Origin of the sequence: Kitasatospora sp. NPDC058046 (genome assembly GCF_042885595.1) — a bacterium.
GTDB lineage: Bacteria > Actinomycetota > Actinomycetes > Streptomycetales > Streptomycetaceae > Kitasatospora.
This window is the reverse complement of sequence record NZ_JBHVRS010000004.1, coordinates 335270-390867: the sequence shown is the minus strand read 5'-3', so window position 1 is coordinate 390867 and position 55598 is coordinate 335270. Positions and strand designations below refer to the sequence as shown.

The 55598-nt window shown below is 74.4% G+C and carries 54 protein-coding genes and 1 tRNA gene (1 of these 55 cut by a window edge); 35 read left to right on the top strand and 20 right to left on the bottom strand.

Annotated elements, in window-relative coordinates:
• A protein-coding gene (locus ACFVU7_RS11610) for an MFS transporter (protein ID WP_380744320.1) crosses the window boundary here: on the bottom strand, positions 1-331 show its 5' portion. 1220 nt of this gene lie to the left of the window's left edge; only the first 331 of its 1551 coding nucleotides appear in the window; the start codon lies at positions 329-331; its stop codon lies off the left edge, out of view.
• A gap of 83 nt (positions 332-414) precedes the next feature.
• Between ACFVU7_RS11610 and ACFVU7_RS11605 the strand changes: the two genes are divergently transcribed.
• The gene (locus ACFVU7_RS11605; protein ID WP_074001754.1) at positions 415-1005 is read left to right on the top strand and encodes a TetR/AcrR family transcriptional regulator; all 591 of its coding nucleotides are present in this window, start codon (positions 415-417) and stop codon (positions 1003-1005) included.
• Positions 1006-1081: 76 nt separating this feature from the next.
• Here the strand turns inward: ACFVU7_RS11605 and ACFVU7_RS11600 are convergent, their stop codons facing one another.
• Positions 1082-1399 (bottom strand): hypothetical protein, encoded by a 318-nt coding sequence (locus tag ACFVU7_RS11600; RefSeq protein WP_049659213.1) that lies wholly within the window; start codon positions 1397-1399, stop codon positions 1082-1084.
• Between the two features lie 136 nt (positions 1400-1535).
• Between ACFVU7_RS11600 and ACFVU7_RS11595 the strand changes: the two genes are divergently transcribed.
• On the top strand, positions 1536-1799 hold the full coding sequence (locus ACFVU7_RS11595) for a hypothetical protein (RefSeq protein ID WP_074001753.1): 264 nt from the start codon (positions 1536-1538) through the stop codon (positions 1797-1799).
• Positions 1800-1917: 118 nt separating this feature from the next.
• Here the strand turns inward: ACFVU7_RS11595 and ACFVU7_RS11590 are convergent, their stop codons facing one another.
• Entirely contained in the window at positions 1918-3075 is a 1158-nt protein-coding gene (locus tag ACFVU7_RS11590; protein WP_049659211.1) for an acyl-CoA dehydrogenase family protein, read from the bottom strand.
• 197 nt (positions 3076-3272) lie between these two features.
• On the opposite strand from ACFVU7_RS11590, the gene ACFVU7_RS11585 reads away from it, so the two are divergent.
• Positions 3273-4433, top strand: coding sequence for a TetR/AcrR family transcriptional regulator (locus ACFVU7_RS11585; protein ID WP_388044944.1), 1161 nt, complete (start codon positions 3273-3275; stop codon positions 4431-4433).
• A 34-nt stretch (positions 4434-4467) separates the two neighbouring features.
• Here the strand turns inward: ACFVU7_RS11585 and ACFVU7_RS11580 are convergent, their stop codons facing one another.
• On the bottom strand, positions 4468-4842 hold the full coding sequence (locus ACFVU7_RS11580; RefSeq protein ID WP_074001750.1) for a hypothetical protein: 375 nt from the start codon (positions 4840-4842) through the stop codon (positions 4468-4470).
• 255 nt (positions 4843-5097) lie between these two features.
• Between ACFVU7_RS11580 and ACFVU7_RS11575 the strand changes: the two genes are divergently transcribed.
• The 6 genes from ACFVU7_RS11575 (at position 5098) to ACFVU7_RS11550 (ending at position 14967) form a co-directional block, all read left to right on the top strand.
• Complete coding sequence (locus ACFVU7_RS11575) at positions 5098-7002, top strand: ATP-binding protein (RefSeq protein ID WP_049659465.1); 1905 nt, start codon at positions 5098-5100, stop codon at positions 7000-7002.
• A gap of 61 nt (positions 7003-7063) precedes the next feature.
• A complete protein-coding gene (locus ACFVU7_RS11570) occupies positions 7064-9424 on the top strand; it encodes a hypothetical protein (protein ID WP_387967281.1) in 2361 nt (786 codons plus the stop codon).
• Between the two features lie 206 nt (positions 9425-9630).
• Entirely contained in the window at positions 9631-10284 is a 654-nt protein-coding gene (locus ACFVU7_RS11565) for a DedA family protein (RefSeq protein ID WP_388044943.1), read from the top strand.
• Between the two features lie 113 nt (positions 10285-10397).
• On the top strand, positions 10398-12215 hold the full coding sequence (locus ACFVU7_RS11560; RefSeq protein ID WP_388044942.1) for a threonine/serine exporter family protein: 1818 nt from the start codon (positions 10398-10400) through the stop codon (positions 12213-12215).
• A gap of 89 nt (positions 12216-12304) precedes the next feature.
• The gene (locus ACFVU7_RS11555) at positions 12305-13378 is read left to right on the top strand and encodes a hypothetical protein (RefSeq protein WP_181970613.1); all 1074 of its coding nucleotides are present in this window, start codon (positions 12305-12307) and stop codon (positions 13376-13378) included.
• Positions 13379-13674: 296 nt separating this feature from the next.
• On the top strand, positions 13675-14967 hold the full coding sequence (locus ACFVU7_RS11550; RefSeq protein WP_388044941.1) for a C40 family peptidase: 1293 nt from the start codon (positions 13675-13677) through the stop codon (positions 14965-14967).
• On the opposite strand, the gene ACFVU7_RS11545 is transcribed toward ACFVU7_RS11550, so the two are convergent.
• Together ACFVU7_RS11545 and ACFVU7_RS11540 are read right to left on the bottom strand one after the other, a co-directional pair.
• Positions 14952-15380 carry a type II toxin-antitoxin system VapC family toxin gene (locus ACFVU7_RS11545; protein WP_388044940.1) on the bottom strand — a complete coding sequence of 143 codons (429 nt, stop codon included), beginning with the start codon at positions 15378-15380 and terminating at the stop codon, positions 14952-14954. The two genes, ACFVU7_RS11550 and ACFVU7_RS11545, sit on opposite strands and share 16 nt — an antisense overlap.
• A gap of 122 nt (positions 15381-15502) precedes the next feature.
• Entirely contained in the window at positions 15503-15826 is a 324-nt protein-coding gene (locus ACFVU7_RS11540) for a hypothetical protein (RefSeq protein ID WP_117488445.1), read from the bottom strand.
• Positions 15827-15950: 124 nt separating this feature from the next.
• On the opposite strand from ACFVU7_RS11540, the gene ACFVU7_RS11535 reads away from it, so the two are divergent.
• Positions 15951-16472: a GNAT family N-acetyltransferase gene (locus ACFVU7_RS11535; RefSeq protein WP_388044939.1), complete on the top strand. Its 522-nt coding sequence runs from the start codon at positions 15951-15953 to the stop codon at positions 16470-16472.
• 40 nt (positions 16473-16512) lie between these two features.
• Positions 16513-17793: a GNAT family N-acetyltransferase gene (locus tag ACFVU7_RS11530; protein ID WP_049658674.1), complete on the top strand. Its 1281-nt coding sequence runs from the start codon at positions 16513-16515 to the stop codon at positions 17791-17793.
• An 81-nt stretch (positions 17794-17874) separates the two neighbouring features.
• Here the strand turns inward: ACFVU7_RS11530 and ACFVU7_RS11525 are convergent, their stop codons facing one another.
• Together ACFVU7_RS11525 and ACFVU7_RS11520 are read right to left on the bottom strand one after the other, a co-directional pair.
• On the bottom strand, positions 17875-18336 hold the full coding sequence (locus ACFVU7_RS11525) for a hypothetical protein (protein WP_074001741.1): 462 nt from the start codon (positions 18334-18336) through the stop codon (positions 17875-17877).
• 251 nt (positions 18337-18587) lie between these two features.
• Positions 18588-19424 carry a TetR family transcriptional regulator gene (locus tag ACFVU7_RS11520; protein WP_388044938.1) on the bottom strand — a complete coding sequence of 279 codons (837 nt, stop codon included), beginning with the start codon at positions 19422-19424 and terminating at the stop codon, positions 18588-18590.
• 180 nt (positions 19425-19604) lie between these two features.
• Here ACFVU7_RS11520 and ACFVU7_RS11515 point away from each other — a divergent pair, with 180 nt between their 5' ends.
• Positions 19605-20177, top strand: a complete 573-nt coding sequence (locus tag ACFVU7_RS11515) for a GNAT family N-acetyltransferase (protein ID WP_107086613.1) — start codon at positions 19605-19607, stop codon at positions 20175-20177.
• Positions 20178-20247: 70 nt separating this feature from the next.
• On the opposite strand, the gene ACFVU7_RS11510 is transcribed toward ACFVU7_RS11515, so the two are convergent.
• Both ACFVU7_RS11510 and ACFVU7_RS11505 read right to left on the bottom strand, forming a co-directional pair.
• The gene (locus tag ACFVU7_RS11510; protein ID WP_388044937.1) at positions 20248-20727 is read right to left on the bottom strand and encodes a macro domain-containing protein; all 480 of its coding nucleotides are present in this window, start codon (positions 20725-20727) and stop codon (positions 20248-20250) included.
• A gap of 9 nt (positions 20728-20736) precedes the next feature.
• On the bottom strand, positions 20737-22059 hold the full coding sequence (locus ACFVU7_RS11505) for an MFS transporter (RefSeq protein WP_388044936.1): 1323 nt from the start codon (positions 22057-22059) through the stop codon (positions 20737-20739).
• Between the two features lie 114 nt (positions 22060-22173).
• Here ACFVU7_RS11505 and ACFVU7_RS11500 point away from each other — a divergent pair, with 114 nt between their 5' ends.
• Positions 22174-23154: a LysR family transcriptional regulator gene (locus tag ACFVU7_RS11500; RefSeq protein ID WP_388044934.1), complete on the top strand. Its 981-nt coding sequence runs from the start codon at positions 22174-22176 to the stop codon at positions 23152-23154.
• A 112-nt stretch (positions 23155-23266) separates the two neighbouring features.
• Here the strand turns inward: ACFVU7_RS11500 and ACFVU7_RS11495 are convergent, their stop codons facing one another.
• Positions 23267-23881: a YceI family protein gene (locus ACFVU7_RS11495; RefSeq protein ID WP_049661334.1), complete on the bottom strand. Its 615-nt coding sequence runs from the start codon at positions 23879-23881 to the stop codon at positions 23267-23269.
• A 184-nt stretch (positions 23882-24065) separates the two neighbouring features.
• Here ACFVU7_RS11495 and ACFVU7_RS11490 point away from each other — a divergent pair, with 184 nt between their 5' ends.
• From ACFVU7_RS11490 to ACFVU7_RS11455, 8 genes are all read left to right on the top strand, one after another.
• A complete protein-coding gene (locus ACFVU7_RS11490) occupies positions 24066-27257 on the top strand; it encodes an SNF2-related protein (protein WP_388044933.1) in 3192 nt (1063 codons plus the stop codon).
• Positions 27258-27282: 25 nt separating this feature from the next.
• On the top strand, positions 27283-27483 hold the full coding sequence (locus ACFVU7_RS11485; protein WP_049654144.1) for a hypothetical protein: 201 nt from the start codon (positions 27283-27285) through the stop codon (positions 27481-27483).
• Between the two features lie 33 nt (positions 27484-27516).
• Complete coding sequence (locus ACFVU7_RS11480) at positions 27517-28503, top strand: RNA polymerase sigma-70 factor (RefSeq protein WP_388044932.1); 987 nt, start codon at positions 27517-27519, stop codon at positions 28501-28503.
• Positions 28504-28537: 34 nt separating this feature from the next.
• On the top strand, positions 28538-29635 hold the full coding sequence (locus tag ACFVU7_RS11475) for a MerR family transcriptional regulator (protein ID WP_049654146.1): 1098 nt from the start codon (positions 28538-28540) through the stop codon (positions 29633-29635).
• Positions 29636-29717: 82 nt separating this feature from the next.
• Positions 29718-30521: an alpha/beta fold hydrolase gene (locus ACFVU7_RS11470; protein WP_388044931.1), complete on the top strand. Its 804-nt coding sequence runs from the start codon at positions 29718-29720 to the stop codon at positions 30519-30521.
• Between the two features lie 104 nt (positions 30522-30625).
• A complete protein-coding gene (locus tag ACFVU7_RS11465) occupies positions 30626-31033 on the top strand; it encodes a helix-turn-helix domain-containing protein (RefSeq protein ID WP_049654148.1) in 408 nt (135 codons plus the stop codon).
• 2 nt (positions 31034-31035) lie between these two features.
• Complete coding sequence (locus tag ACFVU7_RS11460; RefSeq protein WP_388044930.1) at positions 31036-31587, top strand: hypothetical protein; 552 nt, start codon at positions 31036-31038, stop codon at positions 31585-31587.
• A 138-nt stretch (positions 31588-31725) separates the two neighbouring features.
• Entirely contained in the window at positions 31726-32079 is a 354-nt protein-coding gene (locus ACFVU7_RS11455) for a DUF2516 family protein (protein WP_049654152.1), read from the top strand.
• A 121-nt stretch (positions 32080-32200) separates the two neighbouring features.
• Here ACFVU7_RS11455 and ACFVU7_RS11450 read toward each other — a convergent pair whose 3' ends face one another.
• Complete coding sequence (locus tag ACFVU7_RS11450; protein ID WP_049654153.1) at positions 32201-33694, bottom strand: PP2C family protein-serine/threonine phosphatase; 1494 nt, start codon at positions 33692-33694, stop codon at positions 32201-32203.
• Positions 33695-34255: 561 nt separating this feature from the next.
• The gene (locus ACFVU7_RS11445; RefSeq protein ID WP_074001731.1) at positions 34256-35089 is read right to left on the bottom strand and encodes an SAM-dependent methyltransferase; all 834 of its coding nucleotides are present in this window, start codon (positions 35087-35089) and stop codon (positions 34256-34258) included.
• A gap of 216 nt (positions 35090-35305) precedes the next feature.
• Between ACFVU7_RS11445 and mshA the strand changes: the two genes are divergently transcribed.
• Both mshA and ACFVU7_RS11435 read left to right on the top strand, forming a co-directional pair.
• Positions 35306-36676, top strand: a complete 1371-nt coding sequence (gene mshA / locus ACFVU7_RS11440; protein WP_369808316.1) for a D-inositol-3-phosphate glycosyltransferase — start codon at positions 35306-35308, stop codon at positions 36674-36676.
• Positions 36677-36755: 79 nt separating this feature from the next.
• The gene (locus ACFVU7_RS11435; protein WP_388044929.1) at positions 36756-37319 is read left to right on the top strand and encodes a YbjN domain-containing protein; all 564 of its coding nucleotides are present in this window, start codon (positions 36756-36758) and stop codon (positions 37317-37319) included.
• 12 nt (positions 37320-37331) lie between these two features.
• Here the strand turns inward: ACFVU7_RS11435 and ACFVU7_RS11430 are convergent, their stop codons facing one another.
• The gene (locus tag ACFVU7_RS11430) at positions 37332-38687 is read right to left on the bottom strand and encodes an MDR family MFS transporter (protein ID WP_388044928.1); all 1356 of its coding nucleotides are present in this window, start codon (positions 38685-38687) and stop codon (positions 37332-37334) included.
• Positions 38688-38836: 149 nt separating this feature from the next.
• Here ACFVU7_RS11430 and ACFVU7_RS11425 point away from each other — a divergent pair, with 149 nt between their 5' ends.
• Both ACFVU7_RS11425 and ACFVU7_RS11420 read left to right on the top strand, forming a co-directional pair.
• Complete coding sequence (locus ACFVU7_RS11425; protein ID WP_049657900.1) at positions 38837-39595, top strand: phosphoglyceromutase; 759 nt, start codon at positions 38837-38839, stop codon at positions 39593-39595.
• Between the two features lie 276 nt (positions 39596-39871).
• Positions 39872-40468, top strand: a complete 597-nt coding sequence (locus ACFVU7_RS11420) for a lytic polysaccharide monooxygenase (RefSeq protein ID WP_388044927.1) — start codon at positions 39872-39874, stop codon at positions 40466-40468.
• Between the two features lie 108 nt (positions 40469-40576).
• On the opposite strand, the gene ACFVU7_RS11415 is transcribed toward ACFVU7_RS11420, so the two are convergent.
• Both ACFVU7_RS11415 and phoU read right to left on the bottom strand, forming a co-directional pair.
• Complete coding sequence (locus ACFVU7_RS11415; RefSeq protein WP_049657904.1) at positions 40577-40756, bottom strand: hypothetical protein; 180 nt, start codon at positions 40754-40756, stop codon at positions 40577-40579.
• Between the two features lie 194 nt (positions 40757-40950).
• The gene (gene phoU, locus ACFVU7_RS11410; protein ID WP_049657907.1) at positions 40951-41640 is read right to left on the bottom strand and encodes a phosphate signaling complex protein PhoU; all 690 of its coding nucleotides are present in this window, start codon (positions 41638-41640) and stop codon (positions 40951-40953) included.
• Positions 41641-41946: 306 nt separating this feature from the next.
• On the opposite strand from phoU, the gene ACFVU7_RS11405 reads away from it, so the two are divergent.
• Together ACFVU7_RS11405 and ACFVU7_RS11400 are read left to right on the top strand one after the other, a co-directional pair.
• Positions 41947-43374: a cell wall metabolism sensor histidine kinase WalK gene (locus ACFVU7_RS11405; protein ID WP_079271956.1), complete on the top strand. Its 1428-nt coding sequence runs from the start codon at positions 41947-41949 to the stop codon at positions 43372-43374.
• Positions 43375-43376: 2 nt separating this feature from the next.
• The gene (locus ACFVU7_RS11400; protein ID WP_031069385.1) at positions 43377-44072 is read left to right on the top strand and encodes a response regulator transcription factor; all 696 of its coding nucleotides are present in this window, start codon (positions 43377-43379) and stop codon (positions 44070-44072) included.
• A 102-nt stretch (positions 44073-44174) separates the two neighbouring features.
• Here ACFVU7_RS11400 and ACFVU7_RS11395 read toward each other — a convergent pair whose 3' ends face one another.
• Positions 44175-44858 (bottom strand): hypothetical protein, encoded by a 684-nt coding sequence (locus ACFVU7_RS11395; protein WP_074001726.1) that lies wholly within the window; start codon positions 44856-44858, stop codon positions 44175-44177.
• Positions 44859-45308: 450 nt separating this feature from the next.
• Between ACFVU7_RS11395 and ACFVU7_RS11390 the strand changes: the two genes are divergently transcribed.
• From ACFVU7_RS11390 to ACFVU7_RS11360, 7 genes are all read left to right on the top strand, one after another.
• Positions 45309-45791, top strand: a complete 483-nt coding sequence (locus tag ACFVU7_RS11390) for a CarD family transcriptional regulator (RefSeq protein WP_014136563.1) — start codon at positions 45309-45311, stop codon at positions 45789-45791.
• A 308-nt stretch (positions 45792-46099) separates the two neighbouring features.
• On the top strand, positions 46100-46855 hold the full coding sequence (gene ispD, locus ACFVU7_RS11385) for a 2-C-methyl-D-erythritol 4-phosphate cytidylyltransferase (protein ID WP_074001725.1): 756 nt from the start codon (positions 46100-46102) through the stop codon (positions 46853-46855).
• Positions 46845-47345: a 2-C-methyl-D-erythritol 2,4-cyclodiphosphate synthase gene (gene ispF, locus ACFVU7_RS11380; RefSeq protein WP_388044926.1), complete on the top strand. Its 501-nt coding sequence runs from the start codon at positions 46845-46847 to the stop codon at positions 47343-47345. Before ispD ends, ispF begins: the two co-directional genes overlap by 11 nt.
• Positions 47346-47486: 141 nt before the next feature.
• Positions 47487-47879 carry a PPOX class F420-dependent oxidoreductase gene (locus ACFVU7_RS11375; RefSeq protein ID WP_049657181.1) on the top strand — a complete coding sequence of 131 codons (393 nt, stop codon included), beginning with the start codon at positions 47487-47489 and terminating at the stop codon, positions 47877-47879.
• A gap of 95 nt (positions 47880-47974) precedes the next feature.
• Positions 47975-49369 (top strand): cysteine--tRNA ligase, encoded by a 1395-nt coding sequence (gene cysS / locus ACFVU7_RS11370; protein WP_049657179.1) that lies wholly within the window; start codon positions 47975-47977, stop codon positions 49367-49369.
• 137 nt (positions 49370-49506) lie between these two features.
• Positions 49507-50499 carry a 23S rRNA (guanosine(2251)-2'-O)-methyltransferase RlmB gene (rlmB, locus tag ACFVU7_RS11365; RefSeq protein WP_049657177.1) on the top strand — a complete coding sequence of 331 codons (993 nt, stop codon included), beginning with the start codon at positions 49507-49509 and terminating at the stop codon, positions 50497-50499.
• A gap of 168 nt (positions 50500-50667) precedes the next feature.
• Positions 50668-52332, top strand: a complete 1665-nt coding sequence (locus ACFVU7_RS11360) for a DoxX family membrane protein (RefSeq protein ID WP_388044925.1) — start codon at positions 50668-50670, stop codon at positions 52330-52332.
• 90 nt (positions 52333-52422) lie between these two features.
• Here the strand turns inward: ACFVU7_RS11360 and ACFVU7_RS11355 are convergent, their stop codons facing one another.
• The 3 genes from ACFVU7_RS11355 to ACFVU7_RS11345 form a co-directional block, all read right to left on the bottom strand.
• Positions 52423-53223, bottom strand: coding sequence for an NDP-sugar synthase (locus ACFVU7_RS11355; protein WP_388044924.1), 801 nt, complete (start codon positions 53221-53223; stop codon positions 52423-52425).
• An 88-nt stretch (positions 53224-53311) separates the two neighbouring features.
• Complete coding sequence (locus tag ACFVU7_RS11350; RefSeq protein WP_049656385.1) at positions 53312-53767, bottom strand: hypothetical protein; 456 nt, start codon at positions 53765-53767, stop codon at positions 53312-53314.
• Between the two features lie 208 nt (positions 53768-53975).
• Positions 53976-55067: an ABC transporter ATP-binding protein gene (locus ACFVU7_RS11345; RefSeq protein ID WP_049656383.1), complete on the bottom strand. Its 1092-nt coding sequence runs from the start codon at positions 55065-55067 to the stop codon at positions 53976-53978.
• A gap of 284 nt (positions 55068-55351) precedes the next feature.
• On the opposite strand from ACFVU7_RS11345, the gene ACFVU7_RS11340 reads away from it, so the two are divergent.
• Positions 55352-55425 (top strand) — tRNA-Thr (locus tag ACFVU7_RS11340).
• The last annotated feature ends 173 nt before the right edge of the window (positions 55426-55598 follow it).

The window sequence follows — 55598 nt, the reverse complement described above, 5'->3', positions numbered from 1 at the left end:
CGGCGCGGGCCGCGATGAGCTGGCCGGCGTCGTGCGACCAGGCGGCCAGCAGCGAGGCGCCCGCGAAGCCGGCGGCGCCGATCATCAGCAGCCGGCGGCGGCCGATCCGGTCGCCCAGCGCGCCCATCGTGATGAGCAGCCCGGCCAGCAGGAACGAGTACATGTCCATGATCCACAGCTGCTGGGTGCCGCTCGGCGCCAGCGTGGTGGAGATGTACGGGACGGCGAAGAAGAGCACGCCCATGTCCATGGTGAGGACGAGGGTCGGGAGCAGGAGGACGGCCAGGCCGATCCATTCGCGACGGCCTGCGCGGCCGGTGGTTGCGGTCATGGGGAAGACGGTACGGATGTGTCAGACGCCTGTCTAGTACGAATGTGCAAGACATCTGTTCAGTTCTTCCGTAGGATCGGGGCATGGGAAACCGCGAAGACCTGATGGCCGGCGCCAAGCGCTGCCTGTACGAGAAGGGCTACGGGCGCACCACCGCCCGTGACATCGCGACCGCCTCCGGCGTCAGCCTGGCCGCGATCGGCTACCACTTCGGCTCGAAGGAGACGCTGCTCAACGCGGCGATGATCGAGGCGATCGGGGAGATGGGGGAGGCGCTCGGCGCGGTGGTGATCGCCGCCAACCAGGTGTCGGACGACCCGGAGGTGCGCTTCGCGGCCGTCTGGGACGGGCTGCGGGACGTCTTCGTCGAGCACCGCGGGCTCTGGGCGGCCCAGTTCGAGGCGCTCGCCCAGGCCGGGCACGCCCCCGAGCTGGCGCAGGCCTTCGCGGCGGCGCAGAAGGAGGGCCGGCTCGGCCTCGCCGCGGTGTTCCGGGGGCTGCCCGAGGTGCCGGACACCGAGGAGGAGGTCGCCCTCGGGAGCTTCTACCAGACCCTGCTGGCCGGTTACTGCGCCCAGTGGCTGGCCGCGCCCGAACTCGCGCCCAGCGGGCAGGACTTCCTGCGCGGGCTGCGGCTGGTCAGCGACAGTGTGTTCAACCCCGTGCGGCCGTAGGGAACGTCCCGCCCGTGGGGTGCGCCCCGCCCGTGGGGAGCGCCCCGCGCGCCCGTAGCGGGTGTTCCGCCGCCCGCTACGCGGTGACGGCGGTCAGCAGCACCACCGAGTCGACGTGCGCCAGCAGCCCGTGCCGCTCCTGCGGGACGGGCTCCAGGCGGCCGGCCGCCAGTTCCAGCCGCCGGCCGGCGATGGTCAGCGAGACCCGGCCGCGCAGCACCTGGACGCTGCCCGCGGTGGGCGGGTTGTGCTCGTCCAGCGCGGTGCCCGCGGTCAGCGCGATCACGGTCTGCCGCAGGATCCCGTCGTGCAGGACCAGGTGGGCGCTGCGCCCGTGCGGGCTCTCGGCCGCCCGGGCGGCGTGCTCCACGGCGAGCTGTTCGAGATCGGGCATCGCGCCTCCTCCTCGCTCCGGGCGCACTCCGTGTGCCCAGGGTCGCGGACGCCCGGGGGCCCCGCACCCCGGAAGGGCCCCGCGCCCCGGAGCGGCCCGAGGTGCAGCCCCCGCCGACTGCCCGCATCGTGGAGGCATGGCGACCAACCAGATCTTCAACGGGCTTCAGGTCAACCGCTCGCTGCTGGCCGGCGGCGTGGTGCTCACCGGCGTCGGATCGCTGCTCGGCGCGGCCGGCGCGGCGATGGTGTGCGCCGCGCTGTTCACCGCCGGCCGCGGCTGGCTGCGGAGCCTGGAGACCGCTCCGACCGCGCTCGCCCAGCGGGCCCTGCACGACGCGAAGGTGGCGTCCTCGGCCGGCTGGGACGCCTGGCGCGCCCAGCACGGCTCGCCCAACTGAGCCGGTGCGGTCGTCGGTCCGGGTGCGGCGGGTCACGCCTCCGGGCGGCCCACCGCACCCGGCCCGAACGGCCCGAACGGCCCGAACGGCCCGAACGGCCCGAACGGCCCGAACGGCCCTACAGCCCGAGCGACTTGGCGATGATGCTGCGCATGACCTCGCTGGTGCCGCCGTAGATCCGGAACACCCGGTTGTCGGTGTAGAGCCGGGCGATCGGGTACTCCAGGATGTAGCCGTAACCGCCGTGCAGCTGGAGGCACTTGTCGATCACGGTGGAGGCCGACTCGGTGCAGAACAGCTTCGCCGCGGCCGCGTCCGCGACGGTCAGCTCGCCGTCCTGGTACAGCTCCAGCGCCCGGTCCACCATCGACTGCTGCGCCACCACCTGGGCCTCGCAGTCGGCCAGGGTGAACTTGGTGTTCTGGAACTCGGCCACCGCCTTGCCGAACACCTTGCGGTCCTTGACGTACTGCACCGCGAACCGCACCGCCGCCGCGGACGCCGCGTAGGCGCCGACGGCGATCGCCAGCCGCTCCTGCACCAGGTTGTGGGTCAGGTAGGAGAAGGCCCGGCCCTCCTCGCCGAGCAGGTTCTCCACCGGCACCCGGACGTCGCTGAACGCCAGCTCGGCGGTGTCCGAGGTGCGCAGGCCGATCTTCTGGAGCTTGCGGCCGACGGTGTAGCCCGCGGAGGAGGTGTCCACGCAGAGGATGGACAGCCCGGCCCGGCGGTTCTCCGGGTCGTACGGGGCGGTGCGGCAGACCACCAGGACGAGGTCGGCCAGCACGCCGCCGGTGATGAAGGTCTTGGCGCCGTTCAGGACGTAGTGGGTGCCGTCCTCGGAGAGCCGCGCGGTGGTGGTGATGCCCGCGAGGTCGGAGCCGGCGCCCGGCTCGGTCATCGCGATCGCGGTCATGATGTCGCCGGAGACGAAGCCGGGCAGCCAGCGCCGCTTCTGCTCCTCGGTGGCGTACTCCAGCAGGTACGGCAGCACCAGGCCGGTGTGCACGCCGGAGGAGCCGAAGCTGACGCCCGCCCGGGCGGTCTCCTCGGCGACCACCGCCTGGTACTTGAACCCGCTCTCGCCCGCGCCGCCGTACTCCTCCGGCACCTCGATGCCGTAGACGCCGAGCGCGCCGAGCTGCCGGTAGAAGTCGCGCGGCGGGTGGCCCTCGGCCTCCCAGCTCTCGTAGACCGGGACGACCTCGTTGGCGATGAAGTCCCGGATGGTCTCCCGGAAGGCCTCGTGGTCCTCGTTGAACACGGTGCGGCGCACGGCGGCGCTCCCTTCGACGGCACCGGCCGGGGCTGCCGGCCGGGGCGGAACGTGCCTGGTGATGGCCCCACAAGTTAATCCGGGGTAGCTTCGACTGTCCAGCGTCCGAAGGCTATTGGAGCACGGGCGGCGGGGGCCGCAAGTGAATCCTTGCTAGCCTGCTGGGAGTGTCCGGGGAGACGGCGGGGAGGCGCGCCATGGTGGTCCGACGGCCGCCCGGGCGGCGCGCCCAGATCCTGGCCGTGGCCGCCGACCGCTTCCACCGCAGCGGCTACCACCAGGTCTCGATGACCGAGGTCGCCGCCGGTGTCGGCATCACCGCGCCCGCGCTCTACCGGCACTTCCGCGGCAAGCCCGAACTGCTCGACCGCGCCGTCCGGTTGGGCCTGGACGCGCTCGCCGAGGGCCTGCGCCCGGCCCGCACCACCGCCGACCTCGGGGCCGCGCTGGCCGCCGTCGCGGTCGGCCACCGTCCGCTCGGCACCCTGGTGCAGCGGGACGCCCGGCTGCTGCCGCCGGCCCGGCGGGCGGCGCTGCGCCGCGAGCTGCGCGCGGACGTCGCCCTGATGGTCGCCGTGCTGCGCGCAGAACGGCCGGAACTCGCCGTCGGGGACGCCGAGTTGCTCTGCTGGTCGGCGCTCTCGGCCTGCGCCGGGCTCTCCTACCAGTCGGCGGCGCCGCAGCCCCGACGGGCCGAGGCGCTGCTGCGCGAGGTGGTCGCGGCCGTCCTCGCGGTCTCCCCGGGCGGTACGGCCGCGGGGCCCGGCGCCGTGGCCGGGCCGCGGTCGACGCCGGAGCCCAGGGCGCGGGCGCGCCGGGAGGAACTGCTCGCGGCGGCCGTACGGCTGTTCCACCAGCGCGGCTTCGACAACGTCAGCACCGACCAGCTCGGCGCCGCCGTCGGCATCTCCGGCCCCAGCGTGTACCGGCACTTCGACAGCAAGGCCGAGCTGCTCGCCGCCTCGCTGGTGCGCAGCCGCGAGCGGCTCTGGCACGAGGTGGACGGCGCGATCGCGGCCGCCGCCGGGCCCGGGGCGGCGCTCGACGCCGGGCTGGGCGCGTACGTCGACTTCGCGCTGCGCAACGGGGACTACCTGGGCGCGATGCTCAGCGAGACGGAGCGGCTGGCCCCGCCCGACCGCCGGGCCGCGGTGGACTTCCGGCGGGACTTCCTGCGCACCTGGGTCGGACTGCTGCGGCAGGTGCGTCCCGGGTACGACGCGGCGGCCGCCCGGATCCGGGTGCACGCGCTGTTCGCGCTGGTCAACGACGGGGTGCGGAACCGTCCGTACAACGCCCGGCCGGACCTCGGGGACTGCCTGCTGCGGCTCGGCCGGGCGGTGCTGGGGCTCTCCTGACCGAGGCTCCCCCGGGGCGAGTCGGCGGCGGGGCCTAGTAGAGGACGTGCGGGTAGTAGACCTGCGCGTCGACGCCGCGGTCGCGCCGGGGAGCGTCGCGCCGGAGGGACTTGTGCTGGACGGTGTTGCCCTGGTCGGCGCTGACCGTCCCGCCGTTGCCCGTCACCGCGACGCCGTTGTTCTGGTTGCCCGCACCCGAACCGGTGGCCGTCTGCTGGGTGTTGACCACATTGCCGTGGACGGTGCCGATGATGTTGCCGGAGCCGGAGTCGCTCACCACGCTGCCGTTGGAACGGTCGCCCGCACCGGCGCCGGAGCCGCTGTCGGCGTGCGCGGTGGCGGCACCGAGGCCGACGAGGAGGAGTGCCCCGAGGGCGGTGACGGCGGCGGCTGCGCGAATACGGGACACGCTGGTCTCCCTGGCGAGAAGCGAATGGTGGTGCCGCCCGGAGCGGCCGCCCCGGGGCGCCGGGACCTGGCGTCGCGCCTTCAGCATTCACCAGTGGGGTGGACGAACTCCACCGAACGGGTGGCAATTCCCCCGATGGTGGAGGGGTGGTCAATTCGACGTTGTCGAAGTTGACCGCATTCCGTCATTCCATCGGGAAGGCGTCAAGAAGAAAGAAATGGTCGCCAGATAGTCGCACTGGCACACTGAGGACCCATGTCTGATGGTGCCCCGCCCGAGTTCACCCCCGCCGAGGAGCTGCGCACGACCGAGGTCGATCTCGGCGGCCTGGTGAACGTCCTCGCCACCCACCTCTACTCCACCCCGCTGGTCGCCCTGCGCGAACTCGTCCAGAACGCCCACGACTCGCACACCCGCCGGCTCCTGGAGGACCCGGACGGCGACCACCGCCCGCTGATCCGGGTGCGCGCCGACGCCGCCCGGCGGACCGTCGCCATCGAGGACACCGGCGCCGGCCTCACCGAACCCGAGATCCACTCCTACCTGGCCACCGTCGGCACCGGATACACCCGGATGCTGCGCGAACTGACCGGCAACCAGGAGCTGATCGGCGCCTTCGGCCTGGGCTTCCTCTCCGCCTTCTCGGTCGCCGACGAGGTCACCGTCACCACCACCTCGCACCGTGAGCCGGGGCTCGGCCACCGCTACCGCAGCCGCGGCGGCGAGCAGTACCAGGTCGAGCCGGTGCCCGCCCGGCCCCGGCCGGGCACGGTGGTCGAGCTGGCGCTCAAGGCCGAGCACGGCCACCTCGCCGACGAGGACGTCCTGCGCGACGTGCTCGGCCGCTACTGCGTGCTGCTGTCGGTCCCGGTGCACGTCGGCGAGGACGAGCGGCCGGTCAACTCGGTCGAGGTGCCCTGGCGCGGGCGTCCGGAGGGCGACCCGTACGCCGCCCGGATGCGCTTCGCCGCCGCCTTCGGCCGCCGCTTCGAGCCGCTCACCGCCTTCCCGGTCGAGCCGGTCGAGGGCGCCACCGACGCGGTCGGCCTGCTCTGGGTCCAGGACGGCGGCAGCTACGGCAGCAGCGACAACCGCGACCTCGCCGTCTACCTGCGCGGCATGCTGCTCGCCGAGGACGCCCGCGACCTGCTGCCCCGCTGGGCCGGGTTCATCGGCGGCGTGGTCGAGTCCGACCGGCTCACCCCCACCGCCAGCCGCGAGGACCTCCAGCGCGACGAGCACTACCACGCGCTCCGGAAGGCCCTCGCCGACGCCATCGTGGACGGCCTGTACGAGACGGCCCGGCTGCGGCCCGCCGCCTGGCGCCGCATTCTCACCCGGCACGGCAACGACCTGCTCGGCGCCGCGCTCTGCGACGAGCGGCTGTTCACCCTGCTCGCCGACGACGTCCCGGTGCCCACCTCCCAGGGCGACCTCACGGCCGGGGCGCTGCGCGCGGCGGGCGGCGGCGCGGTGCACGTCGCGCTCGGCAGCGGCGGCGGCTTCGAGGAGATGCTGTACCGGGCGATGCGGGTGCCGATCGCGCGCGGCGACCGCTACGCCGTCCTGCCGTTCCTGCACCGCTACGCCGAACTGCGCGGCTGCCGGGTGGTCGAGCTGGGCAGCGAACGCGGCAACCGCGAGCTGTTCCGCGACCCGGAGCGCCCGCTGCCGGAGCACGAGGCGGCCTGGCTGGCCGGCGCCCTCGCCGACCCGGGCGAGCAGCTCGTCCCGGCCCGCTTCGACCCGCCCGGCCTGCCGCTGGTGCTGGTGCCGGACCGCGAGGCCGAGCTGAAGGCCCGGATCGAGGACGACCAGGCGGACGCCCGGATACCGTCCGCCGCCCTGCGGCTGGCCCGCGCCTTCACCGCCCGCACCGACGGCGGGGTCCGGGCCCGGCTCTACCTCAACCTGGCCAGCCCGGCTGTCCGGGACCTGCTCGCCGCCTACCGTGCCGGGCACACCGGCAGCGCGACCGCGGCCGGGCTGCTCCGCTCGATCAAGGTGATCATGGCCGCGGCCTCGTCCGGCCCGTCCGAGGGCGACCTCACCGCCGCGCTGGCCGGCATCGGCACCGCGGTCTCCGCGCTGACCGCCGCCGTCCCGGCCGGGCTGCCGGAGGTCCCGGACAGCCCCGGCGCGCTCACGGAGGAGCCGTGACGGACGGACTGTCAGTGGGGTGCGGTAGACAACTCATCAGCACGACGCAGGGGGAACAGCCATGACCACCGACATCTGGGCCTGGGTGCGGGACACCCACCGGCAGCTGGCCGAGGCCGGCCACCACCGGCTGGCCGACGCCATCGTCGAGCTGCCCGAGCACGCCACCGAGGGGCGCAACGAGCAGCTGGACGCGCTCTACCCGGAGGCGGTGGCCGCCGCCCGGGCGCTCGGCCTGCCCTGGGTCGAGGTCTACCTGCGGCACTGGCGGATGCAGAACCTGCTGAACAAGCGCCAGCAGGGCGAGGCGGTGCTGCCCGAGGCGGTCGACCTGCTGGAGTTCGCCCACCGGGAGGACACCGAGGGCTGCCCGCAGTCCGTCTGCGTGGTGCAGGACTTCGCGATCTGCCACGCCCGGGTCGACGGGCCGGGGTACGTGGCCGAGCGCCTCGCCGTGGTTGGCGAGACGCTCGACCGGATCGAGCCCGACCGGGCCTGCTACGACTGCCTCTCCCGCGAGTACTCCGACGCCCTGGAGGACGACGGCCGGGCGGCCGAGGCGCTGGACCACCTGGACTCCGCGGCCAACCGGATGCGGGCGGCCGGCCAGCCGGTCTCGCTCCGCTTCCACCAGGCCCGGGCCGGCACCCTGCACCTGCTGGGCCGGCACGAGGAGGTGCTGGAGCTGCTGGCGACGGCCGAGCGGGCCGAGCAGACGCAGGGGCGTCGGCTGGACGAGCGGGACCAGCGCTGGGGCGCCCTGCTGCGGGCCCGCGCGCTCGCCGCGCTCGGCCGCACCGAGGAGTCGCTCGCCCTGCTGCCCGAGCGGGCCGAGGCCGAACGCCACGCCGACCTGCGCGGCACCTGGGCGGAGACGGCCGAGCTGCTGGTCGCGGCCGGCGCCCGGGAGAACGACGCCGAGCTGGGCGCCGTCCTGGCCGGCTGGGTCGGCTACCTGGACGGCGTCGGCGCGCACCGCCCCTGTGTGGACCTGCTGCTGGCGGCGGGCCGGCTCGCGCTCGCCCGCGGCGCCCGCACGGTGGCGCTGACCCTCGCCGCGACCGGAGAGCGCAAGCTCACCCGGCTGCGGCGCACCGACGGCGTGTCGGAGCAGGTCGCGGCCCTGCGCGCGGCCGCCGAGGCCCTGCCGGAGCCCGAGCTGCCCGTCCCGCCGGGCGAGCTGACGGCGCACCTGGCCGAGGTCGGGGTGCCCTACGAGACCGGCGCCGACCTGCTCTCCGTCGCCCTGGACCGGTACCGGGGTGAGCAGGCCGGCGCCACCGAACTGGCGGTGCTCCTGGCCACCGTGCTGGGCGGCCTCGGCCACGCCCGCGCCGCGGCCGACCTGCTGTGGCGGCACCTGGAGGACGACCCGGCCGACCGCGAGCTGACCGGCGCGCTCGGCGAGATGCTGATCGACGCCCGGGACGCCGAGGGCATACGCCGCCTCGCCGACCGGGTGGCCGTCACCGCCCCGGCCGACGGGCACTGGATACGGGCCCGCTGGGCCGCCGCCGAGGGCCGCTGGGCCGAGGCGCTGGAGCGGTGCCAGGAGATCCTGGCGCTGGACGACGAGGTGCTCAACACCCGCCGCCTCGCCGCCCACGCCGCCACCGAACTGGGCGACCACGCCACCGCCCAGCGGATGTACCTGGAGCTGCTGGAGCGCGCGGCGCCGGCCGACGGCGCCGCCGAGGAGGAGGACGGCCACCGGACGGTCCAGGAGCCGGACCTCTGGCACCTGATCACCGCCGCCACCGCCAACCGGGACTGGGCCGTGGTCCGCTCCACCGGCGCGCTGCTCGACATCGAGTTCGACGAGCCCGAGGGCCCGGTGGACGAGGAGTGGCAGCTGGTCACCGTCCGCGCCACCCGCACCAACGGCGCGACGTCCGACCTGCCCGCGCTCCGGACGGGCCCGGCCACCGCCCGTATCCTGCCGGTGCTCGGCGACGACCTGACGCTCAACCACGGCGACGTGGTGGTCTTCGCCCCGGCCCTGCTGGAACGCCCGCCGGCCGAGGACGCCCCCGAGGAGGAGCGGCAGCGCTGGCGCCCGGTGTTCGAGCTGCTCACCCTGCTCGACCCGGCCGGGTACACCACGTACTGGATCGACGGCGGCTGGCCCGGCGACGAGCCGTGGTCGGCGCTGCGCGAGGAGCTGCACGAGGCCGGGTGCGCGGTCTGGGTGTACAGCGGCGACGAGTACCGGATCACCGACCCGGCGGAGGGCGGCGACACCCTGCCCGGCGTCTACGCGGCCCTCGGCGTGCCGCCGACCGCCTCGGCCGCCGAGGCCGACGCCCTGCTGCTGCGGCTGACCGGCGGCTGGGCGCACCCGCTCGCCTGGCCGGAGCTGGCCAAGGCGGCCGGCGCGGACCTCGCCCGGCACGAGGAGACGGTCGAGCGCTACGGGCTCTGACCGCCCCCGACCGTACGGCCCCGGCGGGCCGGCCCTCCCGGGCCCCCGCCGGGGCCGTACGCGTTCCCGGGCTCTCACCGCGCGCGGCCCGCTCCCTGCCCGCGCCGCGTCCGTCCGTCCGACGGGAACCATCCGGCGCCGCCCCGAGTCTTTGTCAATGCTTTACCATTTCATTGCCAAGACCCGACCTTCGGAGTGCCCGCACCGTGACCAGCCTCGCCCTCGGCCCGTCCTGGCTCGATCCGACCACCCTGATCTCCACCTTCGGCCTGATCGGCATCCTGGCCATCGTCTTCGCCGAGTCCGGCCTGCTGATCGGCTTCTTCCTGCCGGGTGACTCGCTGCTGTTCACCACCGGCCTGCTGGTGGCCGGCGGCACCTACCTGCACCAGCCGCTCTGGCTGGTCTGCGCGCTGATCGTGGTCGCCGCGGTGGCCGGGGACCAGGTCGGCTACCTCTTCGGCCGCAAGGTCGGCCCGAGCCTGTTCCGCCGCCCCGACTCCCGGGTCTTCAAGCAGGAGAACGTGGAGAAGGCCGCCGCCTTCTTCGACCGGCACGGGCCCAAGGCGATCGTGCTGGCCCGCTTCGTGCCGATCGTGCGCACCTTCACCCCGATCGTGGCCGGGGTGAGCAGGATGAACTACCGCGGCTTCGTGGTGTTCAACCTGGTCGGCGGCATGCTGTGGGGCGGCGGGGTCACCGTGCTCGGCTACTTCCTGGGGCAGATCCCGTTCGTCCGGGACAACATCGAGGCCATCCTGGTCGGCATCGTGCTGGTCTCGGTGATCCCGGTGGCGGTCGAGCTGCTGCGGGCACGCCGCTCCGGTGCGGCCGCCGCCGACCGGCACCGCGCCGGGTAGGCGTCCGCCGCTCCGGCCACGGGACGCCGCGTACATGTGCGTCGGGCTGTTCGATCAGGCAAGGTGTAACCCGAGATCGAGCGGTGGCCGGCGGCCGCCAGGGGCGGCAAGGAGTGGAAGTGCCTAAGCGGGGCCGACCGGGTGCGGGCAAGCGGGCGAGGGGAGGCCGGGCGGCCCGACAGCCGCGGCAGGCGTCCCCGAAGCCGGTGCACCCCGCCGACGCCCCGCCCACCGAGGGCCTGCTCGGCCACCCCGCCCCGGTGGTCGAGCCCACCACCGTCGTGCCGCTCGTGCCGCCCGTCCCGGAGACCAGGGGCCTGCTGGCCCCGGAGCCCGAGCGGGTGTCCGAGCCGGTGCCCGCGTCCGTGGCCGGGCGGGTCGATGACGAGCGCCCGGTCCGCCGCCGCTCGGTCGCCGAGGACACCCTCACCCCCGAGGAGTGGCGGGCGGCCGGCTACACCCCGCCCACCGGCATCCCGGTCCCGGACCTGACCGCCGGCGCCCCCGGCGAGGCGCCCTGGCCGGACCGGATGCGCACCCTGCTGCGCACCCCGATGTCCGAGCGCCCCGCCTTCGAGCGCACCGCCCGCGAGATGCACCCCTCCGCGGCCGTCACCCGCAACGTCCCGCGCATCCTCGACCTGACGCTGCGCATCGGCGAGCTGCTGCTGGCCAGCGGCGAGGCCGCCGAGGACGTCGAGGCGGCGATGCTCGGCATCGCGCACGCCTACCGGCTGGACCGCTGCGAGCCGCAGGTCACCTTCACCCTGATCGGCATCTCGTACCAGCCCTCGCTGGTCGAACCGCCGGTCACCGCCGACCGCGTGGTGCGCCGCCGCACCTCCGACTACACCCGGCTCGACGCGGTGTACGCGCTGGTCGCGGACATCACCGCGGAGCAGGTGACGGTCAACGACGCCTACCGCCGGCTCGCGGCGATGCGCCGCAACCGGCACCCGTACCCGGCCTGGTTCCTCGCCCTGACCACCGGCCTGCTGGCCGGCGCGGCGACCTTCCTGGTCGGCGGGAAGATCGACGACAAGGCCTGGCTGGTCTTCGCGAGCGCCTTCGTCGCGGCCGTCCTCGGCGACCGGCTGGCCTCCGCCCTGGCCAAGCGCCGGCTGCCGGAGTTCTACCAGTTCGTGGCGGCCGCGATGCCGGCCGCGGCCTCCGGCATCATCCTCTCGCTCAACGACTGGGGCCTGCGCGGCTCGGTCGTGATCACCGGTGGCCTGTTCGCCCTGCTGCCCGGGCGCGCCCTGGTCGCCGCCGTGCAGGACGGCCTGACCGGCTTCTACATCACCGCCGCGGCCCGTCTGCTGGAAGTGGTCTACCTGGTCGCGGGCATCGTGATCGGGGTGATGGTGATCCTCTACCTGGGGGTCGGCTTCGAGGCGAACCTGCGCCCGGACGAGAGCCTGGTGGGCGTCAACTACCCGCCGGTCCAGATGGTCGCCGCGATGCTGCTGACCCTGGCCTTCGCGACGCTGCTCCAGACCGACCGCCGGACGCTGGCCCTGGTCACCGTCAACAGCGGCATCGGCTGGGCCAGCTACGGCGCGCTGGTGTACAACGCGGGCGTCAACCCGATCGCGGCGACCGGTGTGGCGGCCGGCCTGGTCGGCCTGTTCGGCCAGCTGATGGCGCGCTACCGCAACGGTTCGGCGCTGCCGTACGTGACCGCCGCGATCGGCCCGCTGATGCCCGGTTCGGCGCTCTACCTCGGGATGCTCGCCTTCGCCCAGGGGCACTCCAGCGCCGGTCTGGTGTCGGTCTTCCGGGCGGCGGCGATCGCGATGGCGCTGGCGGTCGGGGTGAACCTCGGCGGGGAGATCGCCCGGCTGTTCCTGAAGCTGCCGGTCGGCGCCGAGCGCCCGTCGCTCTACCCGGTCATGCCCCGCCGGGCGGCCAAGCGCACCCGGGGCTTCTGACCGGACGGTGACCCGGTGTTGGGGGAGACGTGGGCCCCGGGCCACGTCACGGCAGGCAGGACGCAGGACCAGGAACGAAGGTAAGACCCATGACGACACTGCTGGACGGCTACCGCGAGCACATCGTCGCCGCGCACAAGCAACCGCTGTTCCTGCTGCTGGTCGGATTCATCACCTCCTTCGTCTTCATCCGGTTCAGCGTCCGGATGATCCGCGCCCAGGTGCGCTGGTGGCCGGGCAACGTGACCCCGGGCGGCCTGCACATCCACCACATGGTGTTCGGCCTGGGCTTCCTGCTGCTCGGCGGCATCGGGGTGTTCGCCACCTACGGCGGGCACCCGTGGATCGACTGGTTCGGGCTGGCCTTCGGCATCGGCTGCGGCCTGGTGCTGGACGAGTTCGCGCTGATCCTGCACCTGGACGACGTGTACTGGAGCGAACAGGGCCGCAAGTCGGTGGACGCGGTGATCTTCGGCATCCTGTTCACCTCCCTGCTGCTGGTCGGGTACGTGCCGCTCGGCGTGGTGCCCGGCGAGGAGACCAGGTGGGGGCTGATCACGATCATCTCGGTGAACTCGCTGGCCTCGGTGGTCACCCTGCTCAAGGGCAAGGTGTGGACCGGCCTGCTCGGGATCATGGTCCCCGGCCTGTCCTGGATCGGGGCGATCCGGCTGGCCCGCCCGAGCAGCCCCTGGGCCCGCTGGCGGTACGCCACGCGCCCCCGGCGCCGGGCGCGTGCGCTGCGGCGTGAGCGCCTGCTGCACCGGCGCGCGGACCGGGCCCGCACCTGGCTCTTCGACCTGATCGCCGGGGCTCCCGACAAGGTGCCCGCCAACCACCCGGCCGCGCACCGGGTGGCCGAGCGGATGGCCGCCCGGGCCAGCGCCCACCTCGACGCGCACGCCGCCCGGGCGCTGGCCCGCCGTCAGGCCCGACTGGCCGACCGCCGCTCGGCGGCCGCCGCCGGGACGGCGGGGCGGGCCCCGGGTGCGGCGGACCCGGCGGTCGGGCCCGGTCCGGACCGCTCCCGCCTGGCGCAGCAGCGTCGCCGTACGGTTCGGGCGGGGCGCAGCCGGGCCTTCGCCGTCGGTCCGACCGGGCTGGAGAGCCGGCCCGCGCGGCACCCCAGGCTGCGGACGCACACCCGCCGGATCGGCCGGTAGTCCGTCCGCCCGGTTGGCCCGCTCTCGTCCGCCCTGCTCGGCCCGCCTCGGGCGCCCGGTCGGAGCCGACATTTGGTCAGATCATCTGATCGTCACCCGACCGGCGGAGCACTTTTCCAGGTGTGAAGCCTGCCGGAATTGAGAACATGAGCGTCATGTGACCGTTCTGTCACGTGATGGGATGATTCATCGGACTCCCCGCCACCACCGGGCCGCCGGGCCGTCGCCCGCCCGCCCCGATGCCGCGCACCGTCCGACGCCGTCCCCTCCGGACCCGTCAGAAGGGATGATGTCGCGTGGCTCGCAGGCTCCTGCCGACCCTCCTGTTGTCCCTCACCGCACTGCTCGGACTGCTTCCCGCCGCCCAGGCCGCCCCCGCGCTCGGCGAACCCGTCACCGGTGTACCGGCGGTCGGCCGGCCCGCGGACGAGGAGCCGTACCCGACCACCGAGGAGATCGACCGGGCCCGGACCGAGGCCGAGCGCAAGGCCTCCTCGGCCGCCGCCCTGGAGGCCGCCCTCACCGCCGCCCGGGCCGAGCTGGACCGGGCCGGGCGCACCGCCGAACAGGCCGTCGAGGCCTACAACGGCGCCCAGCTCGCCCTGGCCCGGGCCCGCGCCGAGGAGGCCGCCGCCGCACAGCGCGCCGCGGCCGCCGAGACCGAGCGGGTGGCCGCCGCCGAGGACGCGGCCCGGCTCGCGGCCGAGACCTACCGGCAGGGCGCGGGCGCCGAACTGTCCGCCCTCAACGCCCTGCTCGGCGCCCACGGCCCGCGCGAGGCGGGCGAGCGCGCCGCCGCGGTCGGCCAGGTCAGCGAGCGCACCCGGCAGATCCTGGACGCCGCCACCTCCACGGCCGCCGCCGCCCGCCGCGCCTCCGCCGAGGCCCGGGCCGCCACCGGGGCCGCCGGGAAGGCCGCCGCCGAGGTCGGCGCGGCCAAGGCCCGGGCCGAACAGCGGCTGGCCGCCCAGCAGAGCGAGGTGGCCGCCGCCGGGCAGCGCCGCGAGCAGCTGCTCGTCGAACTCGCCGCCGCCCGGAACACCACCGTCGAGCTGGAACGCCGGCGCCGCGAGGCCCTGGAGGCGATCGCCGCCCGCGAGGCCGAGGCCGCCGCCCGCGCCGCCGCCGAGCAGGCCGCCCGGGAAGCGGAGGCCGCGGCGGCGGCAGAGGCAGCGGCCGCCGCTGCCAGGGCCCAGGCCCCGCCCCCCGCCCGTCCGTGGTCCGCCGAGGGCGCGGCCGCCGCCATCGCCTTCGCCAAGTCCAAGATCGGCCTGCCCTACGTCTGGGGCGGCGAGGGCCCGGGCGGCTACGACTGCTCCGGGCTGACGATGATGGCCTGGCGCGAGGGCGGCCGGCAGCTCAACCACTTCGCCGCCGACCAGTACGCCCAGAGCACCCCGATCGGCTACCGCCAGCTGCGCCCGGGCGACCTGGTCTTCTGGACCGACACCGGCCGCGCCGCCGACATCTACCACGTCGGGCTCTACATCGGCGACGACCAGATGATCGAGGCCCCGCGGGCCGGCATGCCGGTCAAGCAGGCCAGCCTCTGGATCATGGGCACCCCGAACTTCTACGCCCGCCCCTGACCCCCGGGCCGGCGAGCGGCGGTCAGCACCTCGGCGGGGGCGGTCGGCACCACTCCCTCGGCGGCGGCCGCGAGGGCGGGGTCGAGGGTGACCAGGGCGTCCGCCTGGAGCCGGGTCAGCGCGAGGTACTCGGCGTCCGGGGTGTCCGGCAGGCCGAGCCGCTCGGCGATCCGCCAGGCGGTGGCCTGCTGGACGCGGTCGCCGAGCAGCCGGATCCGCAGCGCCCGCACCGCGTCGAGCGCGCGTTCGGCGTCCCGCTCGGCCAACTCGCCGCGCCGGACGGCCCCGTAGAGGAGCGACAGCAGCTGCGAGCGCAGCAGGGTCGGGGCCGGCAGCTGGTGCCCGGCGGGGGCCGCGGCCCCGTCCCGGACCAGGTGGAGGGCCACCTCCGGAGTGATCACGTACGTGGCCATGGCGGTGGCGGCCTCCTCGGGGCGCGGGGATCGCCGACCAGTCAACTCCGGCGGGCGCCGCCGATGGTGGACGCCACGAGGACCGCCGTGAAGGCCGTCACGAAGGCCGCCGCTCCGGCGGGCTACCGGTCGGCCAGGTCGGCCAGGGCCTGGCGGCTGTCGCGCAGCCGCACGACGGTCCAGCCCCAGGCGGCGGCGAACGGGATCGACACGAGGAACACGGCGAGCGCGCCGCCGATCCGGCCGATCATCTCGGAGTCGCAGGCCTCCGCCATGTGGAAGCCGGTCGGCTCGTAGAAGGCCGGTGTGCCGCAGATCCCCGCGGCCGGGAGGAAGACCAGCCACAGCGCCCAGAGCCAGCCGGCCACGGTCAGCCCGCCGACCAGCTTCGCCGCCAGCGACCAGCTCTCGTAGTCCTTCAGCCGGCGGACGTACTGGTCCTCCATGGTTCCCCCCGAAATCGGATCGTTTGTGCCTGAACCGGCACGAGGATGCCAGGTCGGGCCGCCAGGACGCCACTGTCGGCGGGTCGCGCTAGCGTGGCCGCCGGACCGGCACTGAGGAGGCGTCATGCGGCTGCGGGATGTTCGGGCGGGGGACGTCGAGGCGTACGTCCGGATGCGGTGCGACCCGGTGATGATGGCCGAGCTGGGCGGGCCGCTGCCCCGGGAGAAGGTGGAGGCGCGGCTGCGCAAGGACCTGGCCGAGGTGGCCGCGGACGGCGCCTGGATCAGGATGATCGTGCCGGACTCCGCCGGGGGCGACGAGGCCGCGGGCGTCGTCACGCTCTGGTCGGACGAGGAGGACGGCGTGCCGGTCTCCGAGATCGGCTGGATGGTGCTGCCCGAGTACCAGGGCCGCGGCCTCGCCAGGGCGGCCGTCCGCCTGGTGCTGGACGCCGCCGCCGAGGACGGCCGCTGGGGCGAGGTGCACGCCAACCCGGGGACGGCCAACGGGCCGTCCAACGGGATCTGCCGGGCGCTCGGCTTCCGGCTGCTCGGCGAGCGGGACCTGGACTTCGCGGACCGCGTCCTGCGGACCAACCACTGGGTGGTGGTGCCGGGCGAGCACACCGGGTCGCGCACGGAATAAATCGGATGCCGCCCCCGAAAGGCCGCCGTACGGTGGCCCCATGGGCAACAGCAACGATCACGCGGCCGTCGACACCGTGAGCGGGCTCCAGGTCCGGGCCGTCTCGGTGGACGAGGTCGCGGAGTGGAACCGGGCGCTCAACTTCGGCTTCCTGCGCCCCGAGGTGGCCGTCGCGGAGGACCTGCGCCGCCGCTACTGGGAGCCCGGCCGGATGCTGGCCGGCTTCGACGGCGAGCGCCAGATCGCCACCTTCCGCAGCTTCGACACCGAACTGACCGTCCCGGGCGGGGCCGTCGTGCCGGCCGACGCCATCACCAACGTCGCGGTCACCGCCACCCACCGCCGCCGCGGCCTGCTCAGCGCGATGATGCGGCGGGACCTCGCGGCCGCCGCCGAGCGCGGCAGCGCGGTCGCGATCCTGGCCGCCGCCGAGTACAACATCTACGGCCGCTTCGGCTTCGGCCCGGCCACCCAGGGCGCCGGCTGGAACATCGAGCTGCGCCGCACCCGCGGTCTGCGCGAGGGCCTGCCGGGCGTCCCCGGCGGCCGGACCGACTTCGTGACCATGGCGGAGCTGCGCGAGCTGGGAGCAGACCTGCACGAGCGCTGGCGGCGCACCCAGCCGGGGGCGATCGAGCGCGACACGCTCTGGTGGGAGCGCACCTCCGGCGAGGTGCGGGCGCCGGGCGACGAGTTCAAGGAGCCCTTCGCCGCCGTCCACCGGGACGCCGCCGGGGAGGTCACCGGCCTGGTGCTCTACCGGATCGCCAACAAGTGGGACGGCGCCTACCCCGACTGCAAGCTCACCGTGAGCGAGTTCATCGCCCTCGACCTGCCCACCGCCGTCGAACTGTGGCGCCTGGTGCTGTCGGTCGACTGGGTGTCCCGGGTCGAGGTGCCCAAGCTCGCCCCGGACGACCCGCTGCCGCTGCTGCTCCAGGACCCGCGCGCGGCCACCCCGCACGAGGACAACGGGGACCTCGTGTGGCTGCGGGTGCTGGACGTCGAGGCCGCGTTCGGCGCCCGGAGCTACGGCGCCCCCGGCCGGGTGGTGCTGGAGGTCGACGACAGGCTCGGCTACGCCTCCGGCCGTTGGGCGCTGGAGACGGCCGAGGACGGCACCGGCCGCTGCGTCCGGACCACGGACGACGCCGACCTCGCGCTCGGCGCCTCGGAGTTGGGCTCGCTCTACCTGGGCGCGGAGACGGCGTCGAGGCTGGCCGCGGCCGCCCTGCTCACCGAACTGCGCCCGGGCGCGGCCGCCGCCGCCGACCTGCTGCTGCGCACCCCGCTGCGGGCCTGGACGCCGACCGAGTTCTGATCCCGTGCGCACGCCGGAGGGCCGACCCGTTCGCGGGCCGGCCCTCCGGTGTGCGCGGCGGACGTAACAGCCGCGCGGGGCTCAGGAGATGGTGTAGACCTGCTTGGCGCTCGCCCGGTAGGCGTCGATCGCCCACTCGCGCCACGAGCTGACGCGCAGCTCCAGCTTCTCGCCCTTGTTCAGGGTCCCGGAGACCTTCACGTCGGCGACGCGCGGCGACTTCTTGCAGTCCGCCTCGGCGGACTGCTTCCAGCTCTCGCCGGCGCCTCCGTACTCGAGCCACGCGGTGACCCTGCTGGCCACGTCGCAGGTCGCGTCGGCGGTTCCCACGAAGGAGTATCCGCCCTCGCCGTCCCAGGACAGCGTGCCCTTGACCGTGCCCAGGCCCTGGTAGTTCTTCACCCAGAGGTCGACGGCGGTGGAGCCCGGTGCCACCGAGTTCGGGGCCGCCACCGCGTGGGGCGCGGCCAGGGCCGTCGTGCAGGCGGCGAGCAACACCACGGGAGCCATGCGGGACTTGAGAGTCGAGGTCAGGGAACGCATGTGAACTGATCTCCTTGTCTTCCTGTCGGATTGCATGTTCACGCTAGATCGCCGCGGTGGGCGCTTCCATCCCTCGAACGGGTGAATGATCTTCGGCCAAATCGAAAATCCTGCCGCCTTGATCCGGCTGGGGCACGGTGGTTGACGACGAGTCAGGGCGTGGATGGTGGGCTCCCGAAACGCATCCGGCCGGGCACTCCCGGTGGGGGAGTGCCCGGCCGGATACGTTCCGTCCGTGGCCGGGGCGGGCGCTACTTGACCGCCGCCTTGCCGATGGTGGGCAGGATGAAGTCCTGGATCAGGCCCTTGGCGTCGCGGACGATCGGCCGGAAGACCCGGTAGCGGGACAGGTTGATCATCCGCGCCGCGAGCGGCGTCGAGCGCCGGACGAACTCCCTGGTCCGCTCGGTGTCCGGGGTGCGGTCGAAGACCCAGTACAGCACCACGATCATCAGGTAGAGCCAGAGCACGTCCGGCAGCAGCTCGACCAGTTCGGCGTCCAGCTTGGGCGCCAGCTCCGAGCCCTGGAGGACGTCGCGGAACAGCTCGACCGCCGTCGCCCGGGCCGGGTGGGACTCGTTGGAGAACGGGCTCAGCGAGCTGGTCGGGTCGGCGGCGGTGCGGAAGAACTGCGCGGAGAACTCGTGGTACGGCGCGGCCGTGTCGAGCCAGGAGTCCAGCGCGATCCGCAGCCGCTCGGAGAAGTCCCGGGTGTGGGCCATCCGGCGCCTGGCGTCGGCCGCGTGCTCGTAGGTCATCCGGTCGTAGAACCCCTGGATCAGGAATTCCTTCGCCGAGAAGTAGTAGTAGGCGTTGCCCACCGAGACGCCGGCCTCGGTGGCGATGGCGCGCATGGTGGTCTTCTCGTAGCCCCGTTCCTGGAACAGCCGCATGGCCGTCTCCAGGATCAGAGCACGGGTCGCCTCACTCTTGTCGGTCTTCGGCTGGGCCCGGCCGCCGGGCAGGGGCCCGCCCTCCGGTGCGGGGCCGCCCTCCGGTCCGGGGCCGCCCTCCGGTCCGGGCACGGCCGGAGCCCCGGCCGTGCCGTTCCCGCCGTCCGTTCGGTTCGTCGCTGCCAGGTCGTCCACGAGGACGAGCCTAGCCGGAGACGACGTTCCATCCGGTGTCGGTGTTCGTGGCACCGGATGCCCCCTCCGCACCCGGTACCACGATGACCCCCCGAATTTCGAACGCGTTCAAAAGCTGAGTGGAACTGTAGACGCTTCGGTTGAACATGTTCAACTCCATCTCTGTGGGAGGCTGGTCACATGATCAGTTCAGGACAGATCGTCATTCGGCGCGGCGGAGTGCGGGACGCCGAGGCCGTCGCCGAGCTGCACGCCCACAGCTGGCGCACCACCTACCGGGGGATCGTCCCGGCGGAGGGGCTGGGCGACGGGATGGCGGCCCAGCGGCGCGAGCTGTGGGAACTGCGCCTGGACGCCGACTACGGGGAGCCGGAGAACACGCCCGAGCTCCTGATCGCCGAACGGGCCGGAGCGGTGGTCGGGTTCATCTACCTCGTCCCGCAGCCGGACGGCGGGGTGCTGATCGACAACCTGCACGTGCGCCCCGGCCTGAACGGGGGCGGCATCGGCCGCGAGCTGCTGACCGCGGGCCGCGCCCATGTCGCCGAGCGGCACCCCGGGGCCGCACTCTCCCTGGAGGTGCTGCGGGACAACACCCGCGCGATCGCCTTCTACGAGCGCGAGGGTGCCGAGCGGGTCCGGGCGCAGGAGGGGGAGTTCCCCGGCGGATTCCTGCTGCCCGAGTACGTGTACGCCTGGCCGGCCGAGCGCGTGGCGACCGGGGCCGACCGGCCGGAGCCGGCGGACCGGTAGGAACGGACCGATGGGAACGGATCAGTAGGAACGGATCGGTGGACGTGGAAGCGGCGCCGGAGCGGCCCGGTCAGTCGAAGTCGTAGACCGTCACCGGGACGCCCCGGTCCGTCAGCCGGGCGGTGACCAGCGGCTCGACCCGCTCCCAGCGCCCGCCCGCCAGACCGCAGCCGATCCGCGGCATGTGGACGGAGGCGCCGAGCCGGAGCGCGTGCCCGCCCAGCGCGTCCAGCCCGGTGTCGATCGCCTCGTACCGCACGGGCACCCCGGTGGAGCGCCCCGTCCGGATGCCGCGCTGGCCGACCAGGTTGGCCACCCAGACGTGCGGATCGACCCGCACCAGCTGGACGGCGCCGAGCCCGAAGTCGTTCGTCGCCCGCTCCCGGTGCCAGCGCCGGTACGCCGCCTCCGGCTCGGGCCAGCGTCTGGAGAGCGCGAGCACGAAGCCCTTGCCCCAGCCGCCGAGGTCGTTGCAGACGTGCACGATCACCTTCACGCCCTTGCCGTGCGGCGTGGTGGCATCGCCTCGGACGTAGGTGATTTCCTCCATGCCTCGACGTTAGAGGGAGGCACTGACAATCCGCTCGGAATTATCCGCCGCAGCCGAACCCGCCGAGGCCGCCGCACGTGACGCACCGTCCGAGCCGGGGCCCGAGGCGCCGCCCGGCGTCGCCAGGTGCCGCCGCCCCGCCAGCGCGATCAGCAGCGCGAGCCCGGCGGCCGCGACGGGCAGGGCGTAGCCGGTGCCCGGAGCGGCCCGCTCGGCGACCGCCCCGGCGAGCGCCGCCCCCGCCGAGATGCCGACCACGATGCCGGACACCGCCATCGCCATCCCCTCGTTGAACTGCCGCCGCGGCAGCAGCTCCTGGACCAGCGTCATTCCCGTCACCATGGTCGGTGCGGTGGCGGTGCCGGCCGCGAACAGCGCCACGCCGAGCAGTCCGAGACCGGCCCCGCCCAGTCCGGCGGCGAGCGGCAGCAGCAGCACCGCGACCATCGCCGTGGCGCCGAGCAGGAAGCGCGGGCCCGGCGCCCGACGCGGGGCCAGCAGTCCGAACAGCAGCCCCGCCAGGCAGGAGCCGGCCGCGACCAGGGCCAGCAGCAGGCCGGCCGACGCCTTGTGGCCGAGCGCGTCGGCGTACGCCACGGTGGTGATCTCGGTCGCGCCGAAGACCATGCCGGTCGCCAGGAAGGTCAGCACCAGCACCCGCAGCCCGGGCACCCGCAGCGGGGAGCCGGCTGAGCCGACAGAGCCGGCCGGGACGGGCGGCGGCAGCGGCGGTTCGGTGCGCCGCTGGGCGGCGAACAGCAGGGCGCCGGTGGTGCCGAGGGCACCGGCGGTGACCAGTCCGGCCTCCGGGGCGAACGTGGTGCAGAGCACCATCGCGAGCACCGGTCCGGCCATGAAGCAGAGTTCGTCCAGCGCCTGCTCGAAGGAGTTGGCCAGGTGCCGGGCGGCCGGGTCGTCCCGGTGCAGGTGCGCCCAGCGGGAGCGGGCCATGCCGCCGAGGTTGGGTGCCGCCGCCCAGGCCGCGGAGCAGAGGAGGAGCGTCCAGTCGGGTGCGCCGAGCCGGACGCAGAGCAGCAGGCCGGTCAGCGGAACGGCGTTGTACAGCGCGGCCGGTACCGTCACCCGCGCCTGCCCGTACCGGTCCACCAGCCGTCCGATCAGCGGCATCCCGATCGCGCCGGTGACCAGCCCGGTCGCCGAGACCGCCCCGGCCAGCCCGTACGAGCCGCGCCGTTCGGAGAGCAGCACCACCAGTGCGACGCCGTTCATCGACAGCGCCAGCCGGCCGAGCAGTCCGGTCAGGGTGAAGGCGACGGCGCCGGGGGCCGCGAACAGCCGCCGGTAGGAGGTGAGGAGGGCGCGCGAGGGCATCGGGCTCCTGTGAGCAGGTGGGAAGGGGGTGCCCCCAGCCTGGTGCCGGCGGCGGGCGGCCGTCCAACACCTGTTTCGCCGCACTCACAACACCCTGTTGTTAATCTGCCGCCCATGCCCCGTGACCTGCATCCCCGTCTGCTCCGCGGCTTCGTCGCGACCGCCGAGACCCTGCACTTCGGCCGGGCCGCCGAGCGGCTGCACACCGCCCAGCAGGCGCTCAGCCGGGACGTCCGGACCCTGGAGGGGCTGCTCGGCGACGCGCTGTTCACCCGCACCACCCGCAGCGTCGAACTCACCCCGGCCGGGCGGCGGTTGCTGCCCCGGGCGCGCCGGTTGCTCGCCCTGCACGACGAGATCCTCGCCGAGGCGGCGACCGGGGCCGCGGCCCGGCCGCTGCTGCTCGACCTCAACAGCGACGTCAACGGCCCGGACCTCGCCGCCGACCGGGTGCTCGAACGGGCCCGCGCCGCCTGGCCGGAGGGCGAACTGCTGGCCCGCTTCCACGGCGGGCTGGCCGCGGCCGCCGCCGAGCTCCTGGCCCACCGGCTGGACGCCTCCTTCGGGCGCTTCGCCGGACTGCCCGCCCCGGTGCGCGGTCAACTCGTCCAGCTGCCGGTGCGGTTGGAGCGGGTCTCGGTGATGATGGCGGACACCCATCCGCTGGCCGGCCGCGCCGCCCTGCGCCTGTCGGACCTGGTCGGGCACCCCGTCGACGTCTGCGTGGGCAACCCGGCCACCACCGAGTGGGCCGACCTCGGCACCCGGCTGCTGCGCGAGCACGGCCTGACGGCGGCCGCGCCGTACGCGCCGCCGGTCGGCGTGGACGAGACCGCCCGTTACCTGGTCCGGCACGGTGATCCGATGCTGACCACGGTCGGCGGTCCGCGGATGCCGGGGACGGTGAACGTGCCGCTGGTGGAGCCGGTGCCGCTGACCCTGGTCAGCCTGGTGCACCGGCCCGGCGAGCGTCACCCGGGGCTGCGGGCGCTGGCCGCGGCGGCGGACGAGCTCGGCGCGGCCGAGGGCTGGCTGCGCCGCCCGCCGGGCAGCTGGCTCCCCGCGGCGGACGCGGCGCTGCTGCCCCCGGGGTAGGCGAAAACCGCCCCTGCCCCCGGGGGGAGGGGCAGGGACGGTGCTCAGGGGGCGGCCCGCGACGGGGCGAGGCCGGCCGCGACGGGGGCGACCCGCGACGGGGACGGCCGGCTCAGGCCGCCTTGACGGCGGAGATCTCGAAGCTGAGCTTGACCTTCTCGCCGATCAGCACGCCGCCGGTCTCCAGCGCGGCGTTGTAGGTCAGGCCGAACTCGGTGCGGTCGAGGACGGCCTTGCCCTCGAAGCCGACCCGGTCGGCGCCGTACGCGTCGGTGGCGCTGCCGGTGTACTCCAGGTCGAGCACGACCGGGCGGGTGGTGCCCTTGATGGTGAGGTCGCCGGTCATCCGGTACGAGTCGCCGCCGACCAGCTGGGCGGAGGTGCTGCGGAAGCGGATCTCCGGGTGGGCGTCGGCGGCGAAGAAGTCGCCGGTGCGCAGGTGCTCGTCGCGCTGGGCCTGGTTGGTGTCGACGCTCGCGACCTTGATCACCAGCTCGGCCGTGGAGTTGCCCGGGTGGGTCCCGTCCAGGTGCAGCGCGCCGTCGTACTCGGTGAAGCGGCCCTTGACGTTGGTGACCATGGCGTGGCGGACCGAGAAGCCGATCTCGCTGTGCGTGGTGTCGATCGTCCAGTCGCCGGTCAGGTGGGCGAGGTCCGGGCCGGCCGGGGTCCGGACGGCGGCCGCGGCGGGGGCGGTGACGGTCTTGGTGCGGTTGAACAGGCCCATGGCTTCCTCCTTGGCTCGAAGCCAGTTGTTTAGGCTTCAACTTGTTGGCTCCAGCGTAGGACAACTTCGTTCAACTTTCAACCATGGCGTCCGGGCTTCCCCCGAACGGCTCAGCGGACCGGTCCTGTCGGCCCTCCCGGTTAGGCTGCGAAGGACGGTTCCCACCCCGCCCGGAAGGCCCCCGATGTTCGTCCTGCACGCGCTCTGGCGGGCGGACGGGCGGCTGGCGCTCTGGGCCGAGGACGCCCGCGCCCACCCCGGCGCCCCCGAGCCGCACCCCGACCGGCCCGCCCCGCGCGCCCACCCCTACGCCTGCCCGGCCGGCGAGCTGGCCGCCGTGCTCGGCGGCATCGGCCCGGGCCTCGGCTGGCTCGCCGGCCAGGCCCCCGAGCGCTGGGCCACCCTGCTGCTGCCCACCGTCGGCACCGTCCCCGCACCCTCGCCCGACCTGCCGGTCACCCCGCCGCGCGGCGGCGCCGTGCTCTCCCCCTGGCGGGTCCCGGCCCTGCTCTTCGACGCCGGGGCCGCCGCCCAGCTGCTCGGCGAGGTCTTCGACCCGGTCTGGGCCGTCACCGGCACCGACCTGCCCGGCGCCGGACGGGTCGAGGTGGTCCACGGCCCCTCGCTGCGCTGGCTCACCGGGGTGCACGACCTCGCCTGGCGGACGGTCGGCCGGGGCCGGGTGCTGCCGCTGCCCGTGACCGCCGCCGACGGCCGGCCGCGGGCCCGGTGGCGGCCCGACCCCACCCCGGCCGGGCGCCGCGAGGCCGCCGCCCTGGCCGCCGGCTGCCCGCCCGTCCTGCTGGGGGAGTGGCCGCACGGGCCCGGCAGCGGCGAGGCGCTGCTGGGCGCCGCCCTGGGCGCGCTGGTGGACGCCGAGGCCCGCGCCGCACTGGCGGACACCCCCTTCCCCGCGCCGGGGGAGGCCGTCGCCGAGCGCTGGCTGCACGCCCTCACCACCCCCGACGGCGCGATCGACGGCGCCCCGGCCGGGGAGGTCGCCGAACTGCGCCGCCGGCTCGGCGCCTGGTACGCCGCCGCCGAGCCCGTCGACCCGGCGCTGCGGCTCTGCTTCCGCCTGGTCGAGCCGCTCGGCCCCGACGCGGACGACCCCGAGGGCCGCCCCTCCGACGACGCCTGGCGGCTGGAGTTCCTGCTCCAGGCCGTGGACGAGCCCTCCCTGCTGGTCCGCGCCGCCGACCTGCACGAGGGCGGCGCCGCCCACGCCGCGCTCGCCCGCAAGGCCGCCGACCCGGTCGACGTCCTGGTCGCCGAGCTCGCCCGCGCCGCCCACCGCTGGCCCGCCCTGGACGGGCTGCGCCACCGCTCCCGCCCGTCCGCCCTGCCGCTCGACCGGGCCGGTGCGCTGGACTTCCTGCGCACCGCCGCGCCCGCCCTCGCCGAGGGCGGCTTCGGGGTGCTGCTGCCCGCCTGGTGGCGCCGCCGCCCCCGGCTCGGGCTCGCCCTGCGCGCCACCACCCCGCCCGCGCCCGGCACCCTCGCGGTCAGCAGCCAGGTGGACCGGGACGCCGTGGTCGCCTTCCGGTGGCAGGCCGCGCTCGGCCCGGAGGGGGAACCGCTCACCGAGCGCGAACTGGCCGAACTCGCCGCCGCCAAGCAGGGGTTGGTCCGGGTGCGCGGCACCTGGCTGGAGGCCGACCCGGCCCAGATCGCCGCCGCCCTCGCCTTCCTCGCCGACCGGCGCGACGGCGTGCTCGCCGCCACCGAACTGCTCCGGCTCGCCCTCGACCCGGACGCGACGGTCGCCGGGCTGCCGGTCACCTCGGTGCGCGCGGACGGCCCGCTCGGCGACCTGCTCGCCGGGCGGGGCGGCGCCGCGGTGGCGCCGGAGCTGCCGCCGGACTTCCGGGCCGAGCTGCGCCCGTACCAGGAGCGCGGGCTGGCCTGGCTGCGGACCATGTCCGGGCTCGGCCTCGGCGCCGTACTGGCGGACGACATGGGCCTCGGCAAGACCGTCCAGACGCTCGCCCTGCTGGCTGCGGAGCAGGCCTCCGAGAAGGTCCCCGAGAAGGTCCCCGAGAAGGCCTCCGGGAAGGCCCCCGAACGGCCCGGTGGCGCCGTCGGCCCGACCCTGCTGGTCTGCCCGATGTCCCTGGTCGGCAACTGGCAGCGCGAGGCCGAGCGCTTCGCCCCCGGCCTGCGGCGGTACGTCCACCACGGGGCCGGCCGCCTCGGCGCGGAGCAACTCGCCGAAGCCGTACGGGGCGTGGACCTGGTCATCACCACCTACGGGCTGGTCCAGCGCGACCTCGCCGCCCTGCGCGCGATCCGCTGGCGCCGGGTGGTCGCCGACGAGGCCCAGCACATCAAGAACACCGGCACCGCGCAGTCCCGGGCGATCCGGTCGCTGCCCGTCACCCGGCACCGGATCGCCCTCACCGGCACCCCGGTGGAGAACCGGCTCGCCGAACTGCACGCCGTCCTGGACTTCGCCAACCCCGGCCTGCTCGGCCCGGCCGAGCGCTTCAAGGAGCGCTACGCGATCCCGGTCGAGCTGCACCGCAACCCCGAGCGCACCGCCGAACTCCTGCGCCGCACCGCCCCGTTCGTGCTGCGCCGGGTCAAGTCCGACCCGGCGGTGGCGGCCGAGCTGCCCGCCAAGCAGGAGATGACCGTCTGGTGCAACCTCACCGCCGAGCAGGCCGGCCTCTACCAGGCCGTGGTCGCCGACCTGCTGCGGCGGGTCGAGGGCATCCGGGGCGTGGAGCGGCGCGGCACGGTGCTGGCCTCGATCGGCAAGCTCAAGCAGGTCTGCAACCACCCGGCCCAACTGCTGCACGACGGCTCGGCGGTGGCCGGGCGTTCGGGCAAGGTCGCCCGGCTGGCCGAACTGCTGGAGGAGGCGCTGGCCGAGGGCGACCGGACGCTGGTCTTCACCCAGTACGCCGAGTTCGGCGCGATGCTCCGCCCGTACCTGGAGCGCCGGCTCGGCGAGGAGGTGCTCTACCTGCACGGCGGCCTGGCCCGGGCGCGCCGCGAGGAGCTGGTCGACCGCTTCCAGTCCCCGGACGGGCCGCGGGTGTTCCTGCTCTCGCTGCGGGCCGGCGGCACCGGCCTCAACCTGACCGCCGCCAACCAGGTGATCCACCTGGACCGCTGGTGGAACCCGGCGGTCGAGGAGCAGGCCACCGACCGCGCCTTCCGGATCGGCCAGCGCCGGGACGTCCAGGTCCGCCGACTGGTCTGCGTCGGCACCGTCGAGGAGCGGATCGACGAACTCCTCACCGCCAAACGCTCGTTGGCCGAGGCGGTGGTGGGGGAGGGGGAGCGCTGGCTCACCGACCTGCCGGTCGACGCACTGCGCGAACTGGTCGCCCTCACCCGGGAGGACGCCGTGGCCGAGGAGGACCTATGACCGGTTCCGGCACCGAGGAGGACGTGTGACCGACGAACCGAGACCGCCCGTGGTCAACGTCGCCGCCTACTGGCGCGGCGACTTCACCCTGAGCCCCGCCCCGGCGGAGGAGGAGGACGGCCCGGACGAGCCCTCGCTGCGCCGCCTCGGCCGCTCCGGCATCACCGCGTACGGCCGCGACCTCTCCGCCGTGCTGGCCCCCGCCTACGAGGCCTTCCGGAGCTGAGCGCGACGACTACCGTGCGGTAGCGTCGCGCGGGTGACCGACACCCACGAGACCGGGCCGGCCGGTGAAGCCGGGCAGACCAGCGCGACCGGGCCGACCGACCCCCGGCTGGCCGACTTCGAGCGGCACCGGCGGACGGTCTTCGGCATCGCCTACCGGATGCTCGGCAGCGTCGCCGACGCCGAGGACCTGGTCCAGGACACCTGGCTGCGCTGGAGCGGCGTCACCGGCCCGGTCGCCAGTCCCGGCGGCTTCCTGGCCCGTACGGTCACCAACCTCGCCCTCAACAAGCTGGACTCGGCCGCCGTCCGCCGCGAGTCCTACGTCGGCCCCTGGCTGCCCGAGCCGCTGGTCGCCGAGCCGGACGCGACCGACGGCGTCGAGCGGGCCGAGACCGTCTCGGTCGCCCTGCTGGTGGTGCTGGAGAGCCTGTCCCCGCTGGAGCGGGCGGTGTTCGTGCTCAAGGAGGCCTTCGGCTTCTCCTACCAGGAGATCGCCGAGGCCCTGGACCGCACCGAAGCCGCCTGCCGCCAGGTCGGCAGCCGGGCCCGGGCGCACGTGCGCGCCCGCCGGCCGCGCTACGACGCCCCGCCCGAGCTGCGCCGCCGTGCCACCGACGAGTTCCTGTCGGCCTGCGTCGGCGGCGACCTCAACCGGATGCTGGAACTGCTCGCCCCCGACGTCACCAGCTGGACGGACGGCGGCGGGGTGATCAGCGCCGCGCTGCGGCCGGTCACCGGCGCCGACAACGTCGCCCGCTTCGTCCTCGGGGTGCTCCGCCGGCTGGGCGAGGGGGCCGGTGTCCGTCCGGTGCTGGTCAACGGCGTGCCCGGCGTGCTGGTCACCGTGGACGGCGCGGTCGACTCCGTCACCGTCTTCGAGTTCGCCGAGCAGCCCGACGGCGCCGTGCGGATCTCCGAGATCCGGGCGGTCCGCAACCCGCGCAAGCTGGCCCACCTGGCCGGCCCGGCCCCCGCCCCCGGCGCCGACGGCAGCGCCGACCGCTCCGGCCCGGCTTGACCCTCGACCAGGTCGAGCCCGCAGAGTCACCGGCATGGAGAGCGAGCTGCACAGCATCGGCGAACTGGCCCGCGCCAGCGGCCTGGGCGTCGGCACCCTGCGCTACTACGACGGCGCCGAGGTGCTCACCCCCGCCTGGGTGGACCCGCAGACCGGCTACCGCTGGTACCGGCCCGGCCAGCTCGCCGACGCCCGGCTGCTGGCCCGGCTGCGCCGGGTCGGCCTGCCGCTGGCCGGCATCCGCGCCGTGCTCGGCGCCGCGCCCGGCAGCGGCGGGGCCCGGCAGGTGCTCGACGCACACCTGCGCCGGCTGGAGGACGGCCTCGCCGACGCCCGCCGCGAGCTCTCCCTGATCCACGCGATGATCGACCAGAGGGAGCAGCCGATGACCACCACCCCCGCCGGACTCCGGCTCACCGTCCCGGCCGAGGAGCTCGCGGCCGCCCTGGACGCGGTCCGCTTCGCGGTCTGCGGGCGCCCGGAGCTGCCCTCGCTCGCCGGCGTGCTCTTCGAACCGGACGGACCGGTGCTGCGCCTGGTCGCCACCGACCGCTACCGGATGGCCTTCGCCGAGGTGCCCGCCACCGGCGACACGCCCGAGCAGCCGGTGGCCGGCACCGTCGTCCCGACCGCGCTGGTGGACGCGCTGCGCGCACTGCTCGGCGCGGGCCCGGCCGAGGTGGCGCTCACCCTCGGGGACGGACCGGTCCGGGCCGAGGTCGGGGAGCACCGCATCGAGGGCGTCGCGTTGGACGTCGACTACCCCGACCACCGGGCCGTCACCCGGCTCGAACCGGAGCACCGGATCACCCTGTCCGCCGCCGAACTGCGCGCCGCCGTCGAGACCGGCGCCACCCGCACCCTGCCCTCCGGCCCGGACGGCGCCGACTGCGAGGTCACCGTCCTGACCCTGGCCGGGGACGGAAGCCTGACGGTCGCCGACGACCCGGCCCCCGAGGGCTACCGACTGGCCGTCAACCGGGACTTCCTGCTCGACGCCCTCGACGCCGGGCGGCCCGGACAGCTGCTCCTCGAGCTCGGCGGCCCGATCGCCCCGTTGGCCGTCCGCACCCCCGGGCGGGCGGGCACCTTCTCGGTCCTGATGCCCGTCCGGCTGCCCGAGTCCGCCTGACCGCCTCGGCCTGACCGCTTGACGGCCGCGGCCTGACCGGCCTGACCGGCCGGGCCTGCGCGGGCTCTGGAAGGATCACCGCATGAGCCCGCACACCGATCCCCGTGCCTCCGAGGTCCACGTCCCGGCTCCCGGCGGCGGCCGGCTGTGGGCGGAGCGCCGCGGCACCGGCAGCCCGGTGGTCCTGCTGCACGGCTCCGGCATGGACTCCCGGCTGTGGGACGCCGTCGCCCCGGCGCTGTCCCGGCACCACGACGTGATCCGCTACGACGCCCGCGGCCTCGGCCGGTCCGCCGCGCCGGAGCGGGCCTTCGACGACGTCGCGGACCTGCTCGCCGTCCTGGACCGCTTCGGTCTGCGCCGCGCCGCGCTGGTCGGCCTGAGCATGGGCGGGGAGACCGCGCTGGACTTCGCCCTCGCCCACCCCGACCGGGTCGCCGCGCTCGGCCTGGTCGGCGCCTCGGTCAGCGGCCACGACTGGCCGCCGTCCCCGGAGACCACCGCCTACGCCGAGGCCCGGCGCCGGGGCGACACGGCGGCGCTGGCCGCGCTGGAGCTCTCCGTCTGGGCCGCCATGGGCCGCGACGCGCCGGGCGGCGAGCTGGTCGCGACGATGGTCGAGGAGAACGCGGCCCGCCGGATCGTCAGCGAGCACCACCTCGCGGGCGCGCCGGCCCGGGCGGCCGAACCGCTCCTCGGCACCGTCGCCGCGCCCACCCTGGTCGTCCACGGCGACCGCGACCACCCGGAGATCGCGGCGATCGCCCGGCGGCTCGCCGCCGACATCCCCGGCGCCCGCGGCCACCTCGTCCCGGACGCCGACCACTACCTCCCGCTGCGCACCCCCGAACGGCTCATCGAGCTCCTCCTCGCCCACCTGGCCTGACCCCCGGCCCCGGCCCGCCCACCCGGTCGGTCTCCCGGCAGGGCCCGTTTGCTGCCGCTAGCACCCTGCTTGCATTTGCAAGCAGGGTGTTGCAGGCTGTCCGCATGGCCTCACTGAACGTCGGCTCGCTGGGCGAGTACATCCGCGAGCAGCGCCGCAACGCCCAGTACTCGCTGCGGCAGCTGGCGGAGGCCGCCGGCGTGTCCAACCCGTACCTCAGCCAGATCGAGCGCGGGCTGCGCAAGCCGAGTGCGGAGATCCTCCAGCAGATCGCCAAGGCGCTGCGGATCTCGGCGGAGACGCTGTACGTCCAGGCCGGGATCCTGGAGGAGCGGCGGGGCGAGGGCCTGGAGCTGCGGGCCTCGATCCTGGCCGATCCGCTGATCAACGAGCAGCAGAAGCAGGCGCTGCTCGCGGTCTACGACGCCTTCCTCAAGGAGAACGCGTCGTCGGCTCCCAAGCCGACGGCCGACGGCCCAGCCACCCAGAACACCCACCGGGAGGACCGGTAACCATGCCCATCACCGACGAGATCAAGAAGACCCTCGGCGACCCGACCCCGCTGTACGCCCTGGCCGGCGCCGGGGACCTCGCGTACGAGAAGCTGCGCGAGGTGCCGGGCCGGGTCGAGGCGCTGGCGGCGGACCGCAAGGGTGCGCAGGAGAAGGCGACCGCCAGGCTCCAGGAGGCGCAGTCGCTGCTGACCGGGGCGCAGGCCAAGGTCACCGAGACCGTCACCACCCTGCCGACCGACCTCAAGGCCCTGCAGGAGCGGGCCCAGGGCTTCGCCCTGCAGCAGGTGGCCCGCGCGGTCGAGCTGGCGGTGAAGGCCAAGGAGACGTACGACGAGCTGGCCGAGCGCGGCAAGGTCGTGGTGGACAAGGCCCGCCCGGGCACGCCGGACGAGGCCGAGCGGCCCGAGCCGGCCGCGGAGCTGGTCGAGGCCGAGCCGGCGGCGGAGGTCGCGGAGGTCGTGGAGGTCTCGGAGCTCGCGGAGGTCGACGCCGAGCCCGCCCCGAAGAAGTCCGCGCGGGCCCGCAAGGGCGCCGCCGACGCCGCGGAGTGACCCGGGGCGTGTCCGACACGCCCCCGTACCCCGTGGGGCACATCCGGTGACCACGGGACGTTGAGCCCGTCGCGGACGGTCGTCGTGCCAGGATGGGCAGCGGTCGCAGCGCCGGAGTCGAGAGCAGAGGAGATCGAAATGGTCGGAGTGTTGCAGATTCTGGCCTTTTCCTACCTGAACCCGATCTGGTGGGCGACCATCGCCATCCTCGCCTACAAGCTGTTCGCCCTGGCCGACGCGGTCACCCGCCGGGAGGACGCCTACCGGGCGGCCGACAAGAAGACCAAGGGCTTCTGGGTGGCGATCCTGGCGATCTCCTTCGGCTGGGACTTCCTGTTCGGGGTGAACTTCTTCACCGGCATCGGCACCCTGGCCGGCCTGGTCGCCTCGATCGTCTACGTGGTGGACGTCCGCCCGGCGATCCGGGCGCTGACCGGCGGCAGCGGCGGCCGGGGCGGTCGGAGCAACACCGGGCCGTACGGCCCCTGGTAGGAGCGGCAGCCGACAACGCGACGGCCCGGGCGGGGAGTTCACCCGCCCGGGCCGTCGCGTTGTCCGCCCTCGTTCTTCGTCGACCGCTTCCGCGTCCGTCCGCGCGCCCCTCGGCCGGGGATCAGCCGAGGATCAGCTGCACCGGGTTGCGCTCCAGCAGCAGCACCGCGACGTCGTCGGTCAGCGCGCCGCCGTTCAGCTCCTCGACCTCGGCGATGGCGCTGTCGATCAGCCGCCCCCGGGTCAGTCCGGCGGCCTGGTGGTCGCCGATCAGGTCCGCGAGCCCGTCCTGGCCCAGCCGGCGCGATCCGGCCCCGACCCGGCCCTCGATCAGTCCGTCGGTGTAGAGCAACAGCCGCCAGCCGGCCCGCAGTTCGACCTCGTGGGCGGGCCAGGCGGACTGCCCGTCGTGGCACGGAAGCAGGCCGAGCGCGGGCCCGGCGAGGTCGGCGGGCAGGGTGATCGGCTCGTGGTCCCGGCCGAGCAGCAGCGGCGCCGGGTGCCCGGCGAGGTAGAGCCGGGCCCGCTCGCCGGTGCCGAGCGAGTCGAGGCCGCTGCCGGGGCCGCCGGGCTCGATGACCAGCATGCAGAGCGTCGCGAAGATCTCGTCGCTGCGCCGTTCGTGCTCCAGCACGTGCTGGAGGGTGGTGAGCAGGGTCTCGCCGGTGAGGCCCGCGAAGACCAGAGTGCGCCACGCTATCCGGAGCGCGACGCCGAGCGCGGCCTCGTCCGGGCCGTGGCCGCAGACGTCGCCGATCACGACGTGGACGGCGCCGTCGTCGGTGCGCACGGCGTCGTAGAAGTCGCCGCCGAGCAGTGCGCGGCGGCGGCCGGGGCGGTAGCGCCGGGTGAAGGAGAGCCCGGCGCCGTCGAGCAGCGGGGTGGGCAGCAGGTGGCGCTGGAGGCGGGCGTTCTCCTGGCCGCGCAACTCGGCCTCGACCAGGCGGCGCTGGGACTCGTCGGCGCGCTTGCGCTCGACGGCGTAGCGCAGGGCGCGGGCGAGCAGCGGGCCGTCCGTCTCGTGCTTGAGCAGGAAGTCCTGGGCGCCGGCGGCGACGGCGGCCGCCCCGAGTTCGGCCCCGGCGGCGTCGGTGAGCACCACGACCGGGGTGTGCGGGGCCCGGCGGAGCAGCTCGTGCAGGCCCTCCAGCCCGTCCGAGGAGTCGGTCGGGTGCGGCAGGTCGGCGGGCGCGGCGAGGTCGAGCAGCACGCAGCCGAACTCGGGGGTGCGGGAGCGCCCGCGCCGGGCCCAGTTCACGGGCGGGGCGAGCAGTTCGGTGGCCTGGTCCAGGCCGCGGGCCCAGTGGATCTCGATCGAGGTGCCGCTGTCGGCCACCGCCGCCTTGATCAGCTGGGCGTCCGAGGCGTCGTCCTCGATGACCAGCAGCCGCAGCGGGGCGCCGTCGGCCGGTCCGTCCGCCGCCGGGCCGCCCGGGTCGGAGATGTGGGACGGGTGGGAGGCGTGCGCGGCCCGCGAGCGGGGGTGGGGTATCGGGGGAGCCGCCGAGGCCGGTCCGGTCGTGACGCGGCTTCGGGCATGACCGACGGGGGCGCCGTCATGGGCGCCCGGCAGGCCCGCGGCACCAGGTGCCCGCCCGTCTCCCGTTGCGGGCATCGGTGGTTCCTCCCTTTCCCCGACTGCGTAACGGTCGACGTCCGTCCGCAGTGCCCGCCTGGCACCGCGCGTCGGGGAACTTCTCGCGACCATAACGTGATCTCCGGGGATTTCTCTGGCCGACCGGCGCCGTTGTGGCTATTGCCACGCCGGTGGTGGTGTGGTGACTGGACTCGGACGAGCACCCGGGCTCCGTCGGGTGGCTGCCGGAAGGGCTGCCGGGCGGCTCCGGGAAAGGGGAGAGGGCGATGGTTGCGCGGATCACTCTGGTGGAGGGTGACATCACGGAACAGCCGGTGGACGTCGTGGTGAACGCCGCCAACTCGTCGTGGTGCACACCGTCGGGCCGGTGTACCGGGCGGAGGAGTACGAGGAGCGGGCGGGGCTGCTGCGGGCCCGGCGGGAGCTGTTCGGCCGGGGGGTCTGAGGGCGGGACCATCGTGGCGTGTCGGGGCGTCAACACGCCAGAGATATTCGATAACTCGTTCGAGTGAACGTATCGAATCGCTCACCGGCTCCCGGCGCGCACCGCCCGCACGGCGGCCACGACGGCCACGGCGGCTACGGCGCGAGCGCCGACCAGGGCACCGTGACCTCACCCTGCCGCCACCGCCCGCGCGCGTCCACCAGCGGCCAGCTGCCCGCCAGCGCCGTGCAGGCCGCCACCCAGCGCTGCCGCGCCCCGAACGCCCCGTACGGCGCGGCCGCCGCCCAGGCCCGGTCGAAGTCGGCCAGGAAGGCGTGCACGGGCCGCCCCGGCACGTTGTGGTGGATCAGCGCCTTCGGCAGCCGCTCGGCCAGGTCGGAGGGCTGGCCCAGGCCGCCCAGCCGGGCCGCGAAGGTCACCGTCCGGGGCCCCTCCGGGCCGAGCGCGACCCAGACGTGCCGCCGGCCGATCTCGTCGCAGGTGCCCTCGACCAGCAGCCCGTCCGGGGCGAGCCGCGCGCACAGCCGCTCCCACACCCCGGCGACCGCCGACTCGTCGTACTGCCGGAGCACGTTCGCGGCCCGGATCAGCTGGGCCGGCCCGCCGCCGTCCAGCGGCACCTCGAAGCCCCCGCGCCGGAAGGTGAGCAGCGGCGGCTCGGCGTACGGCAGGGCGGCGGCGACCCGCTCCGGCTCGATCTCGATCCCGACCACCCGGACGTCCGGCCGCACGGTGCGCAGCCGCCCGGCCAGTTCGACGGCGGTCCACGGCGCGGCGCCGTAGCCGAGGTCCACCGCGACCGGCGGCCGTCCGGCGGCGCGCAGCGCGCGGCCGAGGGTGTGGGCGATCCAGCGGTCCATCCGGCGCAGCCGGTTGGTGTTGGTGGTGCCCCGGGTGACCGTCCCGACCGGGCGCCCGGTCCGTCCGCGGGCGGGCGCGGCGGGAGCGGGGTCGAAGGAGGCAGCCATGCCCAGAAGGGTAGTCGGGTCGCCGACGGCACCGTGCTGACCTGGGGCGATGGCGGCCGTTCCGGCCGGTGGGCCGGGGCGGGAATGCCGGACGCGGTCCGTGTGGTTGGCACCCTGATGGTGATGTGTGCCCGGACGGGGCAGCGCACACCGGACAACGGGCGGCCCGGCGCGGACCGCCTCGACGGGCCGCACAGAGGAGGCTTCAGCCAGGTGATCCAGCACCCCGTCCGTTCGGTACGCCGGGCCCAGCCCGCCGCGCCCGCGCGCGGCCGGCTCCAGTCGCTCGTCCCCGGCCGCCGCCGCCCGCGCCGGATAGCCATGCTGAGCGTCCACACCTCGCCGCTGCACCAGCCCGGCACCGGGGACGCCGGCGGGATGAACGTCTACATCGTGGAGCTGGCCAAGCGCCTGGCCGACCTCAACATCGAGGTCGAGGTGTTCACCCGGTCGATCTGCTCGGACGACGCGCCGACGGTCGAGCTGGCCCCGGGCGTGCTGGTCCGCCACGTCACCGCCGGTCCGTACGAGGGCCTGGTCAAGGAGGACCTGCCGGCCCAGCTGTGCGCCTTCACCCACGGGGTGCTGCGGACGGAGGCGGGCCACCGCCCCGGCCACTACGACCTGGTGCACTCGCACTACTGGCTCTCCGGGCAGGTCGGCTGGCTGGCCGCGCAGCGCTGGGGGGTGCCGCTGGTGCACACCATGCACACCATGGCGAAGGTCAAGAACGCCGCGCTGGCCGAGGGCGACACGCCCGAGCCCGCGGCCCGGGTGATCGGTGAGACCCAGGTGGTGGAGGCGGCCGACCGGCTGATCGCCAACACCACCGAGGAGGCCGCCGAGCTGGCGCTGCACTACGCCGCCCGGCCGGACCAGCTGGCCGTCGTGCACCCCGGGGTCAACCTGGACGTCTTCCGCCCCGGCGGGCCGCGGACGCCCGCCGCCGCGCGGGCCCGGCTGGGCCTGCCGCAGGACGCCGCGGTGCTGCTGTTCGCGGGCCGGATCCAGCCGCTGAAGGCCCCGGACGTGCTGCTGCGGGCGGTCGCCGCGCTGCTGGGCCGCCGCCCGGAACTGCGCGAGCGCCTGGTGGTGCCGGTGGTCGGCGGGCCGTCCGGCACCGGGCTGGCCCGGCCGGAGAGCCTGCACAAGCTCGCCGCCCAGCTGGGCATCGGCGACGTGGTGCGGTTCCACCCGCCGGTCGGCCAGCCGGATCTCGCCGACTGGTACCGCGCGGCGTCGGCGCTGGTGATGCCCTCGTACAGCGAGTCCTTCGGGCTGGTCGCGCTGGAGGCGCAGGCCTGCGGCACCCCGGTGGTGGCGGCCTCGGTCGGCGGCCTGCCGGTCGCGGTGCGGGACGGCGAGACCGGCACCCTGGTGCAGGGCCACGACCCGCTGGACTGGTCGTACGCGCTGGAGCCGTACGTCACCGACCGGGGCCTCGCGGCCCGGCGCGGCGAGGCGGCGGCCCGGCACGCGTCCCGCTTCGGCTGGGACACGGCCGCGGCGACCACCGCCGAGGTGTACGCCGGGAGCATGGCCCGCCCGGCGGGCCGGCTGGCCGGGGTCCGTCGCCGACCGGCCTGAGCGGAAGCCCGGGCGGAAGCCCCGGGGCCGAGCGGCCTGGGGCTGCGCCCGCCCGGTACCGACGAGTAACGTCACCCCCATGGCAATCCGCACCAAGGACGAGGCCCTGACCCTCCTGCGCGCCGCCCTGGACGACGCCGGGGTGGCCTGGGAGCCGGCCGCCACCGACCCGTACACGCTGGTGGCGGCCCTCCCGGGCACCCGCAAGCTGAGCACCACCTGCGCCCTGCGGGTCGGCGACCACACCCTGTCGGTGAACGCCTTCGTGATCCGCCGTCCGGACGAGAACCACGAGGCCGTCTACCGCTGGCTGCTGGAGCGCAACACCCGGCTGTACGGCGTCGGGTACGCGATCGACGCGCTCGGCGACGTCTACCTGGCCGGCCGGCTGCCGTTGGAGGCGCTCACCGCGCAGGTCGTGGACCGGCTGCTCGGCACGGTGCTGGAGAACGCGGACGAGCCGTTCAACACCCTGCTGGAGCTGGGCTTCGCCACCGCGATCCGGCGCGAGTGGGAGTGGCGGACCAAGCGCGGGGAGTCCACCCGCAACCTGGCCGCCTTCGCCCACCTGGCCGCCCCGCGGGACGCCTCGGCCGAGGCCCCGGGCACTCCGGACGCACCGGACACCCCGGCCGCCGGCTGACCCGCGGGCCGGTCAGGCGCCCGCCGGGGCCTTCCCGGCCGGCTCCGCCGCGGGCTCCGCGGCCGCGGGCGCCGTGGCCGTGCCCGCCGGAGCCCCCACCGCGGGCGCCGGGACCTCCGTGGCCACGGGCCGACGGCGCCCGGCCGCGCCGGTCCGGCGGGCCAGCACCACGTACCCGAGCGCGGTGACCGTCCCGACCGCCCCGCAGGCCGTCCAGAGCACCGCCGGCCCCGCGTGCTGGAGCAGCAGCCCGCCGCCCGCCGGGCCGAGGAACGAGGCGAGCGACCAGGAGAGGCTGTGCACGCCCTGGTAGCGGCCGCGCCCGTGGGTCGGCGCCAGCTCGGCGACCAGGCCCATCATCACCGGCGTGTTGAGGATCTCGCCGACCGTCCAGACGGCCACCGAGAGCGCGAACAGCCAGGCCGAGGACCCGGCCAGCGCGGCCAGCCCGAAGCCCCAGCCGGTGAGCAGACAGCTGGTGATCAGCAGCCCGGTCCGTGAGCGGCCCTCCATCCAGCGGGTCAGCGGGATCTGCAGGACCACGATCAGCAGCCCGTTCAGGCCGATGACCAGGCCGTACTCGGTGGAGGTGATGCCGGAGGCGCCCATGTCCACGGCCAGCGTGGTGCTGCCCTGCTGGAAGACCAGCGCGAGCAGCAGGGTGAGCCCGACCAGCGCCATGAACGGGGCGTCCCGGAACACCGAGAGCAGGCTGACCGGCGGTTCGGCGGAGCCGTCCGCCCGGCCGGGCGCGGCCTGCGGCCTGGTCTCCGGGATCCGGATGAAGATCACCACCGCGCAGACCAGGGTGGAGAACGCGTCCAGCAGGAAGAGCGTGAGGTAGCCGTGGGTGGCGATCAGGCCCGCCACGGCCGCCGAGAGGCCGAAGCCGATGTTGATCGCCCAGTAGTTCAGCGAGTACGCGCGGACCCGGTCCTCGGCCGGCACCAGGTCGGCGATGATCGCCGAGGTGGGCGGCCGGGTGGCGTTGTTGCACAGGCCCACCAGGAAGGCCACCACGGCGATCGCCACCTGGCCGTCCGCGAAGCCGAGCACGGCGGTGAACAGCGCGGTGCCGAGCTGGGCGGCGAGCAGCGTGGGCCGGCGCCCGATCCGGTCGGCCAGCACGCCCGCGAGGATCGCCGCGACGGCCGAACCGAGGCCGAACAGCGAGGCCACCAGGCCCGCGTAGGAGGCCGAGTACCCCCGGTCGACGGTCAGATACAGCGCCAGGAAGGTGACGACGAACGCGCCGAGCTTGTTCACCAGCGTGCTCACCCAGAGCCACCAGAACTGTCGCGGCAGCCCGCCCATGGTCTCCTGTACGAGTCTTCGGATCCGGGGGTTGGCGACCAGGGCGACGAGCATGTGGGGGCTCCCGTGGGCAGGCGTCCGCCGAACGGTGCGGCAGGCCCGGTCAGCCGACGCATGTAAGTGTCAGATGCGCGGAGCACACATTACACATCGGCCGAAGGTCCCCACCAGGGGTTTTCCGACCCCCCACTAAGCTGGGGGCCATGGCTGACACGACGTACCGACTCATCCTGCTCCGCCACGGCGAGAGCCAGTGGAACCAGAAGAACCTGTTCACCGGTTGGGTCGATGTCGACCTCAACGAGAAGGGCGAGAAGGAGGCCGCCCGCGGTGGCGAGCTCCTGGCCGCCGAGGGTCTGCTCCCCGACGTGCTGCACACCTCGCTGCTGCGCCGCGCCATCCGCACCTCCCAGATCGCCCTGGACAAGGCCGACCGGCACTGGATCCCGGTCAGCCGCAGCTGGCGGCTGAACGAGCGCCACTACGGCGCGCTCCAGGGCAAGGACAAGGCCCAGACCCTGGCCGAGTTCGGCGAGGAGCAGTTCCAGCTGTGGCGCCGCTCGTACGACACCCCGCCGCCGGTGCTGGCCGACGACGCCGAGTACTCGCAGGCCGGTGACGCGCGCTACGCCGACATCCCGAGCGAGCTGCGTCCGCGCACCGAGTGCCTGAAGGACGTCGTCGACCGGATGCTGCCGTACTGGTACGACGCCATCGTCCCGGACCTCGCCGCCGGCCGGACCGTCCTGGTCACCGCCCACGGCAACAGCCTGCGCGCGCTGGTCAAGCACCTCGACGGCATCTCCGACGAGGCCATCGCCGGCCTGAACATCCCGACCGGCATCCCGCTGGTCTACGAGCTGGACGCCGACTTCAAGCCCGTCACCCCGGGCGGCCGCTACCTCGACCCGGACGCCGCCGCGGCCGCCATCGAGGCGGTCAAGAACCAGGGCAAGAAGTAGGCCGCTTGCCGCTACGGCCCCGCCACCCGGTCCGACCGGGCGGCGGGGCCTTCGTTCGTTTTCGGTCGGTTCGGGGTCAACCCGCTTGCCTGGTGGGGGAGTTGGGTAGGTGGGAAAATGGTTCAGACCATTGACGGCCGCAGTCGGCGGCTCCTACCGTGAGGGCACCGGACTGGCGCAGGCATGCCAGGATCTCCCCGTCCGGGCCGCCGCACCCCCACGCGCGCGCGTCTGTGCCCCCGGCGCACACTCCATCCACCCCCACGGAGGAGCACCATGCGCACACGCCACATCGTCGGGGCGGCCGTCGCCGCGCTGGCGATCCCGCTGACCCTCGCCTTCCCGGCCGCGTCCCACGGCTGGATCACGACCCCGCCCAGCCGGGCCGCGCTCTGCGACACCCACGTGGACGACGTCCCGTGGGACTGCGGTGACATCCAGTGGGAGCCGCAGAGCGTCGAGGGCCCCAAGGGCTTCCCGGCCCTCGGCCCCTCGGACGGCACCATCTGCGCCGGCGGCAACGCGCGCTTCGCCGAGCTGGACGACCCGCACGCGGGCGCCTGGCCGACCACGCCGGTGACGGCGGGCGGGCAGCTCACCTTCACCTGGAAGTTCACCGCCCGGCACGCGACCACCGACTTCCGGTACTACATGACCAAGCCGGGCTACGACGCGAGCCAGCCGGTCACCCGGGCCAACCTGGACCTGACGCCCTTCCTGACCGTCCCGTACGGCGGGCAGCAGGTGCCGAGCACGCTCAGCCACACCGCGACCATCCCGGGCGGGCGCACCGGCCACCAGGTGGTCGTCGCGGTCTGGACGATCTCCGACACCGGGAACGCCTTCTACTCCTGCACCGACGTCGCGTTCTGACGTCCGGTCCCGACGCCCGGCCCGACGCGGACACGGGCACGGACGCGAACGAGGTGCACGGCCGCCGGAAGACCGTGCACCTCGGGGAGTCCTCGGACGGCGGCGCGCTCAGTGGCCGCCGCAGCAGCCGCCGTCGGCACCGCCGCACTGGCAGGGCGCGCCGGACTGGCAGCCGCAGCCGCAGCCCGGGCCGCAGCCGCAGCCGGCGGCGAGGACGGGGAGCAGCTTCGGGGCGGGTGGCTCGACGGTGGAGTGGGCGGATGCCGGTCGGGTCGGGTGGGCCTTCATCGAGCTTCCCTCCTTGTGACGGGCACAGTCCTGTGCCCCCAACGTCGAGTGAAGCCGCCGAATGGACGGAGCGTCAACGGGCGCGCGGTGGTGGGGCGCACGGAGTGCCGTGCGCCCGCACCACCCTCGTCGCAGGTTTACTCGCCCCGGGGGGTGAGCCGGGAGCGGCCACGAAGCACCGCCCGGACCGGAGGTCAGTCGACCGGCGCGGCCTCGGCGGCCTCGGTGGCGGCCACGAACTCGGCCACGTGCTCGCCCGTCACCAGGTACACCACGCGCTTGGCGACCGACACCGCGTGGTCCGCGAAGCGCTCGTAGTAGCGGCCGACCAGGGTGATGTCGACGGCGGTCTCGATCCCGTGGTGCCAGCGCTCGTCGATCAGGTGCGACAGCAGCTCGCGGTGCAGGGTGTCGATCGCGTCGTCGTCCTGCTCCATCTCCAGCGCCTTGTCGACGTCCTTGGTGGCGATGACCAGGCCGGCCTTGGCCACCAGGCGCTGGGCGAGCTGGCCCATCTCCAGGACGGTGGAGTGCAGGTCGCTCGGCACGGCGGTGTCGGGGTAGCGCATCCGCGCGACCTTGGCGACGTGCCGGGCGAGGTCGCCGCAGCGCTCCAGGTCGGCGCTCATCCGCAGCGAGGTGACGACGATGCGCAGGTCGGTGGCGACCGGCTGCTGGCGGGCGAGGAGGTCGATGGCCCGGTTCTCCAGGTCGTGGTGGAGCTCGTTGACCTTCTCGTCGGCGGCGATCACACCCTCCGCCAAGGCGAGGTCCGCGTCGAGGAGGGCGGTGGTGGCGCGGCCCATGGCAGAGCCGACCAGCCGGGCCATCTCGACCAGGCTGTCGCCGATCGCATCGAGTTCCTCGTGGTACGCGTCGCGCATGTTCTCTCCTCAGTAGCTGTGTCGGTGGCGGTGCCGACCGGTCAGCCCGTCCGACCGTCGTTCCGGTGTCCGGGTGACCGCTGCTGGTGGCGCGCATCGTACGCGCACACCCGAGCCGGTGGCCGCTGTTCGGCACACCGATCTCTCCCACACGGGCTGCCTGGCCAACTTTCGGCCGCCTGGGCGACGGTGCACGGCCGCTCCGGTGAATCGGCGGCTACCTGAAGGTGAATTCTCGGCAACGCGTGGTCGATGCCTTGATCGGGTGCTTGGGGACTGGCCTGGCTGTGCGCTTACGCTGGCCACATGGACGTGAACGTGGCCGCCGCCGCTGCCTGTGCCATAGCCGGGCTCGGTGTCGGCCTCACCGCCTCCATCGCCTTCCGCTGGAGCGAGCGCGAGCAGGCCAAGGGCAGGTACAGCGCAACCGGCGGCAGGAACCCCGGCCGGTACCAGTCACTGGGTACCGGAAACCCCGAGCCGCCGCTGCCGCCCGGGGTCGACACCGTGCTCTCCGTGCTCCGCTCCTGCGCGATCGTGCTGGGCGAGGGCGACGAGGTGGTCAAGGCCAGTTCGGCGGCGTACGCGATGGGCCTGGTGCGCGGCGGTGCCGTCGCGGTGGACCAGATGCTCGCGCTGGCCCGCTCCACCCGCCGGGACGGCGAGATCCGCCAGGTCGAGCTGGAGGTGCCCCGGCCGGGCGCGGCCCGCGCGGCCGAGCCGCTCGCGGTCTCCGTCCGGGTCGCCCCGCTGGGCTCCCGGCTGGTGCTGGTGCTGGTCGAGGACCAGACCGAGCGCCGCCGGGTGGAGGCCGTCCGCCGGGACTTCGTGGCCAACGTCAGCCACGAGCTCAAGACCCCGGTCGGAGCCCTGTCGCTGCTCTCCGAGGCGGTCGTGGACGCGTCCGACGACCCGGAGGCGGTGCAGCGCTTCGCCGGCCGGATGCAGGTCGAGGCGGCCCGGCTGGCCAGCCTGGTCCAGGAGATCATCGACCTCTCCCGGGTCCAGGACGACCGGCTGATGATCGACCCGGAGCCGGTCGCGGTGGACGAGCTGATCGCCGAGGCGATCGACCGCTGCCGCCAGCAGGCCGCCGCCAAGCAGATCCTGATCGCGGCGGGCGGCATCGCCGGCCTCTACCTGCACGGCAATCGCGGCCAGCTCGCCGCCGCGCTCGGCAACCTGGTCGAGAACGCCGTCAACTACAGCCCGCCCCGCACCCGGGTGGCCATCGCCACCCGGCGGATCTCCAGCGCCGCGGCGCTCGGGGAGGCGGACGGCGAGCTCATCGAGATCTCGGTCACCGACCAGGGCATCGGCATCTCCGAGAAGGACCGCGAGCGGGTCTTCGAGCGGTTCTACCGCGTCGACCCCGCCCGCTCCCGGGCGACCGGCGGCACCGGCCTGGGCCTGTCCATCGTCAAGCACGTCGCGGCCTCGCACGGCGGCACCGTCTCGGTGTGGAGCGTCGAGGGCCAGGGGTCGACCTTCACCGTCCGCCTGCCCGCCGGGCAGGCACCCACGGAGGACGAGCCCGACGACGCGTTCGACGACGAGTTCGGCGACGAGCCGGACCACACGCCGGACGGCGGCCCCGCCGCCGCACCCCGAACCCTCACCACGGACCGGACGGACCGCGCTCCCCGCGCGCCCCGCACGGACCGTTCGCTCCCCACCGGGGAGCGGGCACCACACCTGTCAGACACAACCCCGCAGCTTGCCCCGGAGGCCTGATCGTGACCCGAGTACTGGTGGTCGAGGACGAGGAGTCGTTCAGCGACGCCCTCTCGTACATGCTCCGCAAGGAGGGCTTCGAGGTGGCCGTGGCCGCCACCGGCCCCGACGCCCTGGAGCAGTTCGAACGGAACGGCGCCGACCTCGTCCTGCTCGACCTGATGCTGCCGGGCCTGCCCGGCACCGAGGTCTGCCGCCAGCTCCGGGTGCGTTCCAACGTCCCGGTGATCATGGTGACCGCGAAGGACAGCGAGATCGACAAGGTCGTCGGTCTGGAGATAGGCGCTGACGACTACGTCACCAAGCCGTACTCCACCCGCGAGCTGGTCGCGCGGATCCGCGCGGTGCTGCGCCGCCGCGGCGAGGACGGCGGCGCGGGCGACAACGGCGGCGGCCCGGGCGCCCTGGAGGCGGGCCCGGTCCGGATGGACGTGGACCGCCACGTGGTGACCGTGGACGGCGCCAAGGTCGACCTGCCGCTCAAGGAGTTCGACCTGCTGGAGATGCTGCTGCGCAACGCGGGCCGGGTGCTCACCCGGATGCAGCTGATCGACCGGGTCTGGGGCGCGGACTACGTCGGCGACACCAAGACCCTGGACGTCCACGTGAAGCGCCTGCGGGCCAAGATCGAGCCGGACCCGGGCGCGCCGCGCTACCTGGTCACCGTCCGCGGCCTGGGCTACAAGTTCGAGCCGTAAACCGTCCCCACCACGCGGAAGGCCCCCGCCGGCAGCAGCCGGAGGGGGCCTTCGCGTCGCTCCGGCGGGCCCTGGAGGGCCCGCCGGGGGCGGGGTGCGGCGTCAGTGCGCGGCCGGGACGGCCGGGGCGGTGGTGCCGGCCGGGACGGCGGCACCGGTGGCCGGCGCGCCCGGGGTGGTGGCGCCGGGGGCCGGAGCGGTGGCACCGGGGGTGGCGGCACCGGGGGTGGTGGTCTTGGCCGGGGTCGCGGTCGGCGACGGGGTCGGACCGAAGCCCTTGTACAGGCCGCGGCCGTCTGCGCCCGAGTCCGGGCTCACGGCGGCCTGGGCCTCGACCTTCTGGCCGTCCTTGAAGGTGAACACGGTCGGGGCGAAGCCGCCGACGTGGACGGTCGCGGAGGCGGCGGTGGCGGACGGGTTGCCCTGGCCGCCGATCACCACCGCGCCGCGGGCCGGGACGACGATGCCGGACAGCGGCGCGCCGGCGGCGTCCGCGAAGGTGGTGGCGGCACCGCCGACGGTGACGGACTGGAGCTCGGCCGGGGCGTCCGCGGTGTTCGCGATGTTCACGACCACGTTGGCGGGACCGGTGTGGTCGCCCGAGGCGCCCTCCCCGGTGACGACCACGATGTTGTTCAGCCGGAGGTTCGTTCCGAGGGTCGCCGCCGCGTTGTCCGGCTTGATCTGCAGGGTGTCCGGCGTGTTGCCGGCGGCGCAGGAGGACAGCGAGGCGATGGCGATGGCGGCGAGGGCGGCGATGCTGCCGCGTCGAAGGCTGCGGCTCACGGCGGCGGCTTCTCCCTAGGTCACGTGTCGGGTGGTCAGGTCTCAGATTATCGACCTCGCTTATGCGCTCCTCACGGGGTGGTCCCCGTGTCGCACTCCCGGGGGCCGCCGGGGGCCGTCCGGCCGTACGCCGGGGGTGCGTCCGGCGGTACGTCGACATGTCCGGGTCACGCGGAGGACAAGGTTCGACCAAGATCGAATAACGATTCGGCCGCGACTCGAAAAGGGGTGAAAGCTCAAGATCCAATCATGGTTGCGGGGGTGTTGCGCAAGGGTTTCGTCGAACCCCGGAACCGCCTCCGACCTGCGGGAAGCCCCTCTCGAACACCGGTCGCAGCACGTCATGGGGGTCCTTGTCAAGCCCCGAGACCGGCCCTGACCTGCGAAAACGCCCTTCGGGTGGGCCGAGAAGCGTGTTATTCTGGAAAGCCACGGAAGGGGTCCTGTCACATGACGTTCAAGGTTGGCGACACGGTGGTCTACCCCCATCACGGGGCCGCGCTGATCGAGGCCATCGAAACTCGCCAGATCAAAGGTGTGGACAAGACCTACCTGGTGCTCAAGGTGCAGCAGGGAGACCTGACGCTCCGCGTGCCCGCCGAGAACGCGGAGTTCGTCGGTGTGCGCGATGTAGTCGGCCAGGAGGGTCTGGACCGGGTCTTCGAGGTGCTGCGGGCACCGTACACGGAAGAGCCGACCAACTGGTCCCGTCGCTACAAGGCGAACCTGGAGAAGCTCGCCTCGGGTGATGTCATCAAGGTCGCCGAGGTCGTCCGCGACCTGTGGCGCCGCGAGCGCGAGCGCGGCCTCTCGGCCGGCGAGAAGCGGATGCTCGCGAAGGCGCGCCAGATCCTCGTCAGCGAGCTCGCGCTGGCGGAGAACACCAACGAGGACAAGGCGGAGACGCTGCTCGACGAGGTCCTCGCCTCGTAGCGCGCCACCGCAGTGCGGTCGGGCTGCCGCCCAACGCTCACAGCGCCCGGTGCCGGCGCGCCACTCCTCGGACGAACCGTCCGGGAGTGGTGCAGTGGCACTCCGGGCGCTGAGGCATGTCCGGACCACGCCACCCGCCCGAGCCGGCCCAGGCCTGCAAGACCGTTTCCGCACCCGTTCTTGCGCGGGACCGTTGCGCGGAACTTGCGGAGCTGTGCGGCGGACGGTGGACCGTGGTTCTTCGGAAGGGGCCCGGTGCGCCCGCCGGGCACGCCATGGCCATACCCACTTCGCCGAAGGAGTGAAACCTGAACGCGTCAGGAGCAGTCGCAGCAGCAGTGGTGCCCGCCGCCGGACGGGGTGAGCGGCTGGGGCCCGGGGCCCCGAAGGCCCTGCGGGAACTGGGGGGCGTGCCGCTCCTGGTGCACGCCGTCCGGGCCCTGGCCCGCAGCCGGGCGGTCGGCCTGGTCGTGGTCGCCGCGCCCGCCGACGGGGTGGCCGAGGTGGTCGCCCTGCTGGACAGCCACGGGCTGGACGACAAGGACATCCGGGTGGTGGCCGGCGGGGCGACCCGCCAGGAGTCGGTCCGGCTGGGCCTGGCCGCGATCCCGGACGAGGTCGGGATCGTGCTGGTGCACGACGCGGCCCGCCCGCTGGTCCCGGTCGAGGTGGTGGACGCCGTCGCGGCCGCCGTCCGGGCCGGGGCGCGGGCGGTGGTGCCCGCGGTGCCGCTGGCCGACACGGTGAAGCGGGTCGAGCCGAACCCGGGCGGCCCCGAGCCGGTGCTCGACACGCCCGAGCGCGCCACCCTGCGCGCGGTGCAGACCCCGCAGGGCTTCGACCGCGCCACCCTGGTCGAGGTGCACGCCAAGGCGCTGGCCGAGGAGAGTGCGGGCACCGCCGACGCGCCCCCGGTCACCGACGACGCCGGCCTGGTGGAGCGCTACGGCGGCCGGGTCGTCGTGGTGCCCGGCCACGAGGAGGCGTTCAAGGTCACCCGTCCACTGGACCTCGTGCTCGCCGAGGCCGTACTCGCCCGCAGGAGGGCCGCCGATGCCTACTGACCCGCAGACCCCCGTGATCCCCCGCGTGGGGATCGGCACCGACGTGCACGCCTTCGAGGCCGGCCGCCCGCTCCGGGTGGCCGGGCTGGACTGGCCGGACGCCGAGGTCGGCCTCTCCGGGCACTCGGACGCCGACGTCGCCGCGCACGCCGCCTGCGACGCGCTGTTCTCGGCCGCCGGGATCGGCGACCTGGGCGCCCACTTCGGCACCGACCGGCCGGAGTGGGCCGGCGCGTCCGGGACGAACCTGCTCGGCGAGGCGGCCCGGCTGGTCCGCGAGGCGGGCTTCGAGATCGGCAACGTGGCGGTCCAGGTGATCGGCGTGCGGCCGAAGATCGGCAAGCGGCGGGCCGAGGCGCAGGCCGCGCTGTCCGAGGCGGTCGGCGCCCCGGTGTCCGTCTCCGGCACCACCACCGACGGGCTGGGGCTGACCGGCCGGGCCGAGGGCCTGGCCGCGATCGCCACCGCCCTGGTGTACGAGCGGCGTTGAGCCGGTCGCGGTGAGCGGTCGGGAACAACCCGGACCTGACGGGTGTTCACCGGGTGTTCCCGGGGCCCGAGTCGCTAGTGTTCGGCTCGGGCCCGGACGGGGCTTCCGCTCGGGCCGAACACCGACGTGAAGGGGTTTCCGATGGGTGTCGAACTTGCGGACAAGGTCAAGGAACTGCTCGACAGCACGAGCTTCGCCGTGGTCTCCACCATCCAGCCCGACGGGGGCCCGCAGGCCTCCGTGGTCTGGGTCAAGCGGGACGGCGACGACATCCTGTTCTCCACCGTCGAGGGCCGCCGGAAGCACCTCAACCTGGTCAGGGACCCGAGGGTGTCCCTCGTCATCAACGACAAGGACAACCCGTACGAGTACTTCGAGGCGCGCGGCGAGGCGACGCTGACCACCGAGGGCGGCCGGGAGCTGATCGACGAGCTGTCCCGCAAGTACCTGGGCAAGGACTACACCTTCGACGGCCCGGAGGCGGTCCGGGTGGTCGTCCGGATCTCCCCGGACAAGGTGCTCGGCAACATCTGAGTCCCGTCCGCGTCCCGCCGTTTCCCCGGGATCACGCCCCCGTTGTCCCGGGGAATGTGGCGGGGCACCCCCCGGTGCCCACTACGCTTGACGCTGTGAGCATTCGTCTGTACGACACCAGCACCCGCCAGGTACGCGACTTCGTCCCGCTTGTACCGGGTTGTGTCTCGATCTACCTGTGCGGCGCTACCGTTCAGTCGGCGCCACACATCGGGCACATCCGGTCGTACCTCAACTTCGACCTCATGCAGCGGTGGTTCGCCTACCGCGGCTACCAGGTGACCTTCGCCCGGAACGTCACCGACATCGACGACAAGATCATCGCCAAGGAGCGCGAGCTCGGCACGCCGTGGTGGCAGATCGCCTACGAGAACGAGCGCGCCTTCAACGACGGCTACGACGCGCTCGGCTGCCTGCGGCCGACGGTCGAGCCGCGGGCCACCGGGCACATCCCCGAGATGATCGCGATGATGCAGGGGCTCATCGAGAAGGGCCACGCCTACGCGGCCGACGGCAACGTCTACTTCGACGTGCGGTCGTACCCCGACTACCTGGCGCTCTCCAACCAGAAGCTGGACGACCTGCGCCAGCCCGAGGGCGAGGGCGAGACCGGCAAGCGGGACCAGCGCGACTTCGCGATGTGGAAGGCCGCCAAGCCGGGCGAGCCGAGCTGGGAGACCCCGTGGGGCCGCGGCCGTCCGGGCTGGCACCTGGAGTGCTCGGCGATGGCCCACAAGTACCTGGGCGCGGCCTTCGACATCCACGGCGGCGGGCTGGACCTGATCTTCCCGCACCACGAGAACGAGATCGCCCAGTCCAAGGCCTACGGCGACGACTTCGCCGGCTTCTGGGTGCACAACGCCTGGGTCACCATGGCCGGCGAGAAGATGAGCAAGTCGCTGGGCAACTCGGTGCTGGTCTCCGAGATGGTCCGGGCGTGGCGGCCGATCGTGCTCCGCTACTACCTGGCGGCTCCGCACTACCGCTCGATGATCGAGTACAGCGAGGAGTCGCTGCGCGAGGCCGAGGCCGGCTTCGGCCGGATCGAGGGCTTCATCCAGCGCGCCGTCGAGCGCTGCGGCACGGTCGACGCGGCGCCCGAGGTGCCGCCGGCCTTCGCCGAGGCGATGGACGACGACTTCGGCGTGCCGCAGGCGCTGGCCGTCGTGCACACCGCCGTCCGCCAGGGCAACAGCGCCCTGAACGCGGACGACAAGGAGAGCGTGGTGGCGCGACTGGCCGAGGTCCGTGCGATGCTCGGTGTACTGGGCCTCGACCCGCTCGACCCGCACTGGGCCGGGACGGAGCGCGGCGAGGACCTCCACGGAGTGGTCGACTCGTTGGTCCGTCTGGTCCTGGACCAGCGGCAGGCCGCGCGCGAGCGCAAGGACTTCGCCACCGCGGACGCCATCCGCGACCAGCTCGGCCTCGCCGGGCTGGCCATCGAGGACACCCCGTCCGGCCCGCGCTGGACGATCAACAGCCAGTAACCCCATCCGACGATCGGGGTGATGGGTGGGCCGTACCGGACCGGTGCGGCCCTCCCGCATGACGTAGCGCATGCCGTCGGCCGCCACCGGGCAGACCGGGACGGCCGGGGCATGCCGGACAGACAGGAAGTACAGCCATGGCCGGCAACAGTGCACGCAGGAACCGTCGCAACCCCGGATCGAAGAAGGGCGCGTCTGTCGGTACCGGCGGCCACAGCCGGAAGGCGCTCCAGGGCAAGGGCCCGACGCCGCCCGGTGCGGAGCGCAAGGGCCACCCGAAGCAGCGCGCCGCCAACGCCGCGATCAAGCGCGAGCGGGACGCCAAGGCCCGGGCCGGCATGCGCCGGGCCGGCGGCGGCGGCCGCGGTGGCCGCGGCGGTGCGGGCAGCGCCGAGCTGGTCTTCGGCCGCAACTCGGTGGTCGAGGCCCTGCAGGGCGACGTCCCGGCCAACGCGCTGTACGTCCAGCAGTTCATCGACACCGACGACCGGGTCCGCGACGCCTTCCAGGCCGCCAACGACCGCGGCATCCCGCTGATGGAGGCCCCGCGGCCCCAGCTGGACCAGATGACCGGCGGGATGAACCACCAGGGCCTGGTGCTCCAGGTGCCGCCGTACGAGTACGCGCACCCCGACGACCTGCTGGTCGACGCCGCCGACGCCGGCCAGGACGCGCTGATCATCGCGCTGGACGGCGTGACCGACTCGCGCAACCTGGGCGCCGTGGTCCGCTCGGCCGCCGCCTTCGGCGCGCACGGCGTGGTCATCCCCGAGCGCCGCGCGGCCGGTATGACCGCCGGTGCCTGGAAGACCTCCTCCGGCGCCGCGGCCCGGCTGCCCGTCGCCCGGGCCACCAACATGACCCGCACCCTGGAGGCCTACCAGAAGGCCGGTCTGATGGTGGTCGGCCTGGCCGCCGACGGCGAGGCCGAGATCGGCGACCTGGAGCTGCTGACCGGTCCGGTCGTGATCGTCGCGGGCAGCGAGGGCAAGGGCCTGTCCCGGCTGGTCTCGGAGACCTGCGACATGCGGGTCCGGATCCCGATGTCCGGCCTGACCGAGTCGCTGAACGCCGGTGTCGCGGCGGGCATCGTGCTGTACGAGGCCGCGCGACTGCGCGCCAAGCGCTGAGCACGGCCGGGTCGCGGCGCGCAGGAGATCTTCCGAATTCCCCGCAATCCGAGTGAAGGCGATCGGGCCCCGACCGGGCCCGATCGCTTTTTTCATGATCACTTCAAGTGTGCGCCGGACATCCACCCGGGAGAGTGTCCTAAGCGGGCGTCACCCGGTTAGACGGGCGTGGACACCAGAACACCTCGGCGCCCCCTGTTCGGCGACGGCAGCACCGGGATAGACGCGGGCCCCGGCCTCAACACCGTCAAGGTGGAGTCGGACCCTTCGCGGCTCAGCAGCACCCAGGCGAGCTTCCGGCTCCGGCTCGGCGGCCCGGTGGCGCCGCTGATCGATGCCCCGGCCGGACTGCTGTCCACCGGTGCCGCATTCGGCGACCCGTACGCCAACCAGGGCCTGATCCGCCGTCCGCTGGTCACCCCGCAGGTCGTCGTGCCCTCCTCCGCCGTCCCGGCGCTGGCCGGGGCCGGGGTCGGCGGCGCACCGCGCCGCAAGGGCCGGGTCACCGCCGTCACCTGGACCGGCCAGGCGCCCCCAGGGGACCTCGCGGCCACCCGGCTGTTGGAGGCGGTGCGCCCCGGCGGCACCCCGGCCGGCGGCGTCCGCCTGATCGAGGCGGACACCCAGGCGCTCCCCTCCCTCGCGGGCGCCCGCACCCTCCCGCGCCAGCCCCGCGAGGGCGCCGGCACCGCCACCGACGCGGGCGTCGGCCCGGTCGGCGAGCCGCACGGCTGGACCCCGAGCGGGGAACTGCCCGAGGTCTCCGCCGTCGACGCCGCGGGCAGGCAGCCCTGGTACCCGGGCCGCCGGGTCGACCTCGGCCTGGTGCTGCTGCCGCTGCGCGCCGTCCTCGGCTCGCTCTCCGTCTACGCCGGGTTCAGCAAGCTCTGCGACCCGGTGTACTTCGACGGCGGCGAGCGCGGCTCGATGATGCGCTGGCTCTCCTCGCTGCACCCCTGGAAGGTCGCCGAACCGCTGCTGGCCTTCGCCATGGCGCACCCGGTGGGCGCCGGCCTGGTGGTGTCGTTCACCCAGATCGTGGTCGGCGTGCTGACCGTCCTCGGCCTCTGGCAGCGGCTCGCCGCCGGCGCCGCGATGGCGCTCTCCGCCGCGCTGCTGTTCACCGTCAGCTGGCGGGCCGTCCCGGTCTACGACACCCCGGACCTGATCTTCCTCGCGGCGTGGAGCCCGCTGCTGATCGCCGGGGCGCCGTTCGCCTCGCTGGACGGGCGGCTCAGCCTGGAGGCCTGGCGCCGGTACGGCGCGGACGCGCCCGGGGCGCTGCGCCGCCGGGTGCTGCGCCGCGGCACCGTGGTCACCACGGTCGTCGTCGGCCTGACCCTGCTGCTCGGCTCGATGCTCGGCGCCGCCGTCCGTACCGGCGCCCGGGCGCACCAGGCGCCGGACCGTCCGGCCACCGACTACGGCACCCCGGTCTGGCCGTCCGGCAGCCCGTCCGGCGCCCCCGGCGGCAAGGGCACGTCCACCACGCCCCAACCCGCGGCCCCGCACCCGGCCACCCCGACGCCGAGCGCGACCACCCCGGCCGCCACGCCGTCCACCAAGCCGGCCACCCCGACGCCGAGCGGCAAGGCGCACTCGGGCAAGCCGGAGGCCGGGTCGGGCTCCTCCCCGGCCGCGCCCGCCCCGTCCGGCGGCTCCGGCGGCACCGCCCCCGCCTCGCGCGGCACCCCGGGCACCGGCGGCTCGGGGCCGGCGGCCAAGTCCAGCCCGAGCTCCGGCGGGCTGCTCGGCGGGGTGTTGGGCAGCGCGCCGCTGGCCGACCTCTCCGGCGGCCGGACCTCCCACCCGGGGGTGCCGACCGCGACCTGAGGCCTCGTGACGGCGGTCGGCCGGGTGCTCCGCGGGGAGCACCCGGCCGACGCGTGTCCGCGGGCGGTCGTACGGCTCGCGGCCCGCTGGTTACCTGGGGGACCGGCTGGCGCCGGAGGCGAGCTCCTTGGCCGCCTCGGTGAGGTCCTTGGCGGTGTCGATGGCCCGCCAGTACACGCCCTGCGGCAGCTGGTAGCCCGCCAGCCGCTTGCCGCGGGCGAGCTGGGGGAAGGTGGTGCGCTCGTGGTCGCCCACGTCCGGCAGCAGCTCGGCGAACTCGGGGCTGAACACGTACAGGCCGGCGTTGATCAGGAAGGGCGAGGGCGGCGCCTCGATGAAGTCCAGCACGTTGCCGAACTGGTCGGTCTCCACCGCGCCCCAGGGGATCCGCGGCCGGGCCAGCGCGAGCGTCGCGACGGCGTCCCGCTCGTGGTGGAAGGCGGCCATCTCGCGCAGGCTGAACCGGGTCCAGATGTCGCCGTTGGTGGCGTACCAGGGCTCGTCCGGGCGGGGCAGCGCCTTGGCCGCGTACTTGAGCCCGCCGCCGCGCCCGAGCGGCTCCGCCTCGACCACCGTGCGCACCCGCAGCGGCAGGTCCGCCTTGTCCAGCCACTCCTCCAGCACGTCGGCGAGGTGCCCGCAGGAGACCACGACGTCGGTGACGCCCTCCTCGGCCAGCCAGGCCAGCTGGTGGCCGAGGATCGGTGTGCCCGTCCCGGGGATCTCGACCAGCGGCTTCGGGCGGTCGTCCGTGTAGGGGCGCAACCGGGAGCCCTGGCCGCCGGCCAGGATGACGGCCTGGGTGACGGGCGTCGTGGTCGGCCGCGGCGGGTGGGGCTGCGGGGGCCGGGCGGACGGGAGGTCGGCGGTGGGGCCGGAGTCAGCGGTCATGCCTGAACAATAAGGCGGCGGACGGGGGCGTCCGCCGCCTCGGGGGCCTGCCTCGGCCCCCTTGCCTTCCCTTGCGTTCCCGGCCGCCTCAGCCGACGACGCCGGCCGCGAACGCGCCGTCGCAGACCGGGCGGGCGAAGGTGCGGGCCCGCTGGACGTCGCCCTGGTACTTGCGCACCGCGGCCTTGCCCAACTCGGTGGCCAGCGAGGTGCAGTACGGCGTCAGCGAGGGCTGCTCGCGCATCGAGCGCTCCAGCAGGTCCAGCGCGGCGGAGGGGTTCTTCGCCCGCAGCTCGTCCAGCAGCACCACCCGCAGCGACTCCTGCGGGGCGAGCCCGTCCGAGGCCTTGGCCACGGCGCCGGCCGCGTTGTTGGAGCGTCCGATCCCGGCGCCGTCGCCGCTGGACGCCGCCACGACCTGCTGGTCGAGCCCGGTCGGCGGGGCCCACGGGACCCTGGTCACGGCGAGGGTGCCGGTGGTCACCAGGACGACCGGCAGGGTCAGGGCGACGGTCTGGCCGATACGGCGCAACAGCTGCTTCACCCTCAGGAGAGTAGCGGTGGGTACGGGCCGGATCGCCCTCCGTTACCCCATCGAGTGACACGGTGTCCGGGTTTGTCCCCTTGCCGTGTTGACGCGGGGGCGTCCGGGCGGGGTTGAAGGGGCGGGGGTACGGACGGAGCCCGCCGGACCACGAGGGTCCGACGGGCTCCGGGTGTCGCGCTGGTCGCGGCTGTCGCGCGGGGTCGCGTCAGTTGCTCAGGCGCAGGCCGGAGCTGGTGGAGAAGACGTGGGTCTCGTTGGCGATCGGCACGACGTGGACGGTCTCGCCGCGGGCCGGGATCTGGCGGCCGGGCACGCGGACGACCAGGTCGTGGTCCTCGCCGCCGATCTGGGTGGTGCCGTAGACGAAGCCGTCCGAGCCGAGCTCCTCGACCACGTTCACGGTCACCGCGACGCCCTCGATGCCGCCCGCCGGGACGATCTCGAAGTGCTCGGGGCGGACACCGACGGTCACGGTCTTGTCGGTGCCGGCGCCGGCCAGGTCCTCGCGGGAGATGTTGACGACCGAGCCGCCGAACTTCACGCCGCCGTCCACCAGCGGCACCTCGACCAGGTTCATGGCCGGCGAGCCGATGAAGCCGGCCACGAAGAGGTTCGCGGGCTTGTCGTACATGTTGCGCGGGGTGTCGACCTGCTGGAGCAGACCGTCCTTGAGCACCGCGACCCGGTCGCCCATGGTGAGCGCCTCGGTCTGGTCGTGGGTGACGTACACCGTGGTGATGCCCAGGCGGCGCTGGAGGCCGGCGATCTGGGTACGGGTCGAGACGCGGAGCTTGGCGTCCAGGTTCGACAGCGGCTCGTCCATCAGGAAGACCTGCGGCTGGCGGACGATCGCGCGGCCCATCGCGACGCGCTGGCGCTGACCGCCGGAGAGCGCCTTCGGCTTGCGGTCCAGCAGCGTGGTGAGGTCGAGGATCTTCGCGGCCTCCTCGACCTTGGTGCGGATCTCCGCCTTGTTCACGCCGGCGATCTTGAGCGCGAAGCCCATGTTGTCGGCGACGGTCATGTGCGGGTACAGCGCGTAGTTCTGGAACACCATGGCGATGTCCCGGTCCTTCGGCGGCAGGTGGGTGACGTCGCGGTCGCCGATCCGGATCGCACCGGCGTTGACGTCCTCCAGACCGGCCAGCATGCGCAGGCTGGTCGACTTGCCGCAGCCCGAGGGGCCGACCAGCACGAGGAACTCGCCGTCCGCGATCTCCAGGTCCAGCGCGTCCACCGAGGGCTTGTCCGCCCCGGGGTACACGCGGGTCGCCTTGTCGTACGTGACAGAAGCCATGGTTGTTTGTCTCCTTCACCGGCAGGAACGTGCCGGACGATCCGAGTAAAGGGGGTCTGTTCTGCTCCGCCGGCCCACCAGTGGTCTGAACCACTGCCACGAACCGGCTCCCGGCGACGCTACCTGCGCGTCCGCCGCTTGTCAGCCCCCACCCGACCCGATTTCGGCATCGGTTCCATCACGCCCACCCATCCCACCAACCCCCGGATATACCCCCATCCCGTCACCCGGGCCCGGTAGACTGCCCCCCGGTGCCGCCGTGATCCATCGCGGACGGCCACCGTGCCTCCTTAGCTCAGCTGGCCAGAGCACCGCTCTTGTAAAGCGGGGGTCGTCGGTTCGAACCCGACAGGGGGCTCCGGGGCGGAGACGCCAGAAGGGCCAGCTCGCCGGGGTGATCCGGGAGAGCTGGCCCTTCGTCGTTGCTGCGGTCCTGCTCGGGCTGTGCCACGGGCGTGCCAGAAGCGTCCGGTGTGCCGGACGTCGTGGAAGTGGATGTCCGGGGAGACACCGGCCTTGGCCTTGGCGGCT

Bases quoted from the DNA above. Each gene is read 5' to 3' on its own strand.
- ACFVU7_RS11570 (WP_387967281.1), top strand. From the start codon at position 7,064: ATGACCACCGACATCTGGGCCTGGGTGCGGGACACCCACCGGCAGCTG.
- ACFVU7_RS11430 (WP_388044928.1), bottom strand. From the start codon at position 38,687: ATGCTCGTCGCCCTGGTCGCCAACCCCCGGATCCGAAGACTCGTACAG.
- ACFVU7_RS11470 (WP_388044931.1), top strand. From the start codon at position 29,718: ATGAGCCCGCACACCGATCCCCGTGCCTCCGAGGTCCACGTCCCGGCT.
- ACFVU7_RS11490 (WP_388044933.1), top strand. From the start codon at position 24,066: ATGTTCGTCCTGCACGCGCTCTGGCGGGCGGACGGGCGGCTGGCGCTC.
- ACFVU7_RS11555 (WP_181970613.1), top strand. From the start codon at position 12,305: ATGACGACACTGCTGGACGGCTACCGCGAGCACATCGTCGCCGCGCAC.
- ACFVU7_RS11525 (WP_074001741.1), bottom strand. From the start codon at position 18,336: ATGCGTTCCCTGACCTCGACTCTCAAGTCCCGCATGGCTCCCGTGGTG.
- ACFVU7_RS11390 (WP_014136563.1), top strand. From the start codon at position 45,309: ATGACGTTCAAGGTTGGCGACACGGTGGTCTACCCCCATCACGGGGCC.
- ACFVU7_RS11455 (WP_049654152.1), top strand. From the start codon at position 31,726: ATGGTCGGAGTGTTGCAGATTCTGGCCTTTTCCTACCTGAACCCGATC.
- ACFVU7_RS11575 (WP_049659465.1), top strand. From the start codon at position 5,098: ATGTCTGATGGTGCCCCGCCCGAGTTCACCCCCGCCGAGGAGCTGCGC.
- ACFVU7_RS11500 (WP_388044934.1), top strand. From the start codon at position 22,174: ATGCCCCGTGACCTGCATCCCCGTCTGCTCCGCGGCTTCGTCGCGACC.
- ACFVU7_RS11530 (WP_049658674.1), top strand. From the start codon at position 16,513: ATGGGCAACAGCAACGATCACGCGGCCGTCGACACCGTGAGCGGGCTC.
- ACFVU7_RS11510 (WP_388044937.1), bottom strand. From the start codon at position 20,727: ATGGAGGAAATCACCTACGTCCGAGGCGATGCCACCACGCCGCACGGC.
- ACFVU7_RS11450 (WP_049654153.1), bottom strand. From the start codon at position 33,694: ATGCCCGCAACGGGAGACGGGCGGGCACCTGGTGCCGCGGGCCTGCCG.
- ACFVU7_RS11415 (WP_049657904.1), bottom strand. From the start codon at position 40,756: ATGAAGGCCCACCCGACCCGACCGGCATCCGCCCACTCCACCGTCGAG.
- ACFVU7_RS11405 (WP_079271956.1), top strand. From the start codon at position 41,947: ATGGACGTGAACGTGGCCGCCGCCGCTGCCTGTGCCATAGCCGGGCTC.
- ACFVU7_RS11545 (WP_388044940.1), bottom strand. From the start codon at position 15,380: ATGGCCACGTACGTGATCACTCCGGAGGTGGCCCTCCACCTGGTCCGG.
- rlmB (WP_049657177.1), top strand. From the start codon at position 49,507: ATGGCCGGCAACAGTGCACGCAGGAACCGTCGCAACCCCGGATCGAAG.
- ACFVU7_RS11585 (WP_388044944.1), top strand. From the start codon at position 3,273: ATGGTGGTCCGACGGCCGCCCGGGCGGCGCGCCCAGATCCTGGCCGTG.
- ACFVU7_RS11595 (WP_074001753.1), top strand. From the start codon at position 1,536: ATGGCGACCAACCAGATCTTCAACGGGCTTCAGGTCAACCGCTCGCTG.
- ispF (WP_388044926.1), top strand. From the start codon at position 46,845: ATGCCTACTGACCCGCAGACCCCCGTGATCCCCCGCGTGGGGATCGGC.
- ACFVU7_RS11355 (WP_388044924.1), bottom strand. From the start codon at position 53,223: ATGACCGCTGACTCCGGCCCCACCGCCGACCTCCCGTCCGCCCGGCCC.
- ACFVU7_RS11445 (WP_074001731.1), bottom strand. From the start codon at position 35,089: ATGGCTGCCTCCTTCGACCCCGCTCCCGCCGCGCCCGCCCGCGGACGG.
- ACFVU7_RS11475 (WP_049654146.1), top strand. From the start codon at position 28,538: ATGGAGAGCGAGCTGCACAGCATCGGCGAACTGGCCCGCGCCAGCGGC.
- ACFVU7_RS11495 (WP_049661334.1), bottom strand. From the start codon at position 23,881: ATGGGCCTGTTCAACCGCACCAAGACCGTCACCGCCCCCGCCGCGGCC.
- ACFVU7_RS11435 (WP_388044929.1), top strand. From the start codon at position 36,756: ATGGCAATCCGCACCAAGGACGAGGCCCTGACCCTCCTGCGCGCCGCC.
- ACFVU7_RS11505 (WP_388044936.1), bottom strand. From the start codon at position 22,059: ATGCCCTCGCGCGCCCTCCTCACCTCCTACCGGCGGCTGTTCGCGGCC.
- ACFVU7_RS11345 (WP_049656383.1), bottom strand. From the start codon at position 55,067: ATGGCTTCTGTCACGTACGACAAGGCGACCCGCGTGTACCCCGGGGCG.
- ACFVU7_RS11460 (WP_388044930.1), top strand. From the start codon at position 31,036: ATGCCCATCACCGACGAGATCAAGAAGACCCTCGGCGACCCGACCCCG.
- ACFVU7_RS11420 (WP_388044927.1), top strand. From the start codon at position 39,872: ATGCGCACACGCCACATCGTCGGGGCGGCCGTCGCCGCGCTGGCGATC.
- ACFVU7_RS11540 (WP_117488445.1), bottom strand. From the start codon at position 15,826: ATGGAGGACCAGTACGTCCGCCGGCTGAAGGACTACGAGAGCTGGTCG.
- ACFVU7_RS11465 (WP_049654148.1), top strand. From the start codon at position 30,626: ATGGCCTCACTGAACGTCGGCTCGCTGGGCGAGTACATCCGCGAGCAG.
- ACFVU7_RS11375 (WP_049657181.1), top strand. From the start codon at position 47,487: ATGGGTGTCGAACTTGCGGACAAGGTCAAGGAACTGCTCGACAGCACG.
- ACFVU7_RS11535 (WP_388044939.1), top strand. From the start codon at position 15,951: ATGCGGCTGCGGGATGTTCGGGCGGGGGACGTCGAGGCGTACGTCCGG.
- ACFVU7_RS11425 (WP_049657900.1), top strand. From the start codon at position 38,837: ATGGCTGACACGACGTACCGACTCATCCTGCTCCGCCACGGCGAGAGC.
- ACFVU7_RS11605 (WP_074001754.1), top strand. From the start codon at position 415: ATGGGAAACCGCGAAGACCTGATGGCCGGCGCCAAGCGCTGCCTGTAC.
- ACFVU7_RS11600 (WP_049659213.1), bottom strand. From the start codon at position 1,399: ATGCCCGATCTCGAACAGCTCGCCGTGGAGCACGCCGCCCGGGCGGCC.
- phoU (WP_049657907.1), bottom strand. From the start codon at position 41,640: ATGCGCGACGCGTACCACGAGGAACTCGATGCGATCGGCGACAGCCTG.
- ACFVU7_RS11515 (WP_107086613.1), top strand. From the start codon at position 19,605: ATGATCAGTTCAGGACAGATCGTCATTCGGCGCGGCGGAGTGCGGGAC.